Genomic DNA, 57,671 nt, shown 5'->3' on the forward strand with positions numbered 1-57,671 from the left:
GCTTTGCCAGATAGTGAAAGAGTTCAACATTTAAAAGATAATATTTCTCCTTTTTTCATAAGAATTAAAAAGGATGACCTAAAATTACCTCCTGTCAAGGAATCAGTTATCAATATACCGATGGACGATATACAACGTGAGATCTACGACTTCATCGAGAATAAATATATTGATGAATTTAGAAAGAATCCATCCGCAGATGTCAAGGATATTTTAAACAGGGCAAAATTGATACGGCTAAGACAAGCTTCTACGAATCCTTCTTTATTGTCAAAAACATTAAAGGATTCCCTACAGATTGGAGAGGAAAAATGGGATACAGATCCTAATTATAAATTTTTAGAATATAGTGAAGAGTTTTTAGATGATTCAGATTTTTTCAATAAAATATTAAAATATTCAGAATTACAAACACCAAGTAAATTCATTGCAATCTTAGACATTATAAAAGAAAAGATTCTTCCGGCGAAGGGAAAGGTTATAATCTGGACCATATTCATTCAAAATGCAAAAGAACTGCAAAAATTTTTAGAAAATAATTGTATAAATAGTAATTTATTGATCGGTGAAATATCTCAGGCAGAAAGAGAAATCACTATCTCTAAGTTCAATGATCCCAATAATTCAGAATTTTCAGTGGTCATTGCAAATCCCTTCTCTGTTGCTGAATCTATATCCTTGCATAAAGGATGTCATAATGCAATCTACTTAGAAAGAGATTATAATGCATCCAATTTCATTCAATCAAAAGATAGAATACACCGGGTCGGTCTTGCTGAAAATGTTGAAACTAATTATTATTATGTTGTTTCAGACGACTCCATAGATGAGATAATCAATTATCGATTGAGACAAAAGGTTGAAAGAATGGAACAAATCATTAATGATGATATTCCACTATTCAGTAGAATCAGTGATAATGACGAAACCGACTTAATTAAAGATTTGATTGCCAGTTATGCTAAAAGATCTTAGAAAATATAGTAATCTTGGTTCGCCACTGTATTTCTATGAACTTTTAAATCTTGTGAAAGATCAAGAGTTAAAAGAAAATGATATTGTGGATTTCTTCTATAATAGATCAATAGAAGGTAGAACAATTTTTGATGGGTGCATTCATTTAGCTTTTATAATAAAATTACTGTATTTAGATGATGGCAAGAATATATGTTTGTCTGAAGCGATAAAGCATTCACTAAACAGTATTCGACAGATGTCAGATAAGTTCAATGAAATCCTTCTTTTAGCTTTAAAAGAGGATGAGAATTTATTGAATATTTTCTCATCAAAACATTTGGCGTATGATGTTATCTATAACTCAATTCAAATAAAAAATAACGCCTTTGGATTTAAGTTCTCAAATTTTAAACAACTATTGATTGATTTTGAGATTATATATCCACACCCCACTCCTGAGATCAAGAATTATATTATAAATAGCAGATATAAAAAGTTATTTGACAAGTCAATTCTTCCTGAAATAAGGAAAAGAAAGATAGGAATTGAAGAATTAAATATATCCATACGACAACAACAAATCAACGGCGAAGAAGCTGAAATGTTTGTAGTAGCATTTGAAACAAAGAGATTAAATAATATAAAAGATGTCAATTGGGTTGCTGAGTATGTGGCAAATGAAGGCTTTGACATTATTTCATATAATTCCGAAGATGATGATGAGTATAACAGATTCATTGAGGTCAAATCATACCAAGGAGAAATTCCTTATTTCTTTTGGTCTCGGAATGAATTTTCCGTGGCAAAACAAAAAAAAGAATTATACTGGTTATATCTCGTTAATCGTGATAAAATCAGTGATGAAAATTATGTTCCACAAATGATTCAGAATCCTTCAAAAAGTATTCTCGATAATGAAAACTGGATGAAAGAAGTTGATAAATATAAAATATATAAGCTACCAAAAACTATAATTAAATAAATACGTTATTATAGTTGAATTTTAAGAACAATTTTAAACCACTTTGCAAGAATTAATTTTGTAAAACGAGATTTTAAATATTAATTAGTTGAGTTAGTTTAAAATTAAACCAAGAAAAAATACGTAGGAATTTTATTTTTTTTGTCTAAAAGACCGTTTAATAACTTCAGAAAATTTTATTTCTCTTTTATTAATCTTATCAATACCTAATTCTATTTGTAAAGCATTTATAAATTTTGTACAACTACTTGAAACATCTCGTAATGCTTCATTAATTTCATTTAATTTTATGGTTTCTTTCACATTCTCTTCTTTGTCACACCAATGATTTAACTGCAAAAATCTAGCTTTCATAAAAGCTCCTTGAAGTAATATAATTTCCACTCTAGCTTTGGCACTCATAAATAATGCTTGATTGGTTGCAATATTTTCAAATTCCTCTTGAATTACTTTAATATTTTCAAATTTTTCCTCATCTGTAAAATTCGCGGCTTTTAGATGCTTATCAACATCCATTTGAATTTTAGCTATAGCTTCTGCTAGAGCCAAATAAGATTTTACTTTATAGCCAAATAGCTGATCTCTTGTTTTATCAATTCTTCCTAATCTTGAATTTAATACTGCACCGATAATGACCCCGATTATTGTAGCAAATGGCACAGATGCCTTTAAAATCTCTAAACTATCCATATCTGCAAATATATTAAAGCAGAGGCAAAGATTATATAAAGACACTCGATATTCTTACCAATTATGGTTCACCCTATGGAGTATATAAAATATAGGGGTTACAACACTTCAATTTCTGTACTAATTCGTAGTGGTACTCCAATTTTATCTTGAAGAATTCTCATTTGAATTGATGCGTTCTGATGTACCCTATAAAAGGATTTATTAGATACAACTGGCTCCACGACTAAATGAGCAAGATCAGGATGGTGTTCTTTAAAACTTAATATTGTCTCCTCAAATTTTCGTCTTGCATCAATTAACCACTTGCCTTTAGGACTAGTTTTAATTTCAAAAAATATGATACTTCCTCCTTCCTCATACAGAAATCCCTCACATCTTTTTATTAACCCATTTCCTACTGAATCCACATTACTTGATGAAAATTCGACTATATCACTTTCATCATTATTTACATCATAATTCCCAGTTCTAAAAATATCTATACAATAATCAATAGCTTTATATTTAATGTTACGGTTATTGGGATTTTCAATTTTCAAATCCCAATCCTGTTCATTATCCAACATGATTTTGGCGGGAATTCTGGAGTTGGCATTTAAATCGCTTACTCCAAAAATGGTGTTAGATATTATTTGAAGACATCTTACATTTTCGGTTTCACAATTACCGCTATGATTTGTACAAGGAACGTGAAAAAAATCTATTGGCATAAGCGTTCGATTTCTAAAAGTTCAGAAAAAAGCTCATTAGATTCTGCAAGTTCCTCGTTTAGATAATTTTCATCAGACGGTAGTCCTCTATATGTTTTTAATCTAATAATTTTGCCATCTTTTTCATCTAATTCATACACAACTAAATCATTTCCATTAAGAGTGGAGTTTAATGGAACTATTCTTTCTAATTTTGTCTTTAACTCATTATTAGACCTGATTTTATCTTTCAATTTATCAGCTTCAATTGCTAAAGCTAAATAATTAATCAGATAAGGACTATGAGTTGTCATTATTAATATATTATCTCCTGTATTAAAAGATAATAAACTATTGAGCAACAATCTTTGTGAAGTTGGAAACAAATTTTGTTCAGGTTCTTCAACTACATTAATTAAATATTTAGTAATATATTTAGAATTTATTTCTTTTTCTCTTGCTCGATATTGAATTTCGTCGAAATTTTCAGTATTAAGTGCCTTAAGTTCATTATTTCTACGCACCGTCTGATCAGTACTTAACCCATCAAGTAATTTCTTTTCTCCTCGTTTTAAAAAATTAACCAAATAATCGGTAACCCAAAATAGTGGTACAATGGAGTGAAAACCACTTGAAGCATCAGTTAATTTGAGTCGTTTACCGTTATTACCAAATTCGAGATAATTTTCATCTTTTAAAGAGTCATATACTACTTTAGTTTTATTAATTGGTAAATCAACCGGTATACTATTACTTTCAATTTGAGCATTTCTAAATTCCACTGAATAATTTTTTAAACTTCCAATTATTAAGTCAGAAACCTTATTTATATTTGCGATAGAACTTAAAAAATTACGTTCTGCCGGAACATACATTATTTTAGGAAGTTGAAAATAGTCATAGTTTATTTTTTCAGCCATAATCTTACCATCATCCAGAGTACCTGTTAAATATAAGTAGTATGCTCTACCTTTATATTCAATCTCTGTATCAAATTCCAAATAATCTTCTAAACGATGAAATGCAATAAGATCAACAAACTCATCATGGTGAATAGGAGTTTTTACATCTCCCCTTACTAAAGCTTTTTCCAACCACATAAAGGTAGAAATCAGCTTTGCAACAGTGCTTTTACCTGACCCTTGATTTCCTATAAAAACTGACACTTTATTTACATCAATCCAACCATCATTTTCTGTATACCCTTGTTTGATAGGTCCGAAATTCTTTATCTTAATTTTGCACATTTTTGAATAGTAAGTAATACAAATTTACAAATTTACTTTTAAAGTATTAGACTTGGGAATTTAGCTACCTATCATCGGTAACAACACTTCATTATATTTTATAATCAGATATCACTATCTTAAAGTTTCATTATTTGCACAAGCACGCAGTGGTAGCAATGGTGGTAGCAAAATTCAAATCTTACACGAACTCTCTGATATTCAGAAATAATTCGATATCCTCCAACTCCACAAAAAGAGGTTTTGTAAATTACAAAACCTCTTTTTTCTTTTTCTTATTGCTTCTAAATTCCCAGGGTGAAATTGCACGTTTGTCAGACCAAAGCCCTATCTTTTTATTTCTGGCGATGAGTTCATAATTTTTTAGATCTAAATCTTTGGATGCTTTAAAATACCACCATCCTAAGCCTGCTTTTATAATTTCGGCAGACAGATATTTATCGTTATCATAGAATATTTTAGCAACCGTACGCTTATATCGATCTTTATTCACTCTATAAAAAGTCACTTTTTTACCAAAAACCTGCGAACTGGTAAATTGTTTAGCATTTTTACCAAAAGCCTGACTATTTTCAGGGCAATCAACTTCCGCTAATCTTAATGTTTCCTGATGATTATTTCCCAACAAGACCACGACTGTGTCTCCGTCTTTTACTTTTATCACTTTCCCTTTCGACTGCGCAAACAGCATATTACAGCCCATTAATAAGGCTATACCTACAAATTTCAACTTCATTTTTTTAATTATAACTAAATTATTTTACTTGGCGATGCACCAAAATGTTTTTTAAAAGCAAATGAAAAATGAGAAAGATCTTCAAACCCTAAATCAAGATAAATATCGGAAGCCATTTTCCCTTTTTCTAAAATTAAATAATGTGCTTCTTGCAACCTTTTTCTAAGTAACCATTTCCTTGGTGTACTTCCGAAAATCTTTTCAAAATCACGTTTAAAGGTAGCCAAACTTCTTCCCGTTAAATAAGCAAACCGATCTAAATTAACATTAAAATGAAAGTTTTTATTCATAAATGCTTCAATGTCAATTTTGCCAGGTTCATTAAAATCAAACAAAATATTTTTCAAATCGGGATCTTCCTGAAGCAATAAAATCAACGCTTCTTTTATTTTGAGATCAACCAAACGAGGATCTGAAAGCTTTCCTGAATTTTGATATATTAATAAGGAGTTCATATAATTTTGAAGTTCCGAACTTTCATGCAATAGCCACAATGGTTTATGATGCTCTTTTTTTTCGGAGATCAAATTATATTCAACACTAAAGTCTTTTAACATTTGTTGATCGAGATAAATGGACAAAGATTGAAATTCTCCATTCGGAGGTGGTTGCTTGATAAATTTCAACAACTGATTTCTCCTCAAAAAACGGATAGAACCATCTTTGGCTGAATAATCATGAAAACCGTCGTTCAAAACCAAGTCTCCGGCGATCTGATAACTCAGCACATGATCCGACACAAAATGCTCTCCCTGCCGGCTCAGTTGCGTATAACAGGAATAAACGATATTGCCAAAATCTTCTCTTTTAGATTTCATTTCATACAAAAATAAGAAAATGAGACTGCATTTTTTACAGTCTCATCAATTAATTAAAATAACTCAATATAAGACCAAAGAACAACTGATTGAAAAATAAAAACTTATTTTATCATCAATCAACTTGGCTTTTTTATCTTTTTACTTTAAACTAATGCCTTTGTGAGCCAAATATTGTTTACCGTATTCACTTTCAAACATACTCACCGCTTCATCATGATCGGTAGAAATCGTCACATCCAGCCATTTTTCAAATTCTGCCTTTCTCTGTTCGTCGGTTGCTCTCAAAATCGACGCCGCTTCACTACCTAAAACCAAATGCAAAGGAGGATTTTCGTTTTCCACAACATCAATCATTACTTTCGCCGCTTTTGCAGGATCACCCATCGGTAAAAATTTTCCTGAAGTTAAATGTTCTTTAATTCCTCCAACGGTTGATTCGTATCCTTCAATATCTTTAGCAAAACTCATCGAAGAACCTGCCCATTCTGTACGGAAACCACCGGGTTCAATGCACGTTACTTTAATTCCGAGAGGTGCAACTTCTTTGCTTAATGATTCTGAAAATCCCGAAAGACCAAATTTTGCCGCCTGATAAATAGAAAGTCCCGCATTCCCTACTCTACCGCCAACAGAACTGATCTGTAAAATATTTCCCGAACGCTGTTTTCTCATATAAGGCAAAACCGCTCTCGTTACTTCAATCGGCGCGTATAAATTGACTTCCAACTGATTTCTGACTTGCTCATTGGTAAAAGCTTCTGTCGCACCTGTGATTCCGAAACCTGCATTATTCACCAATACATCGATTCTTCCAAAATAATCCACCGCTTTTTCTACTGTTGAATAAATCTGTTCTTTGTTCTGAACATCCAGTTCCAACGCAAGAATCTGTTCCGGATATTTTCAACCAAATCATTTAACTGCTGAGGATTTCTTGCGGTTGCCACCACGTAATCTCCTTTTGCTAAAACTGCTTCAACAAGATTTTTACCTAAACCTTTTGAACTTCCTGTGATAAACCAAACTTTTTTCATTTTTTTTATTATTGAATTTTGTTGATACAAATTTCCATCAATTTCACACCTCTTTGGTTTGTTAAAAAGCTCAACTTTACTTTGTTTAAAAAGTCATTTTCTTTGAAACTCAATTCTTACTATATATAGTATCGGGTTTAAGAAAAATTTAATTTTAGTTAAACTGAAACCTTTGCATTAAATGTTAAAATATAAACTCCTGAAAACTAAAATAATACCCTCAAATATTATAAAATACATACCTACGCGCCACAAAAAAGAGTAAAAAAATGTTTTATCGTAAAGAATTTTATATATTTGCACCATCTAACAATTAAAAAAATAATTTACTATGTCAGACATTGCATCAAGAGTAAAAGCTATCATCGCTGATAAGCTTGACGTTGAAGAAACAGAAGTAACTCCAGAAGCTAGCTTCACTAACGATTTAGGAGCAGACTCTTTGGATACAGTTGAACTTATCATGGAATTCGAAAAAGAATTTAACATTCAAATCCCTGATGATCAAGCAGAAAAAATTACTACTGTAGGACACGCTATCGCTTATATCGAAGAAGTAGTAAATAAATAATATTCTTCAACAAAAAGAAATTAAAAAAAGTTTATGGAATTAAAAAGAGTAGTTGTAACCGGTTTTGGAGCAATAACGCCGATTGGAAATAATGCAAAAGAATACTGGGAAAATCTTCTAAAAGGTGAGAGCGGTGCCGCTCCGATTACTCTTTTTGATGCCACAAACTTTAAAACGAAATTCGCTTGCGAGGTGAAGGGTTTCAATCCTTTAGACCATTTCGATAAGAAAGAGGCTAAAAAAATGGATAGAAACACACAACTTGGGTTGGTAGCTGCTAGAGAAGCAGTTTCCCACTCAGGAATTATTGAAGACAATGTAGATAAAAACAGAGTTGGAGTAATCTGGGGTTCCGGAATCGGAGGTTTAGAGACTTTTGAAACTGAAGTTTTAGGTTGGGCAAATACGGATATTCCGAGATTTAACCCTTTCTTTATTCCTAAAATGATTGCGGACATCACTCCTGGACATATTTCTATTGAATATGGTTTCCACGGACCGAATTACACAACTGTTTCTGCATGCGCATCTTCAGCAAATGCTATAATTGATTCCAAAATGCTGATCCAACTAGGAAAGGCAGACGTAATTGTGTGCGGAGGCTCTGAAGCAGCCGTTACAGCAAGTGGTGTCGGTGGATTCAATGCAATGATGGCACTTTCTACAAGAAATGATGATCCTAAAACGGCTTCAAGACCTTTCGATAAAGACAGAGATGGCTTTGTACTTGGCGAAGGAGCAGGATGTATCATCCTTGAAGAATATGAGCACGCGGTAAAACGCGGTGCTACAATCTATGCAGAATTAAAAGGTGGCGGTATGAGTGCAGATGCACATCACATGACAGCGCCTCATCCTGAAGGTTTAGGAGCTTACTTGGTAATGAAAAATTGCCTGGAAGATGCAGGATTAACTGCTGATGAAGTAGATCACATCAATATGCATGGTACGTCTACTCCATTAGGAGATATTGCAGAATCTAACGCGATTTCAAAATTATTAGGAGAGCACGCTTTCGACATTCAGATCAATTCTACAAAATCAATGACAGGTCACCTTTTGGGTGCAGCCGGAGTGATTGAAGCTATTGCTGCGTTGGGAACTATTATTCATGGTATTGTTCCTCCTACCATCAACCATTTTACTGATGATGAAAATATCGACAGCAGACTGAACTTTACGTTCAACGATGCTGTGAAGAAAGATGTAAAAGTAGCCATGAGTAATACTTTTGGGTTTGGTGGTCATAACGCTTGCGTTCTATTTAAGAAAATCTAAATTTACTGAATGGAGTTACAGAAATACTTTTCTAAATTCCTTCTCAAAAAAAGAAAAAGACAGCTTACAGAGAGAGACTATAACTTGAGTATGGCATTAAATAAAATGCTGGGAACTGAGGTGCAGAATGTTGCTCTTTACCGCGAAGCTTTTTCTTTAAAAAATTCTTCTAAAAATCAGGATAACAGTAATTACGAAAGGCTTGAATTTTTAGGAGATTCTGTTTTGGGTACAATTATCTCTTGTCATTTGTTCCAGACTTATCCTCAGGCTAATGAAGGATATCTGACGCAGATGAAATCTAAGATTGTTAATAGGAAAAATCTTAATAAACTAGGAGAAGATCTGAAGCTTACGGATCTGTTGCAAAAACAGGCATCTGTGGCATTAGGCGAAAATATCTCCGGAAATTTATTTGAGGCACTCATTGGCGCCGTGTATTTAGACTTCCACTATGATACCTGTAAAAAGATCATTCTGGAAAGATTGCTCACGCCAAGCGAAATTAATAAGCTTGAAAACAAAATTGTAAGCTACAAAGGTCTTCTACTCGAATGGAGCCAGAAGAAAAAGCTAAATATAAAGTATGAAACTTGTGAGGAAATCCAGGTGAACAAGGCAATAACCTTCCGATGTCATGTATGGCTGGGAGATGAAAAAATTGCTAACGCCACCGAGACTTCCAAGAAAAAGGCAGAAGAGAAAGCAGCACAAAGGGCATTTTATATTTTAAACAAAAAAGAAAACATACTTGGAAATCCAAAAACTTTATGATCTAGACGATATAGAATTTGAAGATATTGCCATAGGATTGGTAAGATTAGCAAAACATATACCCGATCATGAGTTTTTCTACAAAATAAATCAAAACAACGACCTCAAATTTTCCAGAAAACAAGATATCGTTTTTCATGGGGCGTTTTATGACTACTATTTTTCAAGATTCGAGGCCTACCACAAGTTTACAAAGACCTGCTTTACTTTCATTTCAAATAAATCTTCGGAAAGTAAGCAAAAAAAACAACAGACTGAGCTATTCTCAGGAGAAGATAACATTAAATTTTTATTAAATAATCAGGTAGATGTGCAATATATTTTGCATAGTTCGGAACAGTTTCCTGATTTTTCCGTAATTTTGCTCCCTGAAAATCTTGTGTTTCCAATTCAAGATTATACATTAGGTTCTGAAGAGGAACTTTATCAAATTATCCAGTATTATGAATAAGTATTTAAAGAAGACAAAAATTATCGCGACACTTGGACCGGCGTCATCGTCGAAGGAAGTAATGTTAGGGCTAATGAAAGCAGGTGTTGACATTTTCAGAATCAATTTTTCACATGCAGATTACGACTTAGTTCGATCAAATATTGAAATAATCAGAGAACTTAATAAGGAATATGGTTATTCAGTGGGTATTTTGGGAGACCTACAAGGGCCGAAACTAAGAGTTGGGGTTGTAAAAGAAGGTTCTTACCTGAATCCGGGTGATATCCTTACTTTTACCAATGAAAAAATAGAAGGTGATTCTACAAAAGTTTATATGACTTATCAACAATTTCCACAGGATGTGAAAGTTGGTGAAAGAATTCTTATTGACGATGGTAAATTGGTTTTGGAAGTTACTGAAACTAATGATGTAGATACTGTAAAAGCAAAAACAATTCAAGGGGGACCTCTAAGTTCTAAAAAAGGGGTAAACCTTCCTAATACAAACGTTTCTCTTCCTGCATTAACGGAAAAAGATATTCAGGATGCCAACTTCATGCTAGATCAGGAAGTGGACTGGATCGCACTTTCTTTCGTGCGTCACGCTCAGGATATTATTGATTTGAAAGAATTAATTGTTAAACATCCAAACGGTAAATTCAAAACTCCGATCATCGCGAAAATTGAAAAGCCTGAAGGGGTAAAAAATATCGACGAGATCTTAATGGAATGTGACGGATTAATGGTTGCTCGGGGTGACCTAGGTGTGGAAGTTCCGATGGAAGAAGTTCCTGCTATCCAAAAAACATTGGTAGAGAAAGCAAGATATTATTCTAAGCCAGTAATTATCGCAACTCAGATGATGGAAACAATGATCAACAGCTTAACGCCTACAAGAGCGGAAGTGAATGACGTTGCCAACTCTGTATTGGATGGTGCTGATGCGGTAATGCTTTCAGGAGAAACTTCTGTAGGTAGATACCCAGTTCAGGTTGTTGAAAACATGGCTAAAATTGTGAAAAACATCGAGATGACACATTTTTACCAACACAAAAATGAACCGATTGAAAAAGACTTCGACTGTATCGATGAGAGATTCATCACCAACAGAGTGTGTCTTGCTGCGGTAAGAATTGCTAAAACAACTAACGTTTCTGCTATCGTTACTTTAACGAGTTCTGGATATACTGCATTCCAGTTGTCAGCTCACAGACCAGATTCTCACATCATTGTTTACAGCGGTAACAAAAGAGTGATCAACATGTTGAACCTTCTTTGGGGTGTTCACGCATACTATTATGATATGAACAAATCTACTGACGAAACTATTATCCAGGTTAATATGTTGACACACAACTACGGATTTATCGAATCTGGAGACTTTGTAATCAACATCAATGCTACTCCGTCTTACGAAGGTGGAAAAACAAATACATTGAGATTGACAACCGTTTAATTAACGAGTCATTTCGCATAAAAACAAAAAACTCACGAATAATTTTCGTGAGTTTTTTATTTATGAGTTTTGATGCTGGAGGAACGAAGTTGGAAGCCAAATATCCATTATGCGATTTCTTTGTAAACTTCCATCCCCCCTCTTACAGCCTCCTTTCCTCTAAAAATTTCCTACGATAGTTCTTGCCGTTACAAACTCTTTTAAAGCTAATAAAGAAAGCTCTGTTCCGTAACCTGAAGCCTTTGATCCACCGAATGGGAAACGAGGGTCAGAACTCGTCATTCTGTTGATATTCACCGTTCCGGATTCAAGATTATCAATAAAGAACAACTGACGGTCTTTATTCGCCGTCCAAACAGAATTTGAAAGCCCAAAAGGAATATCATTCGCCATTTGCAATGCTTCTTCATCACTTTTAGCAATCATCACCATTCCCAACGGTCCGAAAAGTTCTTCCTGTAGAATAGGATTTCCTTCCTGTACGCGAATTAATCCCGGTTTAAATTCATTATCAGAAACTCTTTCCAACGGAATAATAATTTCAGCTCCATTTTCTAATGCTCTGTTGAATTGAGCTTCCAATTCATCCGCCAAGTCAGGTCTTGCCATTCCGGCTAGTTTCGTTTCCTTATCTAAAGGATCTCCGATTTCATATTTCTTATATTCTTCAATAAATTTTGGTAAAAATTCACCTTCAATTTTACTGTCGATGATAAATCTTTTTGCAGCCGTACACGTTTGTCCACAATTTTGAAGTCTGGATTTTGCCCCTGCTTTCGCTGCTTCATCCAAATTAGCATCATCAAAAATAATGAAAGCATCACTTCCACCTAATTCAAGCAAAGATTTTTTGATATTCAAACCAGCTATTGAAGCTACTTCCCCACCTGCTTTTCCGCTTCCGGTAAGACTTACTCCTTTTACGGCATCATGCTCAAGAATTTCTTTTACCGCCTGATGTCCTACCTCAAGATTCTGGAAAATTCCTTCAGGAAAACCAGCTTCCAATAAAACTTTTTCAATAGCATTTCCGCTTCCGAAACAGATAGAAGCATGTTTTAAAACAATGGTATTTCCCGCTAATATCGCAGGAACGGCAAATCTAAGCACTTGCCAGAAAGGAAAATTCCAAGGCATTACTCCCAGAATTACACCTTTTGGAACATAATGAACTTCAGAATACGAAAACTCAGAGTCAACCTTTTCGGGTTTTAAAATATTTTCAGCATCTGCATAATAATTCATCATTAAAGCACATTTTTCTACCTCAGCAATCGATTCTGAAATAGGTTTATTCATTTCCTGAGTAATGATTGTACCAAATTTTTCAGCATTTGTTTTTAAAATTTCGGCTGCTTTTGCAATGAGTTTTTGTTTGTCTTCGAATGGTACTTTTCTCCATTCTGAAAATGCCTTATCTGCTTTGATAAGTTTATTTTCAATTGATTGTTCCATAATGTAATTTCTGTTTTAAACTCAAAAAAGATTGAATTTATTAATGCCTTTTATGTAAAAGCATTTTGAGAGCAACAAAATTAGTTCCTTTAAATGAAATAAAATAATGATTTTCTCTATCGCAAAGTTAAGGCTTTCTATATTAAACCATAAACCATTCATTCATAAGCGTTGCAGCCAGTCTCGCTGTTCTGTCCTGAATATCATAACTCGGATTAACTTCAGCAACATCTAAAGCCAAAAGTTTTTCACTTTTTAAAATATGTCTGTAAAAGTGCATAAATGTCGCATCTGCAAAGATCCCATTATAAGCAGAAGCAGAAACTCCTGGCGCAATGGAAGCGTTAAAAACATCCATACAGATCGTTAAATACACATAATCTACACTTTCCAGCAATTCATTAATTCGTTGATAGATCGATGAAAGATTTTCAAAGAAAAGTTCGTCTGCAAGAATATATTTCATTCCATATTGATGAGCAGTATCAAATAATTTCAAGGTATTTGAGTTTCGTTGAATCCCAATATGAAGTGAATGAATTTCACCTTCCTGAGCAATTTGCCAAAATCCCGTTCCTGAGCTCGCTCCTACTCCGTTTTCGGGTTGCCTGTTATCAAAATGAGCATCAATATTGATAATTCCTATTTTCTGTTCGGGAAAAGCAGTTTTTACGCCTAAATAATGAGCGTAAGTCACTTCATGTCCGCCACCCAAAACCATCGACTTTCCGCCTTTTAATAAAACTTTTGAAACATTTTTGGCAAGCTGATTCTGAGTATTCTCCAGATTTCCATCATCACAAGTGACATTTCCAAAATCCAACATCGAAAAATTCGGACGAATCACTGGAAAATTAGCCATATTTTTACGGATAATATCCGGGGCATCTTTTGCACCTTGTCGACCTTTATTCCTTCTAACGCCCTCATCCACAGCAAAGCCATGCAAAACGAAATCATTAGTTGAAATCGAATCGTAATTGCTTTCCTCTCTTACTCTCTGAAATATTCTGTGGAAAAGAAGTTCTTCTCCGTCTAATCTTCCCTGCCAAATAGTGTTCATCATTAATAGGTTTTAATTTGTGTGTATAGTTGTCATGCTGAAAGCATCTCAACCAATATATTCAAAAAGATGATTAAAAAATTCTAAATTAGGATTTATGCTTCTTATAAGCTCAATTTTTTTATCTCGTTTTAAAAGTTTTATTTCCTTTTCTCTTTCTATTGCTTGTTGTATCCATCCAAATCTTTCATAATAAATCAAGAAGCAAGTATTATATTTTGCAGTAAAGCTATCAGGATTAATTTTATTTACATGCTGATATAATCTTTGATGTAAATTTCCAGTAACTCCCGTATACAAAACTGTTCTGTTTTTATTTGTTAAGATGTAAACATAAAATTTATAGATTCCTTCATTTAATTCGTGCATTTTTTATCATTTGTGTTAAAGTACGTGTTTAGATGCTTTCAGCATGACAAATATTGCGCTATATTGGACCGTACAGATTGTCATGCTGAAAGCATCTAAATTCAGTTATCATATAAATTTTAAATTCTAACTCCATCAATATAAACATTCTCTGCCTTCAAGCTTCCTTGGTTATAAAGAACATTCTGGAAATTATTCGTTTTAAAAGTAACAAAGTCTGCTTTTAATCCCTCTGCCAATCTTCCTCTGTCTTCGAGATTAAGAGCAAAAGCCGAGCGAAAAGTCATTCCCGCTAAAACTTCTGCTGTTGTTAATTTTTCAAAAGTTGCTAAAATAGAAGCCTGAGTAATCAGATTTCCCATCGGTGCAGATCCCGGATTCCAGTCGCTTGCGATGGCTACGATGGCTCCTGCATCCAATAATTTTCTTGCCGGAGTAAACTTTTCACCCAATCCTAAACTTGCGCCCGGTAAAGCTGTAGCAACTGTATCTGATTTTGCTAAAAACTCAATATCTTCGTCAATTGTAGCTTCTAAATGGTCAGCAGATTTTGCTCCAACCTCAACCGCAATTCTTGAACTTCCCGGCGTGAATTGGTCTGCATGAACGGTAATTTCAAAACCTAATTCTTTAGTTTTAAGTAAGAATTCTTTACTTTCTTCCGGCTGAAATGCTGACTTTTCAATGAAAATATCAACACGCTTCGCCAAATTTTCTTCTTTTACTTTCGGTAAAATTTCCTTTAAAATATACTGTAAATATTCTTCGTTGCTTCCCTCGAAATCTCTTGGCTTCAAATGAGCAGATAGACAGGTAGCAACCAAAGTCGCTTTTGTTTGTTCCTGAGATTTTTTAATGATTCGAAGCATTTTCAATTCGTTTTCTACGTCTAATCCGTAACCACTTTTTACTTCAATCGTAGTAATTCCAAGAGAAACTAAAAAATCGATTCTTTCCAATAAAGTTTTTAATAATTCTTCCTCCGAAGCGCTTCTTGTATGCTGAACCGAACTCCAGATTCCGCCTCCACTTTCGGCAATTTCAAGATAGGTCTTTCCTGCATTACGCATCGCAAAATCATTCGCTCTGTTTCCTCCAAAGCAAATATGAGTGTGAGAATCTACGAAAGCCGGAAGAACGATTTGTTCACCTTCGATCGTTTCAATTTCTATATTTTGATTTTGGGATTTTAATGTTTCGAAATTTCCGACTTGCTGGATTTTATTTTCATTGATTAAAATTCCACCATTAACAATAATTTCAAGTTGCTCGTCAGAAAGTTTTCCTCTTAAAGGAAGGTTGGCAAGTGTTACGACTTGCTTGAAAGGACCTATCAGTTTCATTTATTTAGTTTAAAGCTAAAGTTTAGATCAATAATTTTGATTTTACTTTGCTTAGATGCTTTCAGCATGACAAAAAATCTGCATAAGGTTTGTCATTCCGTAGAATCTTAGCGTAGAAATGATCAAAAAAGTTTTTTTCTTGTTTTTCTCTCTCAAAAATACTTAAAATATCTCTTCTGCTCAAATCTTAATTTTTCCGAAATCTCAGCCTTTGCCTTAGCCTAAATTTCCTATCTTTACGGTAAATGAAATTGAATTAATGCCTGATTTTTTACATCCAGACAAAGACAATTATTCCCGTGAAGAGCTTGCGCAGGAAGAACAGATTCGTCCGCAGAGCTTTAAAGATTTTGCCGGACAACGAAAAACCTTAGAAAATCTTGAGGTTTTTGTAACGGCTGCCAAAAGACGTGGTGGTGCGCTCGATCATGTACTTTTACATGGCCCTCCCGGTCTGGGGAAAACAACTTTAGCCAATATTATCGCGAATGAATTGGGTGTAAACTGTAAGATTACGTCGGGTCCCGTTTTGGACAAACCCGGAAGTTTAGCAGGTTTATTGACCAATCTGGAAGAAAACGATGTACTTTTCATTGATGAAATTCACCGACTTTCGCCTGTTGTGGAAGAATATCTGTATTCTGCAATGGAAGATTATAAAATCGATATTATGCTGGAAACGGGTCCGAACGCGAGAAGCGTTCAGATTGGTTTAAATCCTTTCACTTTGGTTGGAGCAACTACCAGAAGCGGAATGTTAACAAAACCGATGTTGGCAAGATTTGGTATTCAAAGCAGATTAGAATATTATACTATTGAATTATTGTCGATGATTATTATCCGAAGTGCCAGAGTTTTGGGTGTGAAAATTTACGAAGATGCAGCGATTGAAATTGCAAGAAGAAGCCGTGGAACTCCGAGAATTGCGAACGCTCTTTTAAGAAGAGTTCGTGATTTCGCCGAAATTAAAGGAAACGGTGAAATTGAAATCAATATTACAAAATATGCACTTGATTCATTAAATGTAGACGAATTCGGTTTAGATGAAATGGATAACAAAATCATGCGTGTCATGATTGAAAATTTTAAAGGAAAACCTGTAGGAATTTCGGCTTTGGCGACATCAATAGCAGAAAATCCTGAAACGTTGGAAGAAGTTTATGAACCGTTTTTAATTCAGGAAGGGTTTATCATCAGAACGCCGAGAGGTCGTGAAGTGACGGAAAAAGCGTATAAACATTTGAATATTGCAGTTCCTAGAAATCCGGGAGAGCTTTTTTAAGGTTCCAGGTTCTTTGTTTTAAGTTTAAAGTTTATTGAAAATATGTTCGTTCCTAAATTATACAAAAGTGAAGATTACAATTTGATGAAAGAAATCATCAGAGAGAATTCTTTTGCTTTATTAATTTCTTCTGTGGATAAAATTCGTGCGACGCATTCTATGATGATGCTGAATGAAGATGATTCGGAAAATATTTATATTGAAACTCATATTTCCAGAGCCAATCCGCAAGCGAAAACTCTTAAAAATGAAGATGAAGTTCTTTGTGATTTTTTGGGAGCACATACCTATATTTCGAGTAGTTGGTATGATCATATCAATGTTTCGACGTGGAATTATGAAGCGGTGCAAATTTACGGAAAAGTTGAATTGATGAATCATAATGAATTGTATCAACATTTAGATAAATTAACTTCGAAATACGAAAATTTTCAGCAATGTCCGATGATGGTGAAAGATATGGGAAAGGAATTTGTAGAAAAGGAAATGAAAGGTGCTTTTGGTTTAAAAATCATTCCGACTGAAATTTTTATTAAGCAAAAACTATCTCAAAACAGAAAGGAAAACGATTTCCAAAACATTATTTCAAATCTTGAAAATGGTGATGAAAACGGAAAACGAATTGCCGAAAAAATGAAACTATTGAAAAAATAAAGTCGTTTTTTTTTACCACAAAGGTACAAAAGATGTTAGTTTTGAAAAATTAGCTATTTAAAAGTTTGTAAAAGCAATTTTACTTTTGATACTTTTCATTTTAAACATTAAGAAGTTAAGATTTAAAGAACTTTATACTTAAATAAGAAATAAACTTTGTTTATTTAGATTAAGAAAATTAATAAACAATACATTATAAAAAACTTAATATTATATGAAATTATATCCAATACAATGTGGAAAATTTAAACTGGATGGCGGCGCCATGTTTGGAGTCGTCCCAAAGAGTTTGTGGGAAAAAACAAATCCTGCAGACGAAAAAAATCTAATCGAACTGGGAACCCGTTCTCTTTTGGTGGAAGACGGAAAAAAATTAATCTTAATTGATTGTGGTCTTGGAAACAAACAAGATGACAAATTCTTTGGGCATTATTCGCTTTGGGGAGATGATAATTTAGACAAAAACTTAAAAAAATACGGTTTTGTAAGAGAAGATATCACCGATGTTTTCTTGACTCATCTTCACTTTGATCACTGTGGTGGCGCAATTGAATGGAATGATGACAAAACAGGTTACAGACCAGCATTCAAGAACGCACAGTTCTGGACGAACGAAAACCATTGGCAATGGGCAACTGAGCCAAATGCAAGAGAAAAAGCAAGTTTCTTGAAGGAAAATATTATGCCGATCCAGGAAAGTGGACAATTGAACTTTTTACCACTTCCAACAACTGGAAATTATGGCTTTGCTCCAGACTTGAAAATGGATGTAATTTTCGTTGACGGACATACCGAAAAACAAATGCTTCCAGTTCTTCAATATCAGGATAAAACGATTGTTTTTGCAGCTGATTTAATTCCTACAGCAGGGCATATTCCTCAGGTTTATGTTATGGGATATGATACGCGTCCGCTGTTAACATTGGAAGAAAAAGGAAAGTTCCTGAAACAATGTGTCGATAACGAATATTTATTGTTCTTCGAACACGATGCTCACAATGAACTCGCAAGTCTTAAAATGACTGAGAAAGGGGTGAGATTGGATGAAACGTTTAGCTTTAATGATGTTTTTGGATATTAATTTTTAAGTATGGAAGAATTACATTCAGAAACTAAGAAGGCAGAGCCTGATCCGTTATCTGCTCCCAAAATCATTGGGTTGACAGGCGGAATCGGTTCGGGAAAAACAACGGTTGCCAAATTCATTGAAGAATTCGGATTTCCGGTGTATTATTCGGATGACAGAGCGAAGGATATTGTAAATGACAATGATGATTTAAAGCTAAAAATCAAAGCGCTTTTAGGCGATGAAGCTTATGATGAAAATGGACTTTACAACAGAAAATTTGTTGCTGAAAAAGTTTTCAACAATAAAGATTTACTGCAAAGTTTAAATGAAATTATTCATCCCGCCGTTCGGATTGATTTTGAAGATTGGGTGAAAAGGCAAACAAAGTATTTGGTTTTTAAGGAAACTGCTTTGTTGTTTGAATTAAAACTCAACAGGCAATGTTACAAATCTATCCTCGTCACTGCCGAAGATAATATCAGAGCAAAAAGGGTGATGGACAGAGACGGGAAAACCTACCGCGAAGTAGAAGCCGTTATGGAGAAGCAAATGCCCGAAAAAGAAAAGGTAAGGCTTGCGAACTGCATCATCTATAATAATACGAATTTAGAAGATTTAAAGGATCAAACCGAGAAAATCATCTTCGATATCGAATAAAAAATAAAACTCGTTAGAAATTGTTCTAACGAGTTTTTTATGTGCTTAAACAATGCTTCTGTTGAATGTTAAATTTTGAATATGAAGCTCACCGATTTCTATGACTAGGAATAGTTTTATTGAAATATTTCAGGTTTTTCGACTTCACTTCGTTTCGCTCAAAATAATAACTCTGCAAAATTGAAATTTAAATAAGTCTTTAAATCAAAAAAAATCAGCCCCCATTTCTGAGGACTGATTTGAATAATTAATATAAATAACGTTTATTGTTTAATAAATTTCTTCTGTGCAGTACCTTGAGCATCCTCAATGTCTATCACATAGACTCCATTTATTAGCTTGCTAACATCAATATTATTGTTTAGAATAGTACCGCTTGATACTAATTGACCTGCAGCGTTGTAAAGCTTGTAAGTTGCTCTCTTGCTGATATTCTTAACATGTAATATTGTACTTACAGGGTTTGGATAAATCATAATATCCGTTTGGTTTGTTGCATTAGCAACCGGATTTTTAGAAATTCTTACCGTGTAATCTTCAACTTCTCCAGATTGGAAGCTTGTACAGTTCACAGGAATTCCTCCTTTTTGCAATGCCACTCTCATCACAACATATTTGTAGTCTGTTAAGCTTACAAAGGCATCAGCAGGTACGTTGAACGTTCCGGTGATTGGTGTTGTCTGATTCGGAGCTACCGCAAGAATTCTTTCATTGATATCGAAAGTTCCGCTTCTGTCGAAATCGATCCAAACTGCGATACCAGAATCACTATTCGTTCCTGATAATTTTTTAGCAATTGAGATTTCGTTTCCTGTAGAACCTTGAATTAATTCAATAAATGTCTTAGGATTTCCTGTAAAGTCTGAATAGTTGGAAGCATTAGATTCATTAATCATCTCAGGCTTACCATTCGGCTTCACTGTTACATTTGATATATAGTTTGCTGTTCCGCTAGCAGACTGCATTTGGCAATAAATCACAGTTGGTGTAGTGAAATAGTAAGGAGGTGTATATGTTCCCGGAGTTCCGCTACATACATTTACCACCTGTAACTCATATTTCGTTAATTCTACCAAGTTGGTTAATGTTACTGTATTCGTTGAAGAAGGAACATTCGTCCAGCTCGGAATACCTACTTTTCTATATCTCAAGATATAAGTTGCACCTGGGAAAGGATCCCAAACTACTACAGCTGTTGTTGGAGTAATGTTTGTGATTGTTAATCCCGGAGGAGGTAACTGGCAAGTTCTTTCCGTAGTAAATACTTTAGGATTAGACCACGGATTCAACGTTGTTTCACCGTTACACATATTTGCAATCTGTACCTCATAAGTTGTATAAGGATCTAAACCAGGAAGCGTGTATGTATTAGCCGGAGGGTTTGGCAAGTTGATATTTGGTTCCCAAGTTGCAGCACCTACTTTTCTGTATCTCATTACATAGGTAGCATTTCCTACAAGTGGAGCCCAAGTTATCAATGCCGAGTTTGTTGTAATATTACTAATTGTAACATTTGGCGGCGTAGGATCACATCTTGTAGAGAAATTCTTGATTGGTGTAAACACTCCCGGAGCACCGTTACAAACTGCCGCTACCTGTACTTCATACGCCGTAGCAGGATTAAGACCAGTTAACTGTAAAGGCATGTTTCCAAGAATAGTAGACACTGTTACTGAAGTCCAAGTTGTAGTACCTACCGGTCTGTACTGTACTAAGAATGTAATGTTATTCGTAGCAGCCGTCCAGTTTACTGTAGCAGAGTTATGCGTAATTGCAGAAATTGTAAGGTTTGTAGGTACCGTAGTAGCACAAGGTCTTAATTTCACTGCATAATCTTCCACTTCACCATTCGCCGGATTCTGACACATTACAGGAGCACTTGTACGTCTTAGTACAACTCTCATTGTAGTCGTTAATGCACCGTTGTAAGCTCCTGCAGGTACAGCAAAAGTTCCGTTTACTGTAGCAGTAGTACTTGCCGCAGAATTCAGAATAAGCTCTGAAGTTTCAAAAGTACCGTTTCTGTTGAAATCGATCCAAACAGATACCGCATCACTTTGTGTAGCTCCCGTCCAACCTTTCGTTACTGAAATCTGGTTATTAGAAGATCCAATTTCCAAATTAACAAGTGCTGAAGGTGTAGAAGCATAGTTAATATAATTTGTCTGAACTGAAGTATTCGTCATCGCAGGAAGACCTTGGCTCACAGGAGTAACCGTCACGTTTGCAATGTGATCATTAGTTCCTGTTCCCGTCATATTACAATAACTGATTGGTGTTGTTGTAAATGTAGTAGACGGTGAGTAAGATCCTGTAGTAGTACCACATTTTGATGCTACTTGTACTTCATATTGAGTTTGCTCTGCAAGACCACTAATTGTATAAGTGTTTCCAGGAGCAGGTACAGGGTTAATAGTATTTATCCAAGCTACATCACCTACTTTTCTGTATCTTAAAAGATATGTAGCACCAGTAGTTGGAAGCCAAGAAACAGTAGCTGTAGCAGCAGTAATATTTGAGATAACAAGTGGAGACGGTGCCGTTGTAGAACAAGGCTGTAAGTCTACAAACTTCACAGCATAATCTTCAACTTCTCCGTTACTTGTAAGTACTGAACAAGCGTCTGTAGGTGTAAGGTAATATACAACTACACGCATTTTAACTTTATTAGTTCCGATATAAGCATTCGCCGGAACCGTAAAAGTAGCAGTAAGAGGACTTGTCTGAGAGTAACCTAAGTTCATTACTCTTTCTCCTCCTGCAGTTCCTACTGCAGCATTATTAAATACTCCATCACCATTGAAATCGATCCAAACATTGGTAGAGAATGTATCTGAATTCGTAAATGTTCTTCCTACAGAAAGTACGTTTCCTGTAGTTCCACGTACCATTGTGATCAATTTCGTATTGTCATTAGAATAATCTGTATAGGTGCTTGGCCCTGAGTTATTCGTCATAGGAATAGAGTTCGTAGACGTCATCGTCACATTGCTGATATAACCACCAGACACGGAGCCTGTTCCAGAACTACAATACGTTAAAATAGGTGTAGTGAAAGTTACTGAAGTAGACCAAGGTCCTTGCGTACCACTACAAATAGTAGCTACCTGAACTTCATATTGAGTCTGACCATTTAGATTAGTGATAGTATATGGATTCGTTGCAGGGTTTACCGTAGTCCAAACTGTAGCAGCCACTGCTTTATATCTTAATGCATACGTTGCTCCCGTAGAGTTTAACCAAGAAACTAAAGCGGTTGCCCCAGTTACATTAGAAACTGTTATAGGAGAAGGTGCTGCCGAAGAACAAGGCTGAAGGTCTACAATTTTCACCGCATAATCCTCAACCTCTCCATTGGTTACATTCGTACAAGGGTTTGTAATTGTAGATGTTGAAACAATTACTCTCATTCTAAGTGTAAGAGGCCCGTTGTAAGATGTTGCTGGTACTGTAAATGTAGCCGTAATAGGTGTTGTAGTACTTGCTGTAGTACTAATAACTCTTTCACTTGTTTCAAAAATACCATTTCTGTTAAAGTCAATCCAAGTTCCAACAGCTAAACTCGTAGAAGTACCTGTCCAAGATTTGCTTATAGAGATATTGTTATTTGCTGTACTACGAACTAATGTTATTAATTTTGTAGGATCAGCAGAATAATCTGTATATCCGTTTGCCGTTGTGTTGTTACTCATTACGTATGAGTTGGTAGGCGAAATGGTAACATTTGAAATGTATCCATTGCTACTTGTTCCAGTCACAGTACAGTAATTTACCGCCGGTGTTGAGAACTGAACAGGGCTTGTAAATGTACCTGTAGTTCCAGAACATACATACGCTACTCTTACTTCATATTGAGTAGACTCTGTTAAATTCGGAATATTATAAGCATTCACTGTTAAAGGAACACTTTGCCAAGTAGGATCTCCTACTTTTCTATATTCTAATATATAAGTAGCTCCCGTAGCCGGATCCCACATTACATAAGCTGATGTAGCGGTAATGTTAGAAATTGTAAGGTTAAGAGGAGCATTCGAAGTACAAGGAATCGGCTGAATAAGTTTAACCGCATAATCTTCTACCTCCCCGTCTCCGAAGCTTGTACACATTACAGCTGGAGTAGAATATTTCATTACTACTCTCATTCTTGTAGTTGCAGGACCATTGTATGCACCTGCAGGTACAGCAAATGTAGCGGTAACAGGAGTAGTTGTACTAGCAGGAGAAGTCATTACCTGTTCTGTAGCTTCAAAAACTCCGTTTCTGTTAAAGTCAATCCAAACACCTACTGCCTCACTATAAGTAAAGCCTCCAGGGAAGAATTTAGATACAGAAACCGTATTACCAGTAGAACCAATAATTAAATTAACTAAAGCACTTGGCGTTGTAGTATAATCTGTATAAGTAGAACCTGCAGAGTCATTACTCATTGCCGCAGCTCCTGTAGGAGTAACTGTTACATTCGAAATATATTCTGAAGCAAAGTTACTTGAGGTCATTGTACAGTAATTAAGCCCAAGTGTCGTAAAGTTCACCGAAGCAGACCAAGCTCCTTGAGTACCTGAACAAATAACTGCAACCTGAACTTCATACTGAGTACTATCCGTTAAAGAAGTAAGTAAGATTGTGTTTACTGGTGCAGCAACTTCAACCCAAGCCGTTGAACCTACAGGGCGATATCTTACCATGTAAGTAGCGTTTGCAAGAGCCGTCCAAGTTACAGTTGCCTGAGTTTGAGTAATACCAGAAACAACAATATTTGTAGGTGCTGCTCCTGTACAAGCTGCCAAAGTAGCAACAGTAGCAGTGCTCACCGCATAAAATACGTTTCCAACAGCACTTACTCTGATTTTAACTGTAGCTCCCAATGTTAAAGCACCAAAATTAAGTGCCTCACTACCATCGTTTGGAGTACTTGCAATAAGGGTAGTCCAAGTAGCACCGTTATCTAAAGTATAATCAATTTTAACATTAGCAACGTTATATGGAGCTGCAGTAGTATTCACCACATCCCAAGAAACGTTGGTTGGGCCGTTATTATATACAGTAGTTGTATTTACTTTAAATGGTCCGTCACTTCCAACAACAATCGTCTGATCAGCAGATTGAGTTTGTTGTTGTTCAGGAACTGGATTGTTATCTCTTACCGTAACCGTAAACTTAGTTGTTCTGGCTACTGTAGAAACTGCTTCCCATAAATTGTTTGTATTATTTAAAACACCAGCTAATACTGATGATAATCTTGGGAAATATCTTGTAGGGCTTGTAGTTGGTGACAACGATCTGAAAGTAGCCCCTGTAGTTGTATTTCCTAAATTATTTTTATTAATCGTAACACTCGCATTATCTACCTCTTCCCAAGTATAAGTCATGGGGTCATTTTCAGCATCCGTTGCTGAAGCTGTTAATACAAATGCAGTTCCTTTCGGAATATTATATGTAGGTAAAGCCGCGATTACCGGCGGATTGTTTGTGATTGTAGTTTCTACATCACAAGTTTTACTGATAAGATTTGCTTGAACCTGTTTGATACTCGCAATATGGAAATAAGGATCAGAGTGTGGTTGAACATCTGTGTTAGCCCCTGTAATTCCTGCATATCCCATAATTGTTGATCCCGAACCAGGCTCTTGATTTACGCCAGCCGTTTCCAAACCGTGAGAAAAAGTATGGTTTGCACCAAGCTGATGCCCAATTTCGTGAGCTACGTAATCAATATCAAAATTATCTCCTTGCGGAATACCGTCCGCAGGAGAAGTAAATCCTGAACCTTTTTGATTAGAAGTGCTACTTGTTGGGTTTATACAAACGCAACCAATACATCCTGCATTACCACCACCTCCGGAAGCTCCGAAAAGGTGACCAATGTCATAATTAGCATTTCCTACGTTCGCAGTAAGCGTTTGTTGTAATTCATTATTCCAAGCACCTGCAACACCTGCTGCTGCATTAGAATAAGGATCTGTAGCAGCATTAGTATAAATTACTGCCGGATAGTTTTGTAAATTTAAGTGTAAAGAAAAATCTTTTTCGAATACACCATTTACTCTTGTTAAGGTAGCATTAATTGCAGTTAAAGCACCTGCAACAGTTCCCCCAAAATATTGAGTGTATTCCCCTGTTACAGACATTGCCAACCTCATTGTTCTGTACTTCTTATCAGAAGTCTTCGCAAAATCAGTCGGATTTTTTGCAAATGATTTGCCACTGTCATAAAGCCTATTTATCTCTTCTTTAGATAAAGCGCTTTCATTCATAGAACACAAAAAGCCTTCATTACTTTTATCAGTTTTCGGATGCACACCGTAAACTGTTTTGTCTTTGTCGACTGGTTCTAAGAATTCGTACTTGCCATCTTTGATAATCATCGACTGAAAATCATTCGGCGCTAAACTAAATCTTAAATATTTACCTGGATCATCGATCCCGACTCCTATGTAAGATCCTAATTGATATTCATCTGCCAGCGATTTTACTACAACCGGAAAGCTGTAAACGGCAAATTTTTCGATTTTCCCATCCAAAGTTGGCAAAGAGATGGTAACAGGTTTTGCATTTTTTCCCGTTTCTTGTGCTTTTGCCAATTGAGACTTTAGTAAAGGAATGTCTAGAGAGTAATAGTTCTTAATCTCAGAACTCCCTCTAATTCTCTCTCCGCTATATGTTTTGGGGCTCCACTGTGCATGTGTGAGCGCAAACAATAAGAGGAGAAAGAAAGAAGTAAAGGTTTTCTTCATAATTTTCTCAATATTATATTAACAATACAAATCTAATCATTTTTTAATATCAATTTAACAAACGTTTTATTTTTTTTACGAAATGAATATAATTTTCTTTTTTATGATTGAAAATAAAAAAAATCCTCAAGTAAAACTTGAGGATTCATCAGTATTTAAAGTAGTTTATTACTTTTTAATAAATTTAAAGCTTTCTGAAATATTATTATCCTTTACAGAGATAATATAGTTTCCTTTCAATAGTTCAGTTACATTTACTTTATTATTATCAATAGTTCCTTTTTTAACAATCTGACCTACTGTATTATGAATTTCGTAAGTAGCTTTGTTTGAAACTTTAGTTACATTCAAGATATCTGATACCGGGTTTGGATAGATTCCAAAGTTGTCTTTTTTCTTAACATCATTTGTTGCTAAAACAAGAGGAGCAATTACAACATTATAGTCTTCAAATTCTCCATAGGCACCTGTATATACTCCACAAGCTGTACCGATATAAGAACCTGATGTGCTTGTATATAGAGCTCCTACACGCATTCTAAGTCCTAGACCTGTAACTGCATTTGCAGGAAGTGTAAATGTCGTAGATACAGGATTTGCAGTAGTAGCAGTTGAAGTCAGAATTCTTTCAGAATCTTCAAACGTTCCGTTTCTATTGAAATCAATCCATGCTGATGTAGCCATAGGGTATGGTGTGGTACCACTTAACCAACCTTTTGTTACCGTAAGGGTATTAGTACTACCTGCAACTAGATTAATTTGCAATGCAGAATTAGCAACATAGCTAGTATAAGTACTTGCAGACGATGTATTGCTAATATTTGCAATTGCAACATTTGCAATATGATCATCAGCAGCAGTACCTGAAGAAACTGCACAATAAGTTCCAAGAGTTAATGTTGTAAAGTTTGCAGAAGGAGAGAAAGTTCCTGTAGTACCAGAACATACAGCAGCTACTTGAACTTCATAAGCAGTACCATCCGCTAAGCTATTTAAGAAAGCTGTGTTTGTACTAGATGTAATTTGTTGCCAAGCAGCATCTGTAAGCTTCTTATAACGAATAACATACGATGTCGCTCCTACAACTGGTGGCCAGTTTGCAGTTGCACTACTTTGTGTAATATTAGTAGTTGTAACCTCTTTAGCAGCTTCGCCACAAGTAGCAAATACTGTAACATTTACTGCTTTTACAGCATAAAATACATTTCCTATGGAAGAAATTCTTATTTTAATATTCTGTCCGTTTGTTGATGCAGGCAAAGTAACACCTTCTGAACCATCATTTGGTGTTGAAGCAACAAGAGTCGTCCATGAAGCTCCGGTAGGATCTGTCGTGTAATCAATTTTTACGTTAGCAACACTATATGGTGAAGCCGTTGTATTTGCAACATCCCACGTAATATTAACAGGAGCAGAATAATCAAGATATGATGGTACAGTAAGTTGGAAAGGACCATCATTACCCACAGTAATTGTTTGCTCAGCATATTGAGTCTGACGTTGCATGATATCTGGATTGTTATCTCTTACCGTTACCGCAAATTTACTAGATCTGGCAACTTTAGAAACAGATTCCCATCCATTGTTTGAATTATCTAAAACTCCAGCTAAAACAGAAGATAATTTAGGAAAATATCTTGTAGGGCTTGTAGTAGGAGTAAATGATCTAAATGAAGCACCGTAAGTTGTTGTTCCGATATTATTCTTATTAATAGCCTGCGCAGTGGTAGAGTTATTAACTATTTCCCCACTATTAACCTGTTCCCAAGTATAAGTTAAAGGATCATTTTCAGGATCCGTTGCATTCGCTGTTAAAACAAATGCTGTACCTTTTGGAATTGTGTAAGTTGGCAAAGCATCAATTACTGGCGGATTATTATTTATTGATGTCTCAACGTCACAAGTTTTAGCAATTAAATTTGCTTGAACCTGTCTGATACTTACATTATGAAAGTAAGAATCAGAATTTGCCTGAACATCAGTATTAGCACCCGTAATACCTGCATATCCCATAATAGTAGATCCTGAACCTGGTTCAACGTTTACTAAGTATGGCTCTAAACTTTGTGAAAATGTATGGTTTGCTCCCAATTGGTGACCAAGCTCGTGAGCTACATAATCAATATCAAAGGTATCACCTTGAGGAACACCATTAGCTGGGGAAGTATATCCAGAACCTTTTCCTTTAGGAACATTTGTAGTAGGATCTACACAAACACACCCAATACACCCCGCGTTACCTCCTCCACCGGTAGCACCGAATAAGTGACCAACGTCATAGTTGGTATTTCCAACCATATTGGTTAATGTATTTTGTAATTCAAGATTCCAAGCTCCCGCCGCACCTCCAACTTGTGGAGAAGGTAGTACTGCATCAGTATAAGGATCAGTAGCTGCATCCGTAAAAATTACGTTATCGTAATCCTGTAAATTAAGATGTAACGCAAAATCTTTTTCAAAAACACCGTTGACACGAGTCATTGTAGCATTAATTGCCGCTAATGCTCCTGCCTTGGTTCCACCATGATATTGCGTATACTCTCCTGTAACCGACATTACCAATCTCATTGTTCTGTACTTCTTATCAGAAGTTTTAGCAAAATTGGTTGGTTGATTAGTAAATGACTTACCATTATCTAACAAACCATTAATCTGTTTTATAGCTTCTGGAGACTCATTTGTAGAACAAGCAAATCCGTTTTTATTTCCTTGTGTTTTAGGATGTACTCCATAAACTGTTTTAGCCGCATCTTGTGGCTCAATAAATTCATACTCTCCATCCTTGATAATCATAGATTGAAAATCATTTGGAGCTACTGAAAAACGTAAAAACTTTGTAGGATCATCAATCCCAACTCCCACATAAGAACCTAATTGATATTGTTCCGCCAATGATTTTACAACAACAGGGAAACTATAAACCGCAAATTTCTCTACCTTCCCATGCAATGTAGGTAAAGATATTTCTACAGGTTTAGCGTTTGGACCTGTTTCTTGTGCATTTTTAAGTTGCTCTCGGATCTTTCCTAAATCCAACTTATAATATTGGCGCACATGAGAAAATTTTTCTTTTTGTCTGTCAAATGTAGTGGGAGTCCATTGTGCTACAGCAGAGCCTCCTATCAAACTACAAAATAAGGCAGTAATTATTTTTTTCATATGATAAAAATTTGATCCCAAAAATAAACATGTATTTAATAAATCACAAGAAATAATTAACTTATTTTAAAATAAATTAAAATTATCAGGTGGTGACTGTAAAATAATTGATCTTAATCAAATTAACATACCGTATTACCATTAAATATATTTTTATAAAAAAGTATTTTATCTAAAAAAAAGTTTCTAAACAAAAAAAATATTAAATAAAAACTTCAAAAAGGTAAGTAAAACAAAAACCCCATAGTATGATTACCATGGGGTTTTTATTTTTTATTTCAGTTTAATTATTTTTTAATAAACTTAAAACTTTCTGAAATATTATTATCCTTTATAGAGATTATATAGTTTCCTTTCAATAATTCAGCAACATTTACTTTATTATTATCAATTTTTCCTTTTTTAACAATCTGACCTACTGTATTATGAATTTCGTAAGTAGCTTTGTTTGAAACTTTAGTTACATTCAAGATATCTGATACTGGGTTTGGATAGATGCTGAAATTGTCTTTTTTAAATACTTCATTTGCCGCTAAAACTTGGTTTGTAAAAGCTTTAGTTCCATAACTTGCAATATCTGTATCAGCATGATAAATTGTAACCCCATTAGTAGATAAATCTACATAACCACCATAATCTAAGCCATCGCCATAAGCATCAGAAATTGTAAATACATAACAATCTAATGGCAATGTCCATGTTTGAGTAATAAGTGGTGGTAGAGGAGTATCTTCATCCGCATCTTCTACATCAGCATATGGTCCACCATATTTTACAACTTGTCCAGCACTATTTTTTAGCGTCCACATTGTCTCTGAGCCAAAGTAATCCCTTTGAAGTTTAAATGTAACTGTAGTTGCACCCGCAAAATATTCAGGAGCTGTTGGTTTATTATAATTGCCACTCACCGTATTATTTGTAGTTCTTTGATCAGCTCCTCCATTTACAGAACTAATAGAAGCCGTTACAGGAGATGTTGGTGTTAAATTACTTACCGGAATAGAAATAACACTATATTTATCTTGGGCTAAACTACCCGTCCAGCTATAAGTTTGAGCAGCTGCTCCATTAACTGAATAAGAAATTGTAGCAGCAGTAAGTGTACTTGTACCTCTATTATATAATGATAGACGAATTACTCCCCCCCCACAATTTCCAGAAGCACACCCTCCATCAAATTTAATTTCAGCATCATTAGCAAATAAAGGAATAGGTTGATCTGCCAATGACGTTTTCAACTCCATTCTTCTAGGAGAGTTATTCATTACAGTCGTAATTCTTGTTTTTTGATCATTTGTGAAAATATTCATACATGCATCATTAGTATAATCCATATAGTTTTCAAACATTTCGTCTGTTGTTCCACATATATTAGGTCTTGGATGCGTAGGACATCCTCCGTTAGAAGTTCTATGTATAGGAGTGTCTGCACAATAATCATCACCACATAATGCATCTCCCCAAATATGTCTTAATCCTAAATAGTGTCCCACTTCATGGGTCATTGTTCTACCTTTATCATAAGGAGCAGAAAGTAAGAAGTTATTATTTGTATTATAATCACTACTTCCAAACGTAGCAAAGTTTGCCACTACACCATCTGTATTTGCATCTCCCATATCTGGATCCAAACCTGCTAATGTAGAATTTGAAGGAAATTGAGCATATCCTAACAATGAAGCATCAGCAAAATTTACACTCCACATATTCATATATTGAGTAGGATCCCAGATTGTTGTAGGTTTCACATAGTCATCTATATCATACTGAGACCAACTATCTTGGCAAAGATTTACTCTATCAATACCATTTGTAGGATTTCCGTTCGGATCTACTTTAGCCAATACAAATTGAATCTGAGTATCTGCCCCTACCGGATTTGTATTATATCCAGGAGAATTTAATATTTTTCGGTAATCATTATTCATAACCGTAATCTGAGACATTACTTGCTCGTCAACGATATTTGGTGCTACACCAACATTTTGTCCACTATGAATTACGTGAACAACAACAGGAATCGTAATTATATTTCCATTTTGAGATTTATTAGCTTTAGTTCTTTCTACCAAAGGAGCTAGCCATGCTTCAAATTGTGCATCTGTCAACCTTTTAGGGTTTTTTGATCTCAAATAGTTTTCATATTCTACAGTAGAGCACCTATCAAAACCCTCCGTCTTCGCAAGCTCCCCTGCCGATTTTTTAGCAAACTTAAACTCCTTTTTAATAATTTTATTACCTTTTTGAACTTGAGCATTAAAAATACCTACGCATAATATTGGTAATAAAAATAGAGTCTTTGAAATAGTAAATTTTCGCATTCTATAAATTTATTTAATTTTGCAAATATATCACATTTGGCACAATTTTTAATTAATTATTAATTAAAAAGCTAAATATTTAGAACAAAGCAAAATGAAAATCAAACTGCTATTCACTCTATCCTTTTTAATGTTATTAAACTTAAAATGTATTTCTCAACAGAATAAAGAAAAACAAACAAATAACACAAATATAACTTCAAAAAATTCAAAAATAGAAAAAATACAGATCACAGAACAAACAAGAGGAACAAACAAGTTGATAACCTTCACTCCACTTTCCAAAACTATTTCAGTGAATGGAGAAACTACTACTTCATCAATCACGTCTGAAAAATGGCAAAACATTGATAAAGAAGCTTCTTTAATTGATTTAGAAAAAATATCAACTTACGAATCGCCTACTACTGGCAGATTTTCAGACAGAGCTTTAGCTTCATCTATTATTATTTCAGTGGATGGAAAGCAATACAAATCTTCTTCTTTTGATGCAGGAATGCCCCCAAAAGAATTGGAGGCATTATATAATGTACTTAATAATGGTATAATTAAAAAGAGACCTACACCGCGTATTCGTTAAAATTTATACGCCAAATTCCATGCAAATCCCATATTAAACTTTGACGAACTTCTTCCAAAGCCCGGGACGATCATGGGTTGAATATCATCCTGTTTTGTAGTGAAAACCATATATTTAGGCTGAAGATTTACATCTATATAAAAATTAGATTCGAATAGCTGCACTCTACCACCAATTGTTCCTTCGATCCAATACGATGATTGGGTTGAAGACGGATATGAAACCGAAGCATTACTTCCTCCATAACCACGCACCGGAACCGACATATATTCCTGACTATAAAATGATCCGGCTACTTTTCCACCAGCATAAAAACCATTGAATTCGTTCTCTGTATCTTTAGCCAACATATAAAAAGCACCTAGCTTTAAAAACGGACCATTTACCTTCGCATCATAGCCATTTTTCTGGTAGATATTCTTCTCAAAACCGGCATCAATTACCGCATGCACATTTCTATTTATTTGTGAAGATATAAATCCCTGATATAGCATTCTGTCTGAAAAGAATGAAACTCCCAGATTCAGAGCATCCGCACCAACCATGAAATTGGGTTTATACTTCCATTTCTCTTTTTCTGCTTCCTCTTTCTTGTTCTGAGCGAAACTCAGCAAGCTACAAAGACTCAAAAATAAGGTATAGATTAGTCTTGTCTTCATTCTCTATAAAATTTTGTGCGGTTTCTACTGATAAAACCGGCGTAGCAGTTATTAATTCTGAACTTAAATTTTCGTAATCTTTTTTCACTCCACATCCAGGCGATACGTAAGTGGACTTGGTGGTGTAACTAACTTTAACATGAGACTCCTGCCCTTTATTAGTTAACCTGAAATATACATCGGTATAAGGAGAATCATCCACTCTTAAAGGAACCAGGCGTGAAGTGGCCGAATTCGTTCCACCTAGCTGAACTTTACCCGAACCGTAGTCTACCGCCACATAAATAGAATCCAATGTGGTTTCTTTATCTCCTCTTTTAAAGGAAACCTTCATTCGGGGTGTTCCTTCGCCACTTTCACAAATATCATCGTCGCCTCCGCATGACACAAGCATGCTGAGAAAACCGATCATCAGGAAAAATTTAAAGTACTTCATATTAAAATTTGAAATTCAAATTTAATTAAATTATTTTTTAATCAACAACGCGATATTTTCAACGTGGTGCGTTTGTGGGAACATATCTACCGGCAAGATTTTAACAACGGTATAATGATCTTTCATTAAGGCTAAATCTCTCGCCTGAGTCGCAGAATTACAGCTTACATACACCACTTTTTCAGGTGATAATTTTAAAATCTGCTCAACCACTTTCTGGTGCATTCCGTCTCTTGGCGGGTCGGTAATTAAAACATCTGCTTTCGGATGATTTTCAAGGAATTCATCATTGAAAACATTTTTCATATCACCACAATAGAACGTTGTATTCGTAAGACCATTCAGTTCAGCATGTTCGATAGCTGCATCAATAGCTTCCTGAACGGATTCTATACCGATAACCTGCTTCGCATTTCTTGCTACATACTGTGCAATCGTTCCTGTTCCTGTATATAAATCATAAACCACCTCATCACCTTTTAAATCGGCAAATTCAAGGGTTTTTCTGTATAATTCTAATGCTTGCTTATAATTGGTTTGAAAGAAAGATTTGGGGCCAATTTTGAACTTCAATCCATCCATTTCCTCCATTAAAAATCCATCACCAAAATAAACATTTACATCCAAATCATAGATAGAATCGTTTGGTTTAGGATTGATGGCATATACCAACGTTTTAATTTGTGGAAATTTCTCCAGAACAAATTCGAAAAGCTTTTCTCTGTTTTCTTTTTCTTCTCTATACAACTGGAAAAGAACCATCCACTCCCCTTTAGAGTTTTGTCTCATCATTAAAGTTCTTAAAAAACCGTCATGATTTTTAACATCAAAAAAGTCCAGCCCTTCATTTACTGCATAATTCTTAACAGCTAATCTGATAGCATTGGAAGGATCTTCCTGAAGGAAACATTCTTTAAGATCAAGAATTTTGCTCCACATTCCCGGAATATGGAATCCAAGGGCATCTTTGCTTCCGAAATTTTCTTCTGAACTGATCTCATACTGAGTCAGCCAACGGGCATTGGAAAAAGAAAATTCCATTTTATTTCTGTAAAAATACTGCTCTTCAGAACCTAAAATCGGAACGGTTTCAAAATCTTCAATTCCGCCAATTCTTTTAATATTGTTATAAACCTCTTCCTGTTTGAATGCCAATTGCTTTTCATAGCTCATATTCTGCCATTTGCAACCACCACAAACACCAAAGTGAATACATTTCGGCTCTACTCTGTAAGGAGATTTTTCAATCACTTCCACAGCCTCGCCTTCAAAATATTTAGACTTTGCTTTTTTCACCCTTACATTCACAATATCACCTGGGATCGCTCCAGAAACCATCACCGCTTTTCCTTCTTCCGTTCTTCCGATCGCAACACCTTTAGCCCCTGCGTTTAAGAGCTTTATATTTTCAAGAATTAAATTTTTCTTATTATTCTTCCTACCCATTCTAAAAATTTCTGTTTTTCTAATCGAAACACTTCTGTTTCAGCTTGCAAAAATACAATAAAAAAAACCTTATCCGAAGATAAGGTTTCTATCTATATTCAATATAAATTATTTTGTTGGAGCCGGTTGCGGATTTGCAGGCTGTGGAGCTTGCTGAGCCGCAGAAGGATCAATATTCAATCCTGGCTGCATTTGCGCTTGTGGAGCAACTTTAGGAGCAGAAAGACCTGTTTGCTTATCTAAGATCTCTACCAATTCCTGCTCACCAAGATTCACAAAAGATCTTGAAGCCACTTTACCGTCTTTATCTACGATAATGAAGTTTGGCAATTTAAAAGCATATACTCCATATTTTTTAGCGATATCAGAGTTTAAACCTCCTTCTGCATAAACATTTGTTCCTGCAATACCTTTTAATAAAGAGTTGCTTGTTTTGATAAACTGATCTTTCGTATCATCTACATTTACAAAAACAAAGTTCATTTTAGATTTGTAAAAGTTCACCACTTCTTTCAAAATTGGAACTGTAGCTTCACCGATATAAGGATTCCAAGATGCATAGAATGCGATCATATAAGGTTTTCCTTTGTTTTCAGAAAGCTTGTAAGCTTTTCCGTCTTGCTTCACTAATGATGCATCCGGAGCAACTTCACCAATTTTCAATCCGTTTACTGCTAATTGAATCTGAACTAAATCTTTTTTAATCGTTGCATCTTTAATATCTTCATCGATGATTTTTTTCACCTTGTCCATCGTCTTCGCAGGAGTACCCGGGTGAATATCAGACTGAGCCATTACAAAAGCCAAAAGATAATCTTTCGTTAGCTGAGAAACTTCTTTTTTCTCTTTTAAGAACTGGCTGAATAATTCAGAAGTCGTGATATCTGTTTTCCCTTTGCTTTTTGCTTCTGCATATTTTTGGAAATCAGGGCTCATTTTTGATAAAAGGTAGCTTCTGTAAGCCGGATTTTCTTTTACCATTTCATCCTTATTTTCCTGAAGCTTGTTTTCGTAATCTGTGAAAACTTTAGCTACTTTGAAAGATGGATTTCCAGACATCTGCTTTTTCATCATTTCGTATTGTCCCATGATAGAAAGCAATGTGCTTTTAATATCATTTTGTTTCCATTTGATAACTTCGCTATCCGGACTGAATTTTTTAGCGTTTTCGTCGATATTTTTGTTAATATCAGTCTCCACCTTCTGAATTCCTTTTACGAATGTAGCTTCGTCTTTCGTCATCAGATCGTTCATGTTTACCTTCTGAGCATAATCAGCAAGATATTTCTGAGTAGCTGTAAAGAAATCATTATTCTTTTTGGCATCACCCGTAATTACATATTCCGAAGGGAATGTAGCTCCGTTTCCGGAAATTTCAAGGTTCTGACCAGCTTTTAAATAAATTAAATTTTGTTTTCCACCATAAGAGATTACGTACATCCCGTTTTTAGGAGCTTCAAAACTTCCTGCAAACGTTCCGTCGTTTTTCATTCCGATATTCGCCAAAGGTAATGTTGCCACCCCTGAAGCTTCGATGAATTCTATTCTCTCCAATGGAGAACCTCCCGTGATTTTTCCTTTTACTTCAACTTTTTTAGAGCAAGACATCGCAAAAATCGCGATGATAAACAATAAAAGATATTTTTTCATTTTGAATTTTATAATTACGCAAAAATAAGTTTTTAACTAAACTAAAAGCAACTAAATAGTACTTTTATGAAAGATTTAACTAAAAAAAATCGCCATCCGGTGAGGAGACGATTTTTTATTTATTTAAAACAGGTTTTATCCTCTGTCAGCAAGAGCTGCCATGTATTCTCTGTTCATTCTCGCGATGTTTTCAAGAGAAATTCCTTTCGGACATTCTACTTCACAAGCGCCTGTGTTTGAACAGTTTCCGAATCCTTCTTCATCCATCGCTTTCACCATGTTCAGAACTCTTCTCTTCGCTTCTACTCTACCTTGAGGTAAAAGAGCATACTGAGAAACTTTAGCTCCCACAAATAACATTGCAGAACCGTTTTTACATGTCGCTACACAAGCTCCACATCCGATACAAGCAGCAGCATCCATTGCCTTGTCTGCATCTTCTTTAGGAACCGGAATGGCATTAGCATCCAAAGTATTTCCTGAAGTGTTCACCGAAATGAAACCACCTGCGGCCATTACTCTGTCGAATGCGCTTCTGTCTACCATTAAGTCTTTAATAACAGGAAAAGCAGCACTTCTCCATGGTTCAATAACGATTGTTTCACCGTCTTTGAACATTCTCATGTGAAGCTGGCAAGTCGTGATACCCGTATCTGGACCGTGTGCTCTACCGTTGATGTAAAGAGAACACATCCCACAGATTCCTTCACGACAGTCGTGATCGAAAGCGATAGGCTCTTTACCTTCGTTAATGATATTTTCATTCAGAATATCTAACATTTCTAAGAAAGAAGAATCTGTAGAAACATCTGATATTTTGTAGGTCTCGAACTGACCTTTAGTTTTGCTATTTTTTTGTCTCCAAATTTTTAGGGTAAGATGAAGGCCTTTTTTTGCACTCATAATTATTTATTTATAGGTTGGAGATTATTTGTAACTTCTTGCTTTAACTTCAATGTTTTCGTAGATCAAGTCTTCTTTATGCAGAACTTCTGTGGTGATATCATCAGTTTGATATTCCCAAGCTCCAACATATTTAAAGTTAACATCATCTCTTTCTGCTTCCCCTTCCGGAGTTGCATGGTCTTCTCTGAAGTGTCCTCCACAAGATTCGTTTCTGTGTAAAGCATCGATAGCCATTAATTGCCCAAGCTCGATAAAGTCTGCCACTCTGAATGCTTTTTCAAGCTCAGTGTTCATTCCGTCTGCATCACCAGGTACTTTCACATCTGCCCAGAATTCTTTTTTCACTTGAGCAATTTCAGCAATAGCTTCTTTCAAGCCTTCAGGAGTTCTTCCCATACCCACTTTATTCCACATAATGTGTCCTAATTTTTTGTGGAAATAATCAACGGAATGAGTTCCTTTATTATTTAAGAAGAATTGTACTTTATCTTTAATTTCTTTTTCAGCTTTGTCAAAATCCGCAGAATTCGTAGGAATCGCGCCTGTTCTAATGTCTGCAGAAAGGTAATCTGCAATCGTGTAAGGAAGTACGAAGTATCCGTCTGCCAAACCTTGCATCAACGCAGAAGCTCCCAGTCTGTTCGCTCCGTGATCTGAGAAGTTAGCTTCACCGATTACGAAACATCCAGGGATCGTAGACTGTAAGTTATAATCAACCCAAACACCCCCCATTGTGTAGTGAACCGCAGGATAAATCTTCATTGGAGTCTTGTAAGGATCATCAGCAGTAATTTTCTCATACATTACGAATAAGTTACCGTATTTTTCCTCAACCCAAGCTTTTCCTAAATCATAGATCTGCTGATCTGTAGGATTGTGAATATGTTTTTCGATAGCGGCTTCTTTACCTTTTTTGATGATCTCTGTAGAGAAATCCAAGTAAACACCTTCTTTAGTATCATTATTTTCAATTCCGTAACCCGCATCACATCTTTCTTTACCAGCTCTTGACGCAACGTCTCTTGGTACCAAGTTTCCGAATGCAGGATATCTTCTTTCTAAATAATAATCTCTATCTTCTTCTTTAATATTTTCTGGTCTAAGCTTTCCTTCTCTGATTGCTACTGAATCTTCAATTTTCTTAGGAACCCAGATTCTTCCTGAGTTTCTAAGAGATTCAGACATCAAAGTTAATTTAGACTGCTGTGTTCCGTGAACCGGAATACAAGTCGGGTGAATCTGTACATAACAAGGGTTTGCGAAATACGCTCCTTTTTTGTGGATTTTCCAAGCTGCAGAAACGTTTGATCCCATTGCGTTCGTAGAAAGGAAATATACGTTTCCGTAACCTCCTGAAGCAATAACTACAGCGTGAGCAGAATGTCTTTCGATTTCACCTGTCACCAAGTTCCTTGCGATAATCCCTCTTGCTTTTCCGTCTACAATTACCAACTCCATCATTTCGTGACGGTTGTACATCTTAATTCTCCCTTTACCGATCTGACGGCTCATTGCAGAGTATGCACCTAGTAATAACTGTTGACCTGTTTGTCCTTTAGCATAAAAAGTTCTTTTCACCTGAACCCCACCAAATGAACGGTTATCTAACTGACCTCCGTACTCACGTCCGAAAGGAACACCCTGAGCAACACATTGGTCGATAATATTTGCAGAAACTTCAGCTAATCTGTAAACGTTTGCCTCTCTTGCTCTATAGTCACCACCTTTGATGGTATCGTAGAATAATCTGTACGTAGAGTCACCGTCTCCCTGATAATTTTTAGCTGCGTTAATCCCCCCTTGAGCCGCAATAGAGTGCGCTCTTCTTGGAGAATCCTGATAGCAGAATGCTTTTACATTATATCCCTGCTCAGCCAAAGTAGCTGCAGCAGAACCACCTGCCAAACCTGTACCTACAACAATAATATCAATCTTATCTCTGTTGTTTGGTGCAACAAGGTTCATATGGTCTTTATGATTTTTCCACTTATCCTTTAAAGGACCCGCCGGAATTTTTGAATCTAATTTACTCATATTAGTATATTGATATTATTGAGTTACAAAGTGATAAATTGCGATAAAAATAAACCCTGCAGGAATAAGGATAGAATACCATTTTCCAACAGCTTTAATTACCGGAGTATATTTTGGATGTCTCGCCCCAATTGACTGGAATGAAGACTGGAAACCGTGAGCCAAGTGTAATCCCAATAAAACAAAAGCAATTACATAAATAGCCACTCTCCAAAGATCTGCAAACTTCTCGTGAAGTTCCGGCCAGAAGCGTTCTGCGTCAGGAGCGATTCCCTCCACATACTTGTAAGTGATCTCGTGTAACCAGAAATCATACAAGTGAAGCGCCAAGAAAGCCAAAACAACAGCACCAGAAATAATCATATTTCTAGACATCCATGAAGAATTCGCAGAAGCGTTGTTTGCAGCGTACTTTACAGGACGCGCTTTATTGTTCTTAATTTCCAGCACAAATCCCATAATGAAATGGAAAATAACTGCAAAACCAAGAACAGGCTGCATTAAGAACTGCACAAAAGGATTATAGCCCATGAAATCTGATGCTGTATTGAAAGCATCGCGGTTCAGGACTGATAACAAATTGGTCGTCAAATGCAGTATAAGAAAAATCAGCAAAAATAGAGCTGATAATGCCATAGCATATTTTCTACCTATCGTAGAACTCGTTAAACCTGCCATATAAGTTTAAATTTGAATTTCCACAAAATTAAGAAATGTTAACAATATCAAAAAGTGAGAAATCTCACAATTAGTCAGTTTGTAATCTTTCTAAATAAGAATTTAAGAGGTTATAAATAAAGGAAAAACAAAAAATTTAACAATTATTTGACATGATAAATTTCACCATTAAAAACAATCTTTTCGGTATCCGTAGGAAAAGTTTTCACTTTTGTTTTGTTCAAACGTCTTGAAGCGGTATAAGGAGCAATAATGAATTCCGTAATCTTCTCTTTGTCTGAATCTTCATTAATCCAAAAGCAAGCTTCGTCACCTTTTTTCACAGAAAATATAACGTGTTTGTTAAAATCATGGACTAAAATTTCCGTCTTTTTGTTTTCATAAAAATTAAAACCTGTTCGCAACAGAAAAAAAGTAAAAATCGTCATTATCAATCTCGCAGAATTTTTAAGATTTAATTTTAATATGGCAAACCTCATCATGTAAACAATTGCAAAGAGTGAAAATACCTCAAGCAAATTCATAGAAATATTCTCAAAAAACAAATTTTCAAAGTCCGCAAACCAGTGGATAATCTTCAGTAAGACCTGAATAATGAAATCATAGACGATATTTAAAAAGCCAAAATCAAGATTAAAAGCAATCAAAGCGGTCATCAAAAATGAAAACACAATAATGACTTCCGAAAATGGAACAATGAAAAAATTAGCAATAATAGAAATAAGCGAAAACTGATGAAAATAATACAAAACCAACGGAAGCGTCGCCAACTGCGCTGAAATAGAAATTGAGATCGTGTTGAAAATTAATTTTTTAAACCAATTATTCTGCTTTGGTAAATAATTTAAAATCGGTTGATTCAGCCAGAAAATTCCAAGAACTGCTAAAAAACTCAGTTGAAAACCAACATCAAAAAGCTGCTGAGTATCAAAAATTAAAATGATAAAAGCCGATAACGACAAGGAATGCAGCAAATCTGGTTTTCTTTGAAGCAAAACATAGGCAAAATAAATACTCAACATAATGCTGGAACGCACAACCGAGCTTCCAAAACCAATAAAAACGGTAAACAACCCAATGAAAATTAAGCTTGAAATAACTGCATATTTTCGCAACTTCAGTGGTAAAATTTTAATCAGTAAAAAGTAGAATAATCCAAAAATCACAACGATATGCGTTCCTGAAATTGCCAGAAAATGCACTAATCCAGATTTATTAAAATCCTGAACCGTTTGCGCATCTATTTCTGTTCGGTCGGCGAGAATAATTCCTTTTAAAAATTCTCTTGTTTGAGCCGACATCTTTACTTTGTCAATATTATGAAGAATTTTCAGCCTTTTTTGTGAAAATTTTTCATTTAAACTTAAATCATTTCTTTTAACAGAAAAAACCTCATCGTTGAGATAACATTGATATTCAATATTTTTTCTTTGAAGATATTTGGAATAATCAAACTGAAAATCATATTTTGGAGATTTTGGTTTTGAAATATAAGCGACTGATTTATAATAATGATCGAAATCTAATTCTCTTTCACTTTTAGAAATATAAATTATCGCATTAAAATTATCTTTTCCCGCCTGAATTTCCGCTTCGTATTTTCTATTTTTCTCATTAGAATTCAATTTTTTAGAAATTTTGAAAACAATGGTTTCATTTTTAGCAACCGAAATATTTTGTGCAGAAAATGAATTGAAAAAATGCAGCACAACTCCGATTCCGAAGAACATTGAACCTAGTAAATACGGTTTTGCTTTATGAAAAAAGAAAGATTTGAAGAATGTAGAAATTAAAATTAATCCACAAAAGCCAATAATCCAATAGATAAAATTTTCATCCAAAGAAAATTGATCCTGAAAAAATATTCCAAGGATAAAACAGATTACAAGAATTAAAAGCGGCTGTTTATTCAATTTCAAAATTTGTGTTATTCAAAAATAATGAATGAGATAAAATTTTACAAATCAGCGAATTGAAACTTATTAAAGTAACTTAAATTCATTCTAAAAAAGAAAAACCGCGGAATATTATTCCACGGTTCATATCATTATTATAAATATTTTAAACTTTTAAAATCACCTCAGCCGCATTTTCGCTGGCTCCTTTTCCGCCTAGTTTTTCTCTCAATAATTCATAATCTGCCAAAACTTGAGATCTTTTATCAGTTTTGAGAATTTTCTTTAATTCTTCAACCAGATTATTTGTATTCAAATCATTCTGAATCAATTCTTTCACCACTTCCCGATCCATAATTAAATTTACCAAAGAAATATACTTGATATTTTTAACCAATCTTTTAGCAATCGCATAAGAAATTTTACTTCCCCGATAACAAACCACTTCCGGAATATTCAACAAAGCAGTTTCTAAAGTTGCTGTTCCTGAAGTCACCAAAGCTGCTTTTGAACATCTCAGCAAATCATAAGTTTTATTAGAGACAAAATGCACATTATCATCTACATACTTCTGATAAAACTCTTTCGGAAGACTTGGCGCTCCGGCAATAACAAATTGATATTCTTTAAAATAAGGACGAACAGAAAGCATAATTTCAAGCATTTTTTCCACTTCCTGTGCTCTGGATCCCGGTAAAAGTGCAATGATTTCTTTTTCGTTTAATTGATGTTCTGCTTTAAAATTTTCAACACTAATATCCTGTAAAGTTGAAATAGCATCCAACAAAGGATGTCCCACAAAATGCGAATGAACCCCATGTTTTTTATAGAAATCTTCCTCAAATGGAAGAATGACCATCATTTCGTCCACATATTTTTTAATGATCTCCACTCTGCCTTCTTTCCAAGCCCACAGCTGTGGAGAAATGTAATAAATTACCTTTATTCCCAATTCTTTAGCAAATTTTGCAATCCTTAAATTGAATCCCGGATAATCTACCAAAATCAAAACATCCGGTTTATGATTTTTTATATCTTCCTTGCAAAATTTAATATTATTCAGAATCGTTCGCAGGTTCATTGCTACTTCCAGAAAACCCATAAAAGCCAAATCACGGTAATGTTTCACCAAGGTTCCGCCTTGCGCTTTCATCAGATCGCCACCCCAAAATCTGAATTCTGAGTGGGGATCTTTCTCTTTTAAAGCTTTCATCAAATTACTTCCGTGTAAATCTCCGGAAGCCTCGCCTGCAATAATGTAATATTTCATTTCTTCTGAAATCTTTTATTTTTATCCCTATAAAGACCTAAGTTATGGGAGGTTTCTATGACGGGAATAGAGAACAAATTAATCGTTTGTTGAATCTTAATTCGTAAATTTGTTCAAAGATAATGATAAAAAATGTCAGAAGAATTTGAAATCCGAAATAAAGTTGCGGAGAGCGGTTTAATCAACTTTGACCTTGCAACACTCCTTCCGAAAGGCGCTAGAAAAGGAATCGATCTTAAAAATTTTCTTTTCATGGAAATGATTTTGAAAGAAAAAGATTTTCGTGAAAAAGTAGCGGCTATCGACGTTGAAGAATACAGAGACAGCTACGTTTATATTTACAATTCAGCAGATGCCATTGTTCCACTTTGGGCGTATTTTCTGATTACGGCTAAACTTACGGATGCTACTAAAAAGATCGTTTTTGGAAATAAAGAAGATTTGGAAGTTATCCTGATGCATCAGGCCATTCAAAGTTATGATTTTGATGAAATGATTGGAAAAAGAGTTTTGGTAAAAGGCTGTTCAGATAAAGAAATTCCAAATAATGCTTATATCGAATTGGTAGAACAATTGCAACCGATCGTGAAATCTTTGATGTTTGGGGAAGCATGTTCTAACGTTCCGATTTTAAAAAATTAATACTTAAAAATCAACATCTTAAAGTAACATATAAACTTTAAGATTACTTTTTGATTAAAAAAAATTATTCAGGAATATTTTTTGATAACTTTGGTTGATTAACAATTAAACAAACACAAAACTATGAGTTTAATCGACTTACTTACAGGAAATACAGGCAATCAGGTTGCTGATCAGGCTGAAAGTAAATTCGGCATCAGTAGAAATCAAATTATTGCTTTATTGGCGGTGGCTGCACCTTTGATCATTTCTTATCTTAGAAAAAAATCTCAGGATACTAAAGAAGCTGAAGCGCTGAATAATGCATTAGATAAAGATCATGATGGAAGCATTTTAGATGATGTTTCGCAAGCTGATGCAAGACAGGATGAAGGAAATTCTATTTTGAGCCATGTTTTTGGAAATGATAAGCAAAATGTAGAAAATCAACTTTCTCAAAATACAGGAATTTCCATCGATAAAATCGGACCGATATTGGCCATGCTTGCTCCCGTAATTATGGGATATATTGGTAAAGAAAAACAACAGAATAATGTTGGTGTCGGAGGTTTAGGTGATTTGTTAGGCGGAATTCTTGGAAATGCTTCAAATCAGGCTCAAGGACAACAATCAAGCCCTTTAAATGATATTTTAGGAAGCGTTTTAGGCGGTGGAAATTCTCAATCTTCAGGCAATCCTTTGAATGATATTCTGGGAAATGTGCTTGGAGGACACAATGCTGGAAATGGAAACTCAAAACAACAAAGCGGTGGGCTAGGCGATTTGTTGGGAGGAATTTTTGAAAAATAAATAATTTAATTTTGTATAAAAAAGACCGGAGAAATTGTTCTTCGGTCTTTTTATTTTTGATAGTTTACTTCTTCGATTTGTCTTCTGAAGTTTCAAAGGATTTTGAAGTTTTTCTTGGTCTTCTTTTACCGTAACTTCCGTTGTTGATCTTTCCTCTTCTTGATTTTTTGTCTCCTTTTCCCATAGTAAATAATGTTTGTTGTTATCACGAATTTAAAAAATATCATTTGAAGAAAGCTTAGAAAAGCTGTTAAAATTTTTATAAAACTTAGAACAAATAGCTTTAAGAAGATTTTCTTTCTTAAGAATTTATTTACAGAACTATTCAAAAATCTTATCTTTGCACACGAAAATTAAAGGTTTAAACTATTGAACCTTAAACATTGAACTTTAAACAAACAATTATGTTTCGATCGCACACAAACGGAGAATTATCTCTTCAACATCTTAATGAAGAAGTTACACTTTCAGGATGGGTACAAACCATTCGTGATAAAGGATTTATGATTTGGATAGATCTTCGAGATCGTTACGGAATTACTCAGTTGGTTTTCGACCAAGACCGCTCTACAGCGGAATTGATGGAAAATGCAAAAAAATTGGGACGAGAATTTGTGATTCAGGTTACAGGAAAAGTAATTGAAAGAGTAAGCAAAAACCCCAATATTCCAACAGGAGAAATTGAAATTTTAGTTGAAAAATTAACGGTTCTTAATGAATCTCAGCTTCCGCCTTTCACCATTGAAGATGAAACAGACGGTGGTGAAGAATTAAGAATGAAATACCGTTACTTGGATATCAGAAGAAATCCTGTAAAAGATAAATTGATCTTCCGTCACAAAATGGCACAGAAAGTAAGAAATTATCTTTCAGACGAAGGTTTTATTGAGGTTGAAACTCCGGTTTTAATTAAATCTACTCCGGAAGGAGCAAGAGATTTCGTGGTTCCAAGCAGAATGAATCCGGGACAGTTTTATGCATTGCCACAGTCTCCACAGACTTTCAAACAATTGTTGATGGTGGGCGGAATGGATAAATATTTCCAGATTGTAAAATGTTTCCGTGATGAAGATTTGAGAGCCGACAGACAGCCGGAATTCACCCAAATCGATTGCGAAATGGCTTTCGTAGAGCAGGAAGATGTGATGAATGTTTTTGAAGGAATGACGAAGACATTAATTAAAGATATTACAGGTCAGGAATTCGGAGCTTTCCCAAGAATGACGTTTGCTGATGCAATGCAGAAATACGGAAACGACAAACCAGATATTCGTTTCGGAATGGAGTTCGTAGAACTTAATGATTTAGTAAAAGGAAAAGATTTCAAAATATTTGATGACGCAGAATTGGTTGTCGGAATCAATGTTGAAGGATGTGCAGAGTATACAAGAAAACAAATCGATGAACTTGTTGATTGGGTAAAAAGACCCCAAATCGGAGCTTCAGGAATGATTTGGGCTAAATTCCAGAATGATGGTGTGAAAACTTCTTCTGTGAATAAATTCTACAACGAGGAAGATTTAGCCAAAATCATCGAAAAATTCGGGGCAAAAGAAGGCGATTTAATGCTAATTCTTTCCGGAAACGAGCACAAAGTAAGAACTCAGCTTTCTGCGTTAAGAATGGAGCTTGGAAACCGTTTAGGATTGAGAAAAGGAGACGTATTTGCACCACTTTGGGTAGTTGACTTCCCGTTATTGGAATTTGATGAAGAAAGCGGACGTTACCACGCGATGCACCATCCTTTCACGTCACCAAAACCTGAAGATATTCATTTATTAGAGACAGATCCTGGAAAAGCAAGAGCCAACGCTTACGATATGGTTTTGAACGGAAACGAAATCGGTGGAGGTTCTATCAGAATTTTTGATAAAGATCTTCAGTCTAAAATGTTTGATCTTTTAGGATTCTCAAAAGAAGAAGCAGAAGCACAGTTCGGATTCCTGATGAACGCCTTTAAATACGGAGCCCCGCCCCACGGTGGCTTGGCTTTCGGATTTGACCGCTTAGTAGCTATTTTAGACGGAAACGAAGTGATCAGAGATTATATCGCATTCCCGAAAAATAATTCGGGACGTGATGTGATGATCGATGCGCCATCATCGATTGCTGATGAACAGCTTGATGAATTGGAATTACAATTGAATTTAAAAGTATAAATTTGAAGCGGAGATTTTTCTCCGCTTTTTTTATTATGAAAACCCTGATCTCCACTCTTGTAACTTTGGGATATATCTCTGCAATAATTGCTATTGTTTCTCTTGCTATAGTAATTATAAAGAAATGCCTTTACTATCCTTCAGACATACGAAGAGAAGCCACAGAGAAGACAACAAAAATCTTCTATATCGCAGGATGCTGTATGGTATTTAGCTCTATTTGTTTTTTAGGTGCAAAAGAAATTGTGAAATATGATTTTAAAAGAACTTTGAAACAGCATACTATTATTTCAGTAGATATTGAAAATATTTTCTTTAGTCAAAACGATATAGAAGGTGTTTTTGATCATTTTGAAACTGATGAAGGTCGTTATAGATGTGAAAGTTTCACGGCTATAATCAATCTAGATGATAACGAATCTATTCCGATTGAAATCATAAGACATTGTTATGAAAAGAACAGATATATTATTATTTCTAAGCAATATAGCCTAGATTCGACGATTGGAGATATTCGGACTGATAAATTTAATCATATTCAAAAAGACACTATCACTCAATAAATTATGTCAAAACAAGAATTTATCCAATTCATAGAAAATCTTAGATTAGATTTTATTGAAAATAAAGAACAATGGGAAAATAAAACTATTGAAGATTATCTTGAAGCAATATCTCACTACGTTGAAGACATAGATGGTTATTATAAAAATAGCAATCAGGATATTAATTTAGAAAAAGTAAACTGGAAAGTTTTATCTGATATATTAAAAGGCAGTTCAATTTATGAATAGACAAATTATGATCAAAACTTTAATTTTATTATTTTCCTTCCTCTTATTTACAAGTTGTTCAAATAAAAAATCTTTAGAAACACCACATGTTGAACAGCCCAAATATTCATTTGAAAATATTTTGAGCTTCAATAAAGAAGATACCCTATTTATAAAATCACAATTCGAAGATTGTGGCGAATGGGGTGGGCATGAGGAATTAATGAAAATTTACCGTTCAGATAAAAAACTTAAATTGACTTATATTAAGTTCAAGGTTGACTGTGGAGTAAGAGATTCATTAGGTTCAATTATTCAAACAAAAAAGTTCACCCGACATATTTTATTATCAAATTCGCAGCAACTAGCATTAATGAAATATATGAATGATTTAATGAAATTTAAATTTCTTGACGAAGAGATTTCACATTCTGGAAATTCTTTTTCCCTAAGCAACACCAAAGGAGATTTAAAAATCTCACATTACGGAAATCAACCCATACTTATAGATAGTTACAATAGCTTAATGATCACGTTAAAACAATCTAAAGTAAATATTGAACAGCGATAATTACGGCAACTTCGCCACCAAACTCTCCGGCAACATTTTTAAAATCAAATAAATCATTTTCCATTTGAAATTCGGAACAATGGTAAAGGAATTCCCGGCATTTACGATGAATTTTGCTACATAATCCGGTTCCATAATTAGAGATTCATTCAATTGTAAACCTTCATTTATTTTTGTTCGGATGTAACCGATAATCAAAGCATTCACTTTTATATTCCTTGAAGCTAATTCCTGTCGCAAACCTGCTAAATACGTAGTAAAAGCCGCTTTTGTACTTCCGTAAACGAAATTGCTTTTTCGCCCACGAACTCCGGATAAAGAAGATAAGCCAATGATTCTTTCTAAATTTTTATTGTTTGTATCGGTTGCTATAATATTTAAAATCGAAACAGCGCCCATATAATTCACCAACATCATTTGCTGAGTTTCTTTGAAATCTTTTAAAGCCCTTTCATTATCCACTAAAAATCCGGCAGCATAAACAACGATATGAGGTTTTACAGAAAGTTGATCGTAGAATTTTTGATGAGAATCAAAATCAATAGAATCGAATGACAAAACCGAGACTTTATCCTTAATATTATTTTGTTGAACAAATTCGTCCAAAGAGTGTGTATTTCGGGAAGCTGCAATCACGGAAAATCCTTTTTGAATATATTGTTGGATGCTTTGCTTCGCAACATCGGAATTTGCGCCTAGAATGAGTACGGTTTTGTTTGTGTTTTGATTCATGCAGCAAAGATATTTTTTTAACACGAATTTCACTAATGTTTTTCACTAATGGACACTAGTAATAATGGATTTTAAGTTACTTTGGAAGGCTTCGACGGGCTCAGCCTGACAGTGCATAATAATGACGAATAGTATTAGCATTGTCAGGCTGAGCCCGCCGAAACCCTTTATTTTTTTTATGTAAAATGATAATCTTAGTTGAAGTAATAACCAAGATACAAAATGACAAACTTTAATATTACAAATACTGCTAAAATTAAGTTAGTATAGATTATAAAAAGTTTCGGCGGGGTGAGCTTTGCTCACCCCGCCGAAACGAAATATTTTCAAAAAAGAAAAAAATTAGTTTTTCTCTTCGATTTCTTTTTTATCTGCAGGCTTATCTGCCGTTTTTTCAGTAGCTTTAGCTTTATCTCCAAAACGGGCTTCTGTAAATTCTCTTGAAATAGCTGCTTTTTCGAATTTCAATTTTCCGGATAATGTTTCAATTACGAAACCATCTTCCTGAACCTGAGCAATTCTTCCGTGAAGACCTGAAGTAAGCACCACTCTAGTTCCTACTTTTAAGTTTTCCTGAAAGCTTTTCTCCTGCTTTGCTTTTTTTTGCTGAGGTCTTATCATCAAGAAATAAAACCCAACAAACATCACTCCCATCATGATCAACATCATAGGAGATGAAGATCCTCCCGGAGTTGCCTGTAAAAATATTGATAACTGGTTCATGATATTATGGTTTAATATTCGCAGTGAATGTTAATTTAATAGGCGCTTTTTCTACATTCGCATATACATCAGCAAATTTGCTTACGTTTCCGTCGAAATTTGAAGAATCAAAATGCAAAGTGATCTTTCCTTTTTTACCTGGTAAAATTGGATCTTTCGTGAAGTCAGGAGCAGTACATCCGCATCCAGGCTTTACTTCAGAAATTACCAAAGGATTTGTTCCTGTGTTTGTTACTTCATATACATGCTCTACTTTGTCTCCTTTTTTGATGTTTCCAAAATCGAAGTTGCTTTCAGAAAGCGCGATTGAAGTAGATGGCTGGTTAGAAACCGGAGCAGCCGTTGCATCAGCAGATACAGGAGCCGCAGCAGAATCAGCAGGAGTTGCAGTTGCAGCCGTAGAATCTGTAGCTACAGCATCAGCAGCCTGAGCTTCTGTGTTTTCTTTTTTACAAGAAACTAAACCAAAGCCTATGATAGATAAGGCGATAATTGATAACGTCTTTTTCATATTTAAAATATTTATATTCTATTTAAATCTTTACAATATTTATCTAAAATACCGTTGATGAAGATATTCGAACGGTCTGTTGCAAATACTTTAGCAACCTCAATATATTCATTAATAATAACTCTTGAAGGGGTAAAAGGGAAGTTGTCCAGCTCCGCGATCGCTGTAGATAAGATTACTTTATCCATTAAAGAAACTCTTTCCAGATCCCAGTTTTCTAATCTTTCAGCAAGCTTTTTTTCGTTAGTTTCCCAGCTGTCCAAGGTATTTCTAAGAAGCTTCATAGCGAAAGTTTTATCTTCTTCATCTTTAATCATTTTAATTAAAGTTCTGCTTTCTTCATCTTCTTTCAGGAAACCGATTGTTTTTTGAACCATTGAATTCGCGATGTGAATATCGTCATACCAAGAAAGTTCCTTATCACCAAGATAATCATGGAAATCGTCATTCTCAGCAATATATCTCAAAAATAATTTTCCGATAAATTTTTGATCAGCTTCAAAAGAATAACCTTCTTCTTTCATGAAATCCTGATAACGTTTCCCGGCTGTCATTCTCTGGAAGGTTTTCACCAACAGATCATCATGCAAATCCCATTTCAACTGCTTGTGCTGTCCGGTAAAAAATAATCTCTCAGGGTTTTCTTCAAGCTTAATTAATACCTGATTGTTGATGAATTTCTGGTTCGGATTTACATCAGCATCACTTTTAATATACTTATTCTTTCCAATCTCAATTTGGTGTTCAGCCAATTCTTTAAGAGAAACCAAGAAGTTTAGCTGGTAGATATAGAGATGATAGATTTTCTCTATTCCGGCAAACATGTTTTTCTCTAAAACATCAAACTTTACAGGATTCTGGTAATAAGAATACACAGTCTGTACTACTTTTTCACGGATTTGTCGTCTTCCTAACATTCAAAGAGCTTTTTAATGGCTGCAAAGATACAAAATTTAAAATTGATGAAATTCGTAATCTGATCACATTTTCGTAATTTTGTAAAACTATATGAAAGCGCTTAAAACCTTAAACCCTTATTTTTTAAAGCACAAAATATTATTATTTTGGGGGGTATTATTCATCATTGCCAGTAATTTTTTCAACATATATAAAGTTCAGTTTGTAGGAAAATCGGTCGACGAACTTACAAAAAACGGAAATCTTGGCTTTAATAAACAAGTACTGATTTACGTTGCCATTATTGTTGGTTGTTCTTTACTGACGGGATTTTTCACCTTTATGATGCGACAAACCATTATCGTTGCATCCAGAAGAATTGAATATGAACTGAAAAATAAAATCTACAGACATTATCAGGATCTTTCTTTAACGGATTATAAGCAGACAACGATTGGAGATTTAATGAACCGATTAAGCGAAGACGTGGTTGCCGTAAGAATGTACCTTGGTCCCGGAGTAATGTATGTTGCCAATTTGATTGTTTTGGTGATTATCACGGCAATTTATATGGTAAAAACCGACGCGTCGATGACCGCCTGGACGTTGTTGCCACTTCCGATCTTATCGTATGCCATTTATAAGGTAAGTTCAATTATCAATAAAAAGTCGAAGATCATGCAGAAAAGCCAGTCTGCTATTTCCACTTTTGTACAGGATAGCTTTTCGGGAATTCGTGTGGTAAAATATTTTGCCAGAGAAAAATATATCGAGAAAAATTATGGCGTAAAGGTTACCGATTATCAGAATAAGGCATTAGATTTAGCAAAAACAGAAGCGTATTTCTTTACCATTATTTTATTTGTAATCGGTTTGCTGAATGTTGCCATTATCTGGATCGGCGGACAAAAATATATCGCAGGAGAATTAAGTATCGGTAAGATTGCCGATTTCTTCATGTATATCAACACCCTGATTTTCCCCTTCTCTATGGTGGGTTGGGTAACTTCTGTTAATCAGAGAGCGGAAGCATCCATGCAGAGAATTAATGAATTTATGGATAAAAAATCTGAGATCGTAAATAAAAATTTTGAAAATTATACGATTAAAGGTGAAATTGAATTCAGAAACGTTTCATACGTGTATCCGAATACAGGCATCAGAGCGCTTCATAATTTAAGTTTTAAAATAAATGCCGGAGAATCTTTAGCCATCATGGGAAAAACCGGAAGCGGAAAATCAACCATTGCCTTGCTTCTTTGCCGTTTGATCGATCCTACGGAAGGTGAAATTTTAATCGACGGAAAAAACCTTAAAGATCATAATTTAGAAAACTACAGAAATTTCATTGGCTATATTCCTCAGGAAAGTTACCTCTTCTCAGACTCCATTGAAAACAATATTGGTTTTGCCATCGATAATCCGTCTCATGAAAGAGTGGTAGAATATGCTAAAATTGCCGACGTGGATAAAAATATTGTTGAGTTTAAAGAACAGTATAAAACACTGGTTGGTGAGCGTGGAGTGATGCTTTCGGGAGGTCAGAAACAGAGAATCTGCATCGCCAGAGCCCTAATTAAGAACCCCAACATCATTATTTTTGATGATTCGCTGTCTGCTTTAGACACCGAAACGGAACAGAATATTCTCGAAAATATCGATAGAAAAATCAAGAATGCAAGTTCCATAATCATCACACACAGAGAGTCTAGCGCTCAGAGAGCAGATAAAATCATCAACCTTAGTGAAATTAGCAATTCTGTAACTGCTTAGCCATTTCATTCTCAATTGTTAAATAAATCATAAAAAAAATTTTGTGATTAAAAGAAAACTTTTATATTTGTTCTTAACAAGATTAAAAAATATCTAACAATGAGTGAATACAAGGAGCGCCATGAAAATGAAATTTTCACAAAGGTGTTAAAAGCAGGGAGAAGAACTTATTTCTTTGATGTGCGCGAGACAAAAGCAGGAGATTATTATCTTACGATTACAGAAAGTAAGAAAAATTTCGGAGAGAATGGAGAAGCTACATTCGAGAAGCACAAAATTTACCTTTACAAGGAAGATTTTAAAAGTTTTCAGGAGATGTTTAATGAGTCCACAGATTTCATCATTAACGAAAAGGGTGAGGATGTAATATCAGAAAAACATGACAAAGACTTCAAAAGCAAATCTTACACAATAGATTCTGACGACGAAGTTTAAAAAAAGAATAATTCTAAAAACACAAGCATCTGAAAAAGGGTGCTTTTTTTATCTTCAAAAACTGAAAAATTCACTTATTATAACAAAACGGTACACTATTGAAAGTGTACCGTTTTTGTTTTTTGGAGGGAGGATGGAGGCCTGAGGCAGGAGGTATAATCAGGTCTTAACATTTAAGATGATACAACTTTCATAGATAACCATAATAAACTTCAAGCTTCCTTTCTTCCATCTTCCCACCTAATCTCACACAAATTCTCTCTTAATTTGAGAAAGGATTGTAGGATCCTGTATTTCGTTGTCTTTGGCCAGTAATAAAACTTTAGACAAAACCTCAGCAGATTTCGGGTCATCATCGGCAAAAGGCAAAAATAATCTTCCTCTGTGCTGCGAATGAACTGGTAAAATAGACAGATATTTCCCCGGAACCTGATGCACCACCGCACTTCCCAAATGAACGCTGTATTCCGCCATTTGACCTTTTACTAAAATGTGAGAACCTTCAATTTTAATATTATCGAGTTTAAACAATCTTGCTGTTTCTTTCATTAAGACGGCTCTCATTTCGATTGATGAATGGCTCGCTTCCGGATCTACTCCACCCACATGCGCCACAGAAACCACCAGATCAATATCCCTCATTACTTCAGAGAATAATCTAGGATTAATCTCTTCAAAAGGAATATTTTTATAATCTTTCAACGAATGGAATTCTATGGTTTCAAGCGTCGGACTTTCCACATCTGCCGGCGAGAACCAATCTGCCATGGCATATAATTTCACCTGAAAACCTTCTTTATGATACACCTTTTGCAAGCCTTCTTCATAATCTACTTTCCAGCCTCTCGTTTTCAGCAATGCCAATGCCTGTTTTGGCTGAACTTGATGACCCGCATAACGTCTGGAAACCGATTTTTCCTGTAATTCATCCGGCGTCGGAACATAAAGCTCTCTGAAGATTTGTTTGAAAGGCTGTACCAGTTTTTCTTTGAAACAATAATGCTGAAAATCGCTCCAAACCGAATGTTGATGCAAATCGACACAATGCGCAATTCTTAAGGTATTATTTTCGTTTAATTCATGAATTTCGCCTTGAGCATCCACTAAATTTCCATCATGGAAAAATCCGATCTTATTGTCATCTGAAATAAATACCAGCTTCTCCAGATGTTTTACAATCACCGGATGTTCAAACAGATTCTGGATTTCTGCATACAGAAACTCATCACCGCGAATCATCGCTTCTTCGAGGCCTTTTCTCGAACGGCTCCACTGCTCGCGCATAATTTTTCGATTGTTTCCTAATTCCACAATCGCTTTATCTTTTTTGATCTTCGGAGGAATTGATTTTAGTTGTTTATCATCTCTGAAAACTACCAATTCTGCCTTTCCGTCGTCTTCGATAATTAAACCTACAGTAACTCCGTCAATCGTAACCTGCGTATCTTTAGACAATAGATTTTGAATTTGCTTAGTTTCCATCGCCCAAGTCAAGCGAATTGGATCAGGATACCCTGCATTTCGAGCAAGATTTTCCAACGCCACACGAATTGCCAGAGCTTCACTCGCCTGCTTCATAGAGCCAAATTCTTTACTTTCTTTTTTAAATTGCTGAATATATTCGTAACGGTTCAGTACATCTTTTTCAGGGTTTGTTTTGCTTAAAGGAACCAAGCCGTACACGCGCAGATAATCCTGATCACGCTTATCTTTCACTTTTGCCGTCACTTCTTTTATCTTCAAACTTCCCGTTAAAGTATCAGAATACAATCTTGCTCTGCGGTGCCCGTTTCCGTCTGAAATATATTTTGCAGAATCATACAGCATCTCCCAACGTGCTCTTCCTAATTCTTTATAGGCTTTTGTAAACCAGTCTTTATCTACTGCCCCATCTTTAAACTCCTGAACATCTACGGAAGAATATTTAGCCACTTCACTTTCCAATCCGGAATTCTGCGCTTCATATGTTCCTGTTTTTGTATGGGCGTGCATCCACCAGATCGCAGAATCCAATCCTTTCCACCCTAAATAATTACTGATGAATTTCTGCCATTGCGGAGCATACACTGCTGCCTGAATCAAACGAAGTTCTGCAATCTTTTCTTTTTTCACCATTTCGTTGAATGATTCCTGAGTATCTGTTTCGCGAGGAGAACAGTTGGATAAAAGATAAGAGAACAGCTTTTGCTTGGTCATGCTTTCGCTGCTGTAGCTGTAAATATAATTGGCATATAAATTCGCCTTGCCAAAACCTTTTAAAATTTGTACAAAACGTTCCGCACCATAAATCGACTGGAAATCCTGAACAAAATGAGAAACCGAAGTTCCTGCATCACCACGAATTAATTCAATATCTAAAAATTTATTTTGAATTTCCTCAACGATTGGTTTCAGGAAAGGGAATGTTTCTAAATATTTTTCGCTGTGATGATAGAATTTCGTTGTCGTAAGATCTCTGATGGCCGATTCTGCAGTGAAAATTCCTTCGTATAATTCATCTTTTGTAATTAAATTCAGTTCATACGCTTTGCAGAATAAATACAGATGCGGAACCGTAAACTGAATGTTTTCTTCCAAACCGTTGAACTGCATCCATCGGTGAAGATTCCAGACTTTTACAAACTGTTCGTCTGATAATTTTTTAGTTGGAATAGCCTGTAAAAACACAGTAAAAAAGCCCTGTTGCTGCCATCCATTTCCGCCGCGACCGTAGTAATATTCATTTTGTTTAGCTTTAAAATTGATAACATCTTCAGGAAGATTAGCAAATAAAGTCGCGCTGGCATCGATCAGAAAATCATTCTCTTCTTCAAACCTGAATTTGTATTTCAAAGAATCCAGAATATTTTTGATCGGATTATTCCAGTAATAATGATTTTTCAGAGGATTCGGGATTACATCTTTATGATAGAAAACATAATTTTCAAGAAAATCTCTGAATTTTTTACGGTCACAGTTATCCACAAATGTTAGTAAAAACAAATCCTGCGGCTGCAATCCCGATTCTTTATACCATTGCTCCCAAACTTCATGCAGAGGATAGTTTTCAAATAACTGTTCACCCGTAAATCCATCTGTATTTCTTTTGATCGGGCGGAAACTGTTGCCTAGTAATTCTTTTGTAAAAGAACCATTCCAGTCTTCTGTTTCGTATTCAAAATCTTTATTTTTTAGGAAAAGATCATTGAGCTTCTTTAGTTCATTTTTAATATGAGTCTGCGATTGTGTAAAACCATATTTATCAGTTTTTGTTGCCCTCGAATAAACAGAATCAGTATCTACTTTCGGCAATTCATAAGCTGATTTTACCGAAGGATCGTAAAAACCGAAACCATTTTCCGCAGAAAGAATTTCTTTATCTTCAGAAGGATTCAGCTGATCCAATAAGCCTTGTTCCCGCTCAGAAATTTTTGTTCTCTCCGAATATTGCTGAAGCCATTGCCCAATTTGTGCTGAAGCTCTTTTACTTTTTTGAAGCTGAAGCATGATATCCAAAGAAGCGGTTCTCTGCTCTACATCACCTTTAGACGTCAGTTCATCTACTAAAGGCATGACAACCTCATCTTCCTGCTTCATCATCAGCTCAATCAGCTTTTTACGAAGGTTTCCTCCTTTTCTTTTAAACAAATCATAGAAAGTCATGGCTTCTTCCTTAGTCAAAGGATTTTGCTGCAAAACGTTGATTCCTGAAGCCACTAAAGATTCTCCGCGGTCTTTAACGATTTTAAAGGCAAACTCTTTCTGGAAAGGCGTTACTTCTTTTTTCTTTTTCTCAAAATTATAGGAATATGAATAACAGTAGAAATCGCCCAGAAGGTTTCTCGTTAACTGTTCACGCAAAGCCAGTTCAAACTGATCGAAATACGAAAGTACCAAATCCAGCTTTTCACTATCCTCGCCTACCAAATAAAACATTGAGGCATATAAATCACTCTTCCTGAATACTGCATTCTGCCAAGAGAATACTTTTCCTTCAAATTTCTTTTCTTTGACCTCTATTTTTTGAGTTAACTCATGCAGCTTTTCAAAGAAATCAGGATAATCCGGATTATTGATATAGAATTTTGATTTTACATTGACACTTAACAACGAGCTTAAAGCCTGCCCAGCAAACGCCAGCACTTGCAGATCGCCATTCAGAACAGCTTTATAAAAAAGCGGCATCTGGATATAAGGATCTCTGGTTTCGATGGCAAATTTTATCGCCAGACATTTCTTTTCTATACTTCCTTTATCTAACAGGTCATGCAGATAAGGAACCGTTTGCTCTACATCCCAAACGCCCTGCACCCAAAGCGCCATATAAACTTCGTTATTATTCTTGCTTTTTACAGT

The 57,671-nt window shown here is 35.1% G+C and carries 47 protein-coding genes and 1 pseudogene (2 of these 48 only partly in view); 20 read left to right on the plus strand and 28 right to left on the minus strand.

The window, feature by feature from the left end; all coding sequences use genetic code 11:
- Window positions 1-975, plus strand: the 3' end of a protein-coding gene (locus tag OXQ85_RS02850) for an SNF2-related protein (protein ID WP_267402228.1). Its footprint begins 1,017 nt before the window's first position; the window shows 975 of its 1,992 coding nt (coding positions 1,018-1,992); the start codon falls outside the window, past its left edge; its stop codon occupies window positions 973-975.
- Window positions 959-1,939 carry a DUF3883 domain-containing protein gene (locus OXQ85_RS02855; protein ID WP_267402229.1) on the plus strand — a complete coding sequence of 327 codons (981 nt, stop codon included), beginning with the start codon at window positions 959-961 and terminating at the stop codon, window positions 1,937-1,939. Before OXQ85_RS02850 ends, OXQ85_RS02855 begins: the two co-directional genes overlap by 17 nt.
- Window positions 1,940-2,071: 132 nt before the next feature.
- Here OXQ85_RS02855 and OXQ85_RS02860 read toward each other — a convergent pair whose 3' ends face one another.
- The 6 genes and pseudogenes from OXQ85_RS02860 to OXQ85_RS02885 form a co-directional block, all read right to left on the minus strand.
- Window positions 2,072-2,629, minus strand: coding sequence for a hypothetical protein (locus tag OXQ85_RS02860; protein WP_267402231.1), 558 nt, complete (start codon window positions 2,627-2,629; stop codon window positions 2,072-2,074).
- A 98-nt stretch (window positions 2,630-2,727) separates the two neighbouring features.
- Window positions 2,728-3,342, minus strand: coding sequence for a hypothetical protein (locus tag OXQ85_RS02865; RefSeq protein ID WP_267402232.1), 615 nt, complete (start codon window positions 3,340-3,342; stop codon window positions 2,728-2,730).
- Window positions 3,333-4,568 carry an AAA family ATPase gene (locus tag OXQ85_RS02870; protein WP_267402233.1) on the minus strand — a complete coding sequence of 412 codons (1,236 nt, stop codon included), beginning with the start codon at window positions 4,566-4,568 and terminating at the stop codon, window positions 3,333-3,335. The genes OXQ85_RS02865 and OXQ85_RS02870 overlap by 10 nt, the downstream gene beginning before the upstream one ends.
- 250 nt (window positions 4,569-4,818) lie before the next feature.
- The gene (locus OXQ85_RS02875; RefSeq protein ID WP_267402234.1) at window positions 4,819-5,304 is read right to left on the minus strand and encodes a thermonuclease family protein; all 486 of its coding nucleotides are present in this window, start codon (window positions 5,302-5,304) and stop codon (window positions 4,819-4,821) included.
- Between the two features lie 14 nt (window positions 5,305-5,318).
- Window positions 5,319-6,122, minus strand: coding sequence for an AraC family transcriptional regulator (locus tag OXQ85_RS02880; RefSeq protein WP_267402235.1), 804 nt, complete (start codon window positions 6,120-6,122; stop codon window positions 5,319-5,321).
- Between the two features lie 141 nt (window positions 6,123-6,263).
- Window positions 6,264-7,159, minus strand: a pseudogene (locus OXQ85_RS02885) (oxidoreductase).
- A gap of 331 nt (window positions 7,160-7,490) precedes the next feature.
- Between OXQ85_RS02885 and OXQ85_RS02890 the strand changes: the two are divergent.
- From OXQ85_RS02890 to pyk, 5 genes are read left to right on the plus strand one after another with little or no spacing between them, the layout of a single operon-like run.
- Window positions 7,491-7,730 carry an acyl carrier protein gene (locus OXQ85_RS02890; protein ID WP_002976354.1) on the plus strand — a complete coding sequence of 80 codons (240 nt, stop codon included), beginning with the start codon at window positions 7,491-7,493 and terminating at the stop codon, window positions 7,728-7,730.
- Window positions 7,731-7,763: 33 nt separating this feature from the next.
- Window positions 7,764-9,008, plus strand: coding sequence for a beta-ketoacyl-ACP synthase II (gene fabF, locus OXQ85_RS02895; protein WP_267402245.1), 1,245 nt, complete (start codon window positions 7,764-7,766; stop codon window positions 9,006-9,008).
- Window positions 9,009-9,017: 9 nt separating this feature from the next.
- Entirely contained in the window at window positions 9,018-9,782 is a 765-nt protein-coding gene (gene rnc / locus OXQ85_RS02900) for a ribonuclease III (protein WP_267402246.1), read from the plus strand.
- On the plus strand, window positions 9,760-10,233 hold the full coding sequence (locus OXQ85_RS02905; RefSeq protein ID WP_267402247.1) for an IPExxxVDY family protein: 474 nt from the start codon (window positions 9,760-9,762) through the stop codon (window positions 10,231-10,233). Before rnc ends, OXQ85_RS02905 begins: the two co-directional genes overlap by 23 nt.
- Window positions 10,226-11,671 carry a pyruvate kinase gene (gene pyk, locus OXQ85_RS02910; protein WP_267402248.1) on the plus strand — a complete coding sequence of 482 codons (1,446 nt, stop codon included), beginning with the start codon at window positions 10,226-10,228 and terminating at the stop codon, window positions 11,669-11,671. The genes OXQ85_RS02905 and pyk overlap by 8 nt, the downstream gene beginning before the upstream one ends.
- A gap of 159 nt (window positions 11,672-11,830) precedes the next feature.
- On the opposite strand, the gene OXQ85_RS02915 is transcribed toward pyk, so the two are convergent.
- The 4 genes from OXQ85_RS02915 to hutI form a co-directional block, all read right to left on the minus strand.
- Complete coding sequence (locus tag OXQ85_RS02915) at window positions 11,831-13,126, minus strand: aldehyde dehydrogenase family protein (protein WP_267402249.1); 1,296 nt, start codon at window positions 13,124-13,126, stop codon at window positions 11,831-11,833.
- A 142-nt stretch (window positions 13,127-13,268) separates the two neighbouring features.
- Window positions 13,269-14,189: a formimidoylglutamase gene (gene hutG, locus OXQ85_RS02920; RefSeq protein ID WP_267402393.1), complete on the minus strand. Its 921-nt coding sequence runs from the start codon at window positions 14,187-14,189 to the stop codon at window positions 13,269-13,271.
- Window positions 14,190-14,237: 48 nt separating this feature from the next.
- Window positions 14,238-14,558, minus strand: a complete 321-nt coding sequence (locus tag OXQ85_RS02925) for a GIY-YIG nuclease family protein (protein ID WP_267402250.1) — start codon at window positions 14,556-14,558, stop codon at window positions 14,238-14,240.
- 119 nt (window positions 14,559-14,677) lie between these two features.
- A complete protein-coding gene (gene hutI, locus OXQ85_RS02930) occupies window positions 14,678-15,901 on the minus strand; it encodes an imidazolonepropionase (protein ID WP_267402252.1) in 1,224 nt (407 codons plus the stop codon).
- Between the two features lie 259 nt (window positions 15,902-16,160).
- Here hutI and ruvB point away from each other — a divergent pair, with 259 nt between their 5' ends.
- The 4 genes from ruvB to coaE all read left to right on the plus strand — a co-directional run bounded on the left by ruvB (window position 16,161) and on the right by coaE (window position 19,563).
- The gene (ruvB, locus tag OXQ85_RS02935) at window positions 16,161-17,183 is read left to right on the plus strand and encodes a Holliday junction branch migration DNA helicase RuvB (RefSeq protein ID WP_116097712.1); all 1,023 of its coding nucleotides are present in this window, start codon (window positions 16,161-16,163) and stop codon (window positions 17,181-17,183) included.
- A 42-nt stretch (window positions 17,184-17,225) separates the two neighbouring features.
- Complete coding sequence (locus OXQ85_RS02940) at window positions 17,226-17,837, plus strand: FMN-binding negative transcriptional regulator (protein ID WP_267402256.1); 612 nt, start codon at window positions 17,226-17,228, stop codon at window positions 17,835-17,837.
- A gap of 214 nt (window positions 17,838-18,051) precedes the next feature.
- Window positions 18,052-18,918, plus strand: a complete 867-nt coding sequence (locus OXQ85_RS02945) for an MBL fold metallo-hydrolase (protein ID WP_267402257.1) — start codon at window positions 18,052-18,054, stop codon at window positions 18,916-18,918.
- A 9-nt stretch (window positions 18,919-18,927) separates the two neighbouring features.
- On the plus strand, window positions 18,928-19,563 hold the full coding sequence (coaE, locus tag OXQ85_RS02950) for a dephospho-CoA kinase (RefSeq protein WP_267402258.1): 636 nt from the start codon (window positions 18,928-18,930) through the stop codon (window positions 19,561-19,563).
- Between the two features lie 263 nt (window positions 19,564-19,826).
- Here coaE and OXQ85_RS02955 read toward each other — a convergent pair whose 3' ends face one another.
- From OXQ85_RS02955 to OXQ85_RS02965, 3 genes are all read right to left on the minus strand, one after another.
- Entirely contained in the window at window positions 19,827-26,297 is a 6,471-nt protein-coding gene (locus tag OXQ85_RS02955) for a GEVED domain-containing protein (RefSeq protein WP_267402259.1), read from the minus strand.
- Between the two features lie 168 nt (window positions 26,298-26,465).
- The gene (locus OXQ85_RS02960) at window positions 26,466-29,456 is read right to left on the minus strand and encodes a reprolysin-like metallopeptidase (RefSeq protein WP_267402260.1); all 2,991 of its coding nucleotides are present in this window, start codon (window positions 29,454-29,456) and stop codon (window positions 26,466-26,468) included.
- A gap of 287 nt (window positions 29,457-29,743) precedes the next feature.
- The gene (locus OXQ85_RS02965; RefSeq protein WP_267402262.1) at window positions 29,744-31,777 is read right to left on the minus strand and encodes a M43 family zinc metalloprotease; all 2,034 of its coding nucleotides are present in this window, start codon (window positions 31,775-31,777) and stop codon (window positions 29,744-29,746) included.
- 94 nt (window positions 31,778-31,871) lie between these two features.
- On the opposite strand from OXQ85_RS02965, the gene OXQ85_RS02970 reads away from it, so the two are divergent.
- Window positions 31,872-32,357, plus strand: a complete 486-nt coding sequence (locus OXQ85_RS02970) for a hypothetical protein (protein ID WP_267402264.1) — start codon at window positions 31,872-31,874, stop codon at window positions 32,355-32,357.
- Here OXQ85_RS02970 and OXQ85_RS02975 read toward each other — a convergent pair.
- The 9 genes from OXQ85_RS02975 to lpxB form a co-directional block, all read right to left on the minus strand.
- Window positions 32,354-33,016 carry a DUF6048 family protein gene (locus OXQ85_RS02975; protein WP_267402265.1) on the minus strand — a complete coding sequence of 221 codons (663 nt, stop codon included), beginning with the start codon at window positions 33,014-33,016 and terminating at the stop codon, window positions 32,354-32,356. The two genes, OXQ85_RS02970 and OXQ85_RS02975, sit on opposite strands and share 4 nt — an antisense overlap.
- Complete coding sequence (locus tag OXQ85_RS02980; protein ID WP_267402266.1) at window positions 32,973-33,452, minus strand: DUF6452 family protein; 480 nt, start codon at window positions 33,450-33,452, stop codon at window positions 32,973-32,975. Before OXQ85_RS02980 ends, OXQ85_RS02975 begins: the two co-directional genes overlap by 44 nt.
- Before the next feature lie 30 nt (window positions 33,453-33,482).
- Window positions 33,483-34,898 (minus strand): 23S rRNA (uracil(1939)-C(5))-methyltransferase RlmD, encoded by a 1,416-nt coding sequence (gene rlmD, locus OXQ85_RS02985; RefSeq protein WP_267402267.1) that lies wholly within the window; start codon window positions 34,896-34,898, stop codon window positions 33,483-33,485.
- A gap of 108 nt (window positions 34,899-35,006) precedes the next feature.
- Window positions 35,007-36,548, minus strand: coding sequence for a TlpA disulfide reductase family protein (locus OXQ85_RS02990; RefSeq protein WP_267402268.1), 1,542 nt, complete (start codon window positions 36,546-36,548; stop codon window positions 35,007-35,009).
- A 135-nt stretch (window positions 36,549-36,683) separates the two neighbouring features.
- Window positions 36,684-37,451, minus strand: a complete 768-nt coding sequence (locus tag OXQ85_RS02995) for a succinate dehydrogenase/fumarate reductase iron-sulfur subunit (RefSeq protein WP_039365171.1) — start codon at window positions 37,449-37,451, stop codon at window positions 36,684-36,686.
- A gap of 24 nt (window positions 37,452-37,475) precedes the next feature.
- Window positions 37,476-39,488, minus strand: a complete 2,013-nt coding sequence (locus tag OXQ85_RS03000; protein ID WP_267402270.1) for a fumarate reductase/succinate dehydrogenase flavoprotein subunit — start codon at window positions 39,486-39,488, stop codon at window positions 37,476-37,478.
- Window positions 39,489-39,503: 15 nt separating this feature from the next.
- A complete protein-coding gene (locus OXQ85_RS03005) occupies window positions 39,504-40,166 on the minus strand; it encodes a succinate dehydrogenase cytochrome b subunit (protein ID WP_267402271.1) in 663 nt (220 codons plus the stop codon).
- Window positions 40,167-40,309: 143 nt separating this feature from the next.
- Window positions 40,310-42,085, minus strand: coding sequence for a ComEC/Rec2 family competence protein (locus OXQ85_RS03010; protein ID WP_267402272.1), 1,776 nt, complete (start codon window positions 42,083-42,085; stop codon window positions 40,310-40,312).
- A 142-nt stretch (window positions 42,086-42,227) separates the two neighbouring features.
- Window positions 42,228-43,331 (minus strand): lipid-A-disaccharide synthase, encoded by a 1,104-nt coding sequence (gene lpxB / locus OXQ85_RS03015; RefSeq protein ID WP_267402273.1) that lies wholly within the window; start codon window positions 43,329-43,331, stop codon window positions 42,228-42,230.
- 132 nt (window positions 43,332-43,463) lie between these two features.
- Between lpxB and OXQ85_RS03020 the strand changes: the two genes are divergently transcribed.
- Window positions 43,464-43,973 carry a DUF2480 family protein gene (locus tag OXQ85_RS03020; protein WP_267402274.1) on the plus strand — a complete coding sequence of 170 codons (510 nt, stop codon included), beginning with the start codon at window positions 43,464-43,466 and terminating at the stop codon, window positions 43,971-43,973.
- A 123-nt stretch (window positions 43,974-44,096) separates the two neighbouring features.
- Complete coding sequence (locus OXQ85_RS03025; protein ID WP_267402275.1) at window positions 44,097-44,762, plus strand: DUF937 domain-containing protein; 666 nt, start codon at window positions 44,097-44,099, stop codon at window positions 44,760-44,762.
- Window positions 44,763-44,826: 64 nt separating this feature from the next.
- On the opposite strand, the gene OXQ85_RS03030 is transcribed toward OXQ85_RS03025, so the two are convergent.
- Window positions 44,827-44,946: a 30S ribosomal protein THX gene (locus OXQ85_RS03030; protein WP_267402277.1), complete on the minus strand. Its 120-nt coding sequence runs from the start codon at window positions 44,944-44,946 to the stop codon at window positions 44,827-44,829.
- A gap of 220 nt (window positions 44,947-45,166) precedes the next feature.
- Between OXQ85_RS03030 and aspS the strand changes: the two genes are divergently transcribed.
- The 4 genes from aspS to OXQ85_RS03050 are packed head-to-tail and all read left to right on the plus strand — an operon-like array spanning window position 45,167 to window position 48,265.
- Window positions 45,167-46,921 (plus strand): aspartate--tRNA ligase, encoded by a 1,755-nt coding sequence (gene aspS / locus OXQ85_RS03035; RefSeq protein WP_267402279.1) that lies wholly within the window; start codon window positions 45,167-45,169, stop codon window positions 46,919-46,921.
- Between the two features lie 35 nt (window positions 46,922-46,956).
- On the plus strand, window positions 46,957-47,484 hold the full coding sequence (locus tag OXQ85_RS03040; RefSeq protein ID WP_267402281.1) for a hypothetical protein: 528 nt from the start codon (window positions 46,957-46,959) through the stop codon (window positions 47,482-47,484).
- Between the two features lie 3 nt (window positions 47,485-47,487).
- Window positions 47,488-47,715, plus strand: coding sequence for a hypothetical protein (locus OXQ85_RS03045; protein WP_267402282.1), 228 nt, complete (start codon window positions 47,488-47,490; stop codon window positions 47,713-47,715).
- A gap of 7 nt (window positions 47,716-47,722) precedes the next feature.
- Entirely contained in the window at window positions 47,723-48,265 is a 543-nt protein-coding gene (locus OXQ85_RS03050; protein WP_267402284.1) for a hypothetical protein, read from the plus strand.
- On the opposite strand, the gene OXQ85_RS03055 is transcribed toward OXQ85_RS03050, so the two are convergent.
- The 4 genes from OXQ85_RS03055 to OXQ85_RS03070 all read right to left on the minus strand — a co-directional run bounded on the left by OXQ85_RS03055 (window position 48,266) and on the right by OXQ85_RS03070 (window position 51,148).
- A complete protein-coding gene (locus tag OXQ85_RS03055) occupies window positions 48,266-48,997 on the minus strand; it encodes an SDR family NAD(P)-dependent oxidoreductase (RefSeq protein ID WP_267402286.1) in 732 nt (243 codons plus the stop codon).
- Between the two features lie 342 nt (window positions 48,998-49,339).
- A complete protein-coding gene (gene yajC, locus OXQ85_RS03060) occupies window positions 49,340-49,720 on the minus strand; it encodes a preprotein translocase subunit YajC (RefSeq protein WP_267402288.1) in 381 nt (126 codons plus the stop codon).
- Between the two features lie 4 nt (window positions 49,721-49,724).
- On the minus strand, window positions 49,725-50,231 hold the full coding sequence (locus tag OXQ85_RS03065; protein WP_267402290.1) for a DUF1573 domain-containing protein: 507 nt from the start codon (window positions 50,229-50,231) through the stop codon (window positions 49,725-49,727).
- Between the two features lie 11 nt (window positions 50,232-50,242).
- Window positions 50,243-51,148: a transcription antitermination protein NusB gene (locus tag OXQ85_RS03070; RefSeq protein ID WP_267402291.1), complete on the minus strand. Its 906-nt coding sequence runs from the start codon at window positions 51,146-51,148 to the stop codon at window positions 50,243-50,245.
- Between the two features lie 91 nt (window positions 51,149-51,239).
- On the opposite strand from OXQ85_RS03070, the gene OXQ85_RS03075 reads away from it, so the two are divergent.
- Both OXQ85_RS03075 and OXQ85_RS03080 read left to right on the plus strand, forming a co-directional pair.
- Window positions 51,240-52,901 (plus strand): ABC transporter ATP-binding protein, encoded by a 1,662-nt coding sequence (locus OXQ85_RS03075; protein WP_267402293.1) that lies wholly within the window; start codon window positions 51,240-51,242, stop codon window positions 52,899-52,901.
- A 99-nt stretch (window positions 52,902-53,000) separates the two neighbouring features.
- Window positions 53,001-53,336, plus strand: coding sequence for a DUF3276 family protein (locus OXQ85_RS03080; protein ID WP_034679055.1), 336 nt, complete (start codon window positions 53,001-53,003; stop codon window positions 53,334-53,336).
- 246 nt (window positions 53,337-53,582) lie between these two features.
- Here OXQ85_RS03080 and OXQ85_RS03085 read toward each other — a convergent pair whose 3' ends face one another.
- Window positions 53,583-57,671 carry the 3' portion of a DUF4132 domain-containing protein gene (locus tag OXQ85_RS03085; RefSeq protein WP_267402299.1) on the minus strand. The gene runs 948 nt beyond the window's last position, so 4,089 of the gene's 5,037 nt are visible here — the last part of the coding sequence; its start codon lies off the right edge, out of view — the gene reads right to left on this strand; it ends in the stop codon at window positions 53,583-53,585.

It is taken from the genome of Chryseobacterium sp. GM_Chr_2, assembly GCF_026540445.1.
Taxonomy (GTDB): Bacteria; Bacteroidota; Bacteroidia; order Flavobacteriales; family Weeksellaceae; genus Chryseobacterium.

Bases quoted from the DNA above. Each gene is read 5' to 3' on its own strand.
- OXQ85_RS02855 (WP_267402229.1), top strand. From the start codon at position 959: ATGCTAAAAGATCTTAGAAAATATAGTAATCTTGGTTCGCCACTGTAT.
- OXQ85_RS02860 (WP_267402231.1), bottom strand. From the start codon at position 2,629: ATGGATAGTTTAGAGATTTTAAAGGCATCTGTGCCATTTGCTACAATA.
- OXQ85_RS02865 (WP_267402232.1), bottom strand. From the start codon at position 3,342: ATGCCAATAGATTTTTTTCACGTTCCTTGTACAAATCATAGCGGTAAT.
- OXQ85_RS02870 (WP_267402233.1), bottom strand. From the start codon at position 4,568: ATGTGCAAAATTAAGATAAAGAATTTCGGACCTATCAAACAAGGGTAT.
- OXQ85_RS02875 (WP_267402234.1), bottom strand. From the start codon at position 5,304: ATGAAGTTGAAATTTGTAGGTATAGCCTTATTAATGGGCTGTAATATG.
- OXQ85_RS02880 (WP_267402235.1), bottom strand. From the start codon at position 6,122: ATGAAATCTAAAAGAGAAGATTTTGGCAATATCGTTTATTCCTGTTAT.
- OXQ85_RS02890 (WP_002976354.1), top strand. From the start codon at position 7,491: ATGTCAGACATTGCATCAAGAGTAAAAGCTATCATCGCTGATAAGCTT.
- fabF (WP_267402245.1), top strand. From the start codon at position 7,764: ATGGAATTAAAAAGAGTAGTTGTAACCGGTTTTGGAGCAATAACGCCG.
- rnc (WP_267402246.1), top strand. From the start codon at position 9,018: ATGGAGTTACAGAAATACTTTTCTAAATTCCTTCTCAAAAAAAGAAAA.
- pyk (WP_267402248.1), top strand. From the start codon at position 10,226: ATGAATAAGTATTTAAAGAAGACAAAAATTATCGCGACACTTGGACCG.
- OXQ85_RS02915 (WP_267402249.1), bottom strand. From the start codon at position 13,126: ATGGAACAATCAATTGAAAATAAACTTATCAAAGCAGATAAGGCATTT.
- hutG (WP_267402393.1), bottom strand. From the start codon at position 14,189: ATGAACACTATTTGGCAGGGAAGATTAGACGGAGAAGAACTTCTTTTC.
- OXQ85_RS02925 (WP_267402250.1), bottom strand. From the start codon at position 14,558: ATGCACGAATTAAATGAAGGAATCTATAAATTTTATGTTTACATCTTA.
- hutI (WP_267402252.1), bottom strand. From the start codon at position 15,901: ATGAAACTGATAGGTCCTTTCAAGCAAGTCGTAACACTTGCCAACCTT.
- ruvB (WP_116097712.1), top strand. From the start codon at position 16,161: ATGCCTGATTTTTTACATCCAGACAAAGACAATTATTCCCGTGAAGAG.
- OXQ85_RS02940 (WP_267402256.1), top strand. From the start codon at position 17,226: ATGTTCGTTCCTAAATTATACAAAAGTGAAGATTACAATTTGATGAAA.
- OXQ85_RS02945 (WP_267402257.1), top strand. From the start codon at position 18,052: ATGAAATTATATCCAATACAATGTGGAAAATTTAAACTGGATGGCGGC.
- coaE (WP_267402258.1), top strand. From the start codon at position 18,928: ATGGAAGAATTACATTCAGAAACTAAGAAGGCAGAGCCTGATCCGTTA.
- OXQ85_RS02955 (WP_267402259.1), bottom strand. From the start codon at position 26,297: ATGAAGAAAACCTTTACTTCTTTCTTTCTCCTCTTATTGTTTGCGCTC.
- OXQ85_RS02960 (WP_267402260.1), bottom strand. From the start codon at position 29,456: ATGAAAAAAATAATTACTGCCTTATTTTGTAGTTTGATAGGAGGCTCT.
- OXQ85_RS02965 (WP_267402262.1), bottom strand. From the start codon at position 31,777: ATGCGAAAATTTACTATTTCAAAGACTCTATTTTTATTACCAATATTA.
- OXQ85_RS02970 (WP_267402264.1), top strand. From the start codon at position 31,872: ATGAAAATCAAACTGCTATTCACTCTATCCTTTTTAATGTTATTAAAC.
- OXQ85_RS02975 (WP_267402265.1), bottom strand. From the start codon at position 33,016: ATGAAGACAAGACTAATCTATACCTTATTTTTGAGTCTTTGTAGCTTG.
- OXQ85_RS02980 (WP_267402266.1), bottom strand. From the start codon at position 33,452: ATGAAGTACTTTAAATTTTTCCTGATGATCGGTTTTCTCAGCATGCTT.
- rlmD (WP_267402267.1), bottom strand. From the start codon at position 34,898: ATGGGTAGGAAGAATAATAAGAAAAATTTAATTCTTGAAAATATAAAG.
- OXQ85_RS02990 (WP_267402268.1), bottom strand. From the start codon at position 36,548: ATGAAAAAATATCTTTTATTGTTTATCATCGCGATTTTTGCGATGTCT.
- OXQ85_RS02995 (WP_039365171.1), bottom strand. From the start codon at position 37,451: ATGAGTGCAAAAAAAGGCCTTCATCTTACCCTAAAAATTTGGAGACAA.
- OXQ85_RS03000 (WP_267402270.1), bottom strand. From the start codon at position 39,488: ATGAGTAAATTAGATTCAAAAATTCCGGCGGGTCCTTTAAAGGATAAG.
- OXQ85_RS03005 (WP_267402271.1), bottom strand. From the start codon at position 40,166: ATGGCAGGTTTAACGAGTTCTACGATAGGTAGAAAATATGCTATGGCA.
- lpxB (WP_267402273.1), bottom strand. From the start codon at position 43,331: ATGAAATATTACATTATTGCAGGCGAGGCTTCCGGAGATTTACACGGA.
- OXQ85_RS03020 (WP_267402274.1), top strand. From the start codon at position 43,464: ATGTCAGAAGAATTTGAAATCCGAAATAAAGTTGCGGAGAGCGGTTTA.
- OXQ85_RS03025 (WP_267402275.1), top strand. From the start codon at position 44,097: ATGAGTTTAATCGACTTACTTACAGGAAATACAGGCAATCAGGTTGCT.
- OXQ85_RS03030 (WP_267402277.1), bottom strand. From the start codon at position 44,946: ATGGGAAAAGGAGACAAAAAATCAAGAAGAGGAAAGATCAACAACGGA.
- aspS (WP_267402279.1), top strand. From the start codon at position 45,167: ATGTTTCGATCGCACACAAACGGAGAATTATCTCTTCAACATCTTAAT.
- OXQ85_RS03040 (WP_267402281.1), top strand. From the start codon at position 46,957: ATGAAAACCCTGATCTCCACTCTTGTAACTTTGGGATATATCTCTGCA.
- OXQ85_RS03045 (WP_267402282.1), top strand. From the start codon at position 47,488: ATGTCAAAACAAGAATTTATCCAATTCATAGAAAATCTTAGATTAGAT.
- OXQ85_RS03050 (WP_267402284.1), top strand. From the start codon at position 47,723: ATGATCAAAACTTTAATTTTATTATTTTCCTTCCTCTTATTTACAAGT.
- OXQ85_RS03055 (WP_267402286.1), bottom strand. From the start codon at position 48,997: ATGAATCAAAACACAAACAAAACCGTACTCATTCTAGGCGCAAATTCC.
- yajC (WP_267402288.1), bottom strand. From the start codon at position 49,720: ATGAACCAGTTATCAATATTTTTACAGGCAACTCCGGGAGGATCTTCA.
- OXQ85_RS03065 (WP_267402290.1), bottom strand. From the start codon at position 50,231: ATGAAAAAGACGTTATCAATTATCGCCTTATCTATCATAGGCTTTGGT.
- OXQ85_RS03070 (WP_267402291.1), bottom strand. From the start codon at position 51,148: ATGTTAGGAAGACGACAAATCCGTGAAAAAGTAGTACAGACTGTGTAT.
- OXQ85_RS03075 (WP_267402293.1), top strand. From the start codon at position 51,240: ATGAAAGCGCTTAAAACCTTAAACCCTTATTTTTTAAAGCACAAAATA.
- OXQ85_RS03080 (WP_034679055.1), top strand. From the start codon at position 53,001: ATGAGTGAATACAAGGAGCGCCATGAAAATGAAATTTTCACAAAGGTG.